Genomic DNA, 57,671 nt, shown 5'->3' on the forward strand with positions numbered 1-57,671 from the left:
CAGAGCCTATACTTAGAGAATGCCCGAAAGTTAGACTAACGGAACAGTAAGCATTCAGCCTAGAGCTATCAGCTATCCGCTGATTGAAGGTTGTCCAAGATAACTCATGTACTCGCTCCTCTCAGGAAAATTTCTAAGTTTTGCTTGATTGAAAAACTGACGGATTTTGTGCTGATAGCTCAATGCTTACAAGTAACAAATCTGGTTGACTGACTTTACTCCTAAAACCCTTGATTTTATGTAGAGAGCAGTTGAGGAGTAGCGAAACCAAAGCAAATTATTGCCAAGGTTGGTTTCACTATGTTAAAATAATCCCTGGCAGAGAAAAAATCACTCAACCAGGTAAAAAATTTACCGAAACAGCAATAAAATTGGCGTTGCTGAATTAAAGAATGAATGCGCGATTATCTGGTTTTATGACAGCCCCCTAAATCCCCCAAGCGAGCAATCCCTCGCTTGGGGGACTTTGAGAGTTTTGTTCCCCCCAAGCGAGCAATCCCTCGCTTGGGGGGCTAGGGTGTGTTTTCAAAGTTTTCCGCAAGATATTAGATCCCCCCCAGCCCCCCTTATTAAGGGGGGAGCCATACTCAAAGTCCCCCTTTTTTAAGGGGGATTTAGGGGGATCTCCGAGGCAAGAAGACACGCCCTAGGCACTACAGGGGTAAGCAATCAGCTGACGACTGATAGCTGATTGCTGATAGCTTACCTACAGGGTTAAAACCCTCTTCCTAAGAGTTAGCTCAATTGGATATACTTGGGCTGTTCAAACATATGAACGGTGTCCACAAACCGAGCGGTCTTGGACTGACTTGAAATAACTAGGCTTTGAGTCCGTGCTCCACCTTGGAAGAACCGAACCCCTTCCATCAGGGTTCCTGGGGTGATACCACAAGCAGCAAACAGTACGGTTTCACCAGAGGCTAGTTCTTCAGCATTGTAAACCTTATCGGGATCGGTAATCTTCATGCTTGCGAGCCGTTCAATGTTGCTTTCTTTGCTTTCCCCAATCAGACCAGTTTTCACGATGGCGGGATCGTAGATCAGCTGACCTTGGAAGTGTCCCCCTAAGGCACGCATTGCTGCTGCTGAGATTACCCCTTCTGGGGCAGCACCGATGCCCATCAAGGCATGGATATTGGTACCAGAAAAGGCACAGGAGATGGCGGCGGAAACATCACCGTCACTAATCAGTCGCACCCGAGCACCAGCTCCCCGGATTTCGTTGATCAAGTCCTTGTGACGGGAACGGTCCATCACAACTACCACCAGTTCATCAATGGAGCGCTCTAGACAATCGGAGAGGATTTGCAGATTTTCCGTTGCGGACTTGTTGATATCTACATGATTCTTGGCTTGGGGTGGTGCTGCCAGCTTCTTCATGTAGAAGTCAGGAGCAGCAAATAGACCACCTTTCTCGGAAATAGCTAGCACTGCCATGGAACCGTTTTGCCCATAGGCCACTAGGTTGGTGCCTTCGCAGGGGTCAACCGCAATATCAATTTCGATCAGTTCATCTGGGTTACAGAAGTTGGCAGCATCCTCTTGGGTGCAAATACCAACTTCTTCACCAATGTAGAGCATGGGAGCATCATCCCGCTCCCCTTCTCCAATTACAATGCGACCCCGCATATAGATCTTGTTCATCCGCTCCCGCATGGCTTCAACAGCCACTTCGTCAGCAGTGTCTTTCTCCCCTTTACCCATCCATTTGGCGGATGCGATCGCAGCTTTTTCTACGACTTCTATAATTTCTAAACCTAGTGTATTTTCCAAAGCGCCCGTTCTCCCAAAAGCTAGATGAGCTTATTTTCTTAATTATTTGTTTACAGTTCTTAAGTCTATCAGAGCGTGGTATCTCGCAGAAGGGAACAGGGAATAGGGAATAGGGCACAGGGACTGAAATGCTTGTTTACTCTAGGGTTTGGGTTTGTGGAAACGGATGCGATCGCATCATCTTAGTTGCGTAGGGTGCGTTAGGGGGGCATCATTTTACCCCTCGTAGCCAGGCTTTGGATAGCCCACCCCGTAACGCACCACTGGGTCAAACAACTTTTAAGAGATGCACCCGGAAGGGGTGTATGGAAACGGTTGCGATCGCATCACCCTAGGGAATCGGGCATCGGGAGTGACTGATGGTGGTGCGTTACGGGACGGGCTCTTTCAAGCAATGTCAAAAAGGGAGAACATCGAGAGCCCGTCCCTAACACACCCTACGCCTTTTCTCCCCTTATTAAGGGGGGTTAGGGGGGATCACCCACGCTGCCTATTCCTTCTTTGCCCCCTAAATCCCCCAATTCTGGGGGACTTTGACATCATTACTACCCAAAATTTTGGGGTTAGGGGGGATCACCCTTATTAAGGGGGGTTAGGGGGGATCACCCATCCTGCCTATTCCTTGTTTGCCCCCTAAATCCCCCAATTATGGGGGACTTTGACATCATTACTACCCAAAATTTTGGGGTTAGGGGGGATCACCCACACGCGCTATTTCTTATTGCTCCAGTAGGGAAGCACCACTTGCAGCAATCTACTCAGGGCTAACAATAACATTGCTGTTGCCACAATGTTATTCGTTAAACTGTCCCCATCTTTGAGCCAGAGAGCAGGATTTTCGATTAGGGGCTGTGGTTGTTCCACTAATGCTATGGTGTCAACTACTTGGTTTTCAAGAATTTGCTGTTTGATGTCAGTCATAGGAATCTTTTCCTTTAGTAACTGAAACCATCCTGACCTGAGGGTAGTGTCCAAAAGCAACAGCTAAGTTTAGGGTACCTACAACCACCGTATATCAAGGCTAGACTAGTTGAGGGTAGCTTCTTCAATTGAGGGTACCCTCAACTTTTTTTTCTTGCCCATCTCTGAATCGCATGCCAAGACGTACTTTAGGTCCTACTGTAAAAAAAAGAGCACTGCGTCTATTTGAAGCATTAGTTTCCTTTGCCCAAGACATCGCTAATCAGGGGAATCGAGATATTAAATTCTCTTGGAAAGGAAAAACCTCAACTCATCCAAAACTAGTAATTGAAACTCAGACCAGATTTCTAATCCAACTCACCAAGAAGGATAACTATCCAGGTAGTCTCAGCAAGGCTCAAGTAGTAGAAGCGTTGCAGCGGATGGAAGACTTCTTAGGAATTTTAGAAGACAACCGTGTCAAGAAGAAGGGAAAGGATGAAAGGCATTTTACCCTAACACTCTACTGCCAAGACCTAGCCACAAACCTAGAAAAATTTAATCAACAGTGGGACAATAAACGTCCAGATAAATCCAAACAGCAAGAACTAGCAACTGCTACTACTCCTGCCAAAACCTGCCAAGCTCTTAGTCCTAAGCCAGGAGTTCCCTTCCAAGCCCCATACCCACCAGCTTACTTTATCCAGCGCCCAGAGGTAAGCCAATCCCTCAAGCAATCCTTACTATCAGAGCAGACAGCCAAGACCGGCACTCTGGTGGTTAGCGCTATTTATGGTTTAGGGGGGATTGGTAAATCTACCTTGGCTCGTGCTATTGCCCATGATCCAGAGGTACAAAGTCATTTTCCCGATGGTATTCTGTGGGCTACCTTGGGTCAGCAGCCAGACTTGCTGTCTTTCCTGAGCAGTTGGATCCAAGCACTGGGCGACCATGACTACAAACCCACTAATACTAATGCTGCTTCTAGACATTTACAAACCTTGCTGTTTGACAAGGCTACGTTGCTAGTAGTAGATGACGCTTGGAACCCAGACCATGTTGAACCGTTTCGGATTGGTGGTGCTAAGTGCCGGGTGTTAGTGACGACTCGTGAAGCTCAAATTGTGGGAGTCACTCGCTATGATTTAGATGTGATGAATCCCTCACAAGCCTTAGGGTTACTGGAAGAGTATGGGGGTTCTAAACTCCAGGGGTCAGACCGTAAACAAGCCCAAGCCCTAGCCACAACAGTGGGCTACTTACCCCTAGCCCTGGAGTTAGCGGCAGCACAAATAGCCGATGGTATTTCCTGGCAGGAGTTACTCACTGACCTGCAAGAAGAAATTGCCCTGTTGGAAACCTTAGATTTACCTGGTGCCGAAGAGATTATTGATGAAAAGCGACGCAAGCACTACAGCCTAGTGGCATCCTTTAATCTCAGTCTACGGCGACTACCACCAGGAAAATTTCAGCAATTTGCCTGGTTTGGTGTCTTGCCAGAAGATGTCTCGATTACTCCGGCTTTAGGCACAACCTTGTGGGATGTTGGTGCTAGGGAGGCCAGAAAGACCTTACAGTATTTTAAATCTAAAGCTCTACTGCTCTCTGGTAAATCCACTAATGATACTCGCACCTATCAGCTCCATGACTTAGTCCATGACATGGCGCGTCGGTTGCTAACTTCTCAAGCAGCTACAGGGGGAGAAGTAAGCTTACCGGGTTTGGGATTAACCTGGCCCCAAGCCCATGGTCAACTCCTAGAGCGCTATCGCCAAAAAACCCAAAACGGGTTATGGCACACCCTACCGGATGATGGCTATAGTCACAGTTATCTGACCTGGCATTTAGAAAAAGCGGGTTGTATAGAGGAAGTACACCAGCTGCTGCAGGAGGAAACAGCAGGGGGGCGTAATGGTTGGTATGAAACTGGTGAACGTTTGGGTCAACTGGGGGGCTTTGTCAAGGATGTGGCCAAGGCTTGGCAGTTAGCAGAAGAGGCTTTTTCCTCTTCACCAACTTGTTCCATTAGTTTGCAGTGCCGTTATGCCTTGATGGTTTCTTCTGTGAGTAGTTTGCTAGGGCATATTCCAGGAGAGTTGATGGCAGCCCTGGTAGAGAAACAGGTGTGGACTCCAGTTCAGGCTTTGGCTTATGTTAAACAAATACAAGATCCTGTTAGTCGAGCTAATGCCCTCAGAGAGCTAGCCCCAAGGTTACCGGAAACATTACTCTCAGAAGCCCTCAAAATCGCACAGGCCATTACCGATGAGTCGAGCCGAGCTAGAGCTCTCAGAGAACTAGTACTATATTTGCCCGAAAGCATACTCCCAGAAGCGCTAGAAGTAACACGAGCAATTACTGATCAGTCCAGCCGAGCCTATGGCCTCAGAAAACTAGCAATACGTTTGCCGGAAATCTTATCAGAAGCCCTAGAAGCCGCACGAGCCCTTACCGATAACATAGATCGAGCCGATGCCCTCACAGGACTAGCACCACAGCTGCCGGAAGTCTTATCAGAAGCCCTAGATGCGGCACGAGCCCTTACCGATAACATAGATCGAGCCGATGCCCTGATTAGGCTAGCACCACAGTTGCCTCAAATCTTACCAGAAGCCCTAGATGCGGCACGAGCCCTTACCGATCACAAAGACCGAGCCTATGCCCTCAGAGCACTAGCACCACAGTTGCCGGAAATTTTACCAGAAGCCCTAGATGCGGCACGAGCCCTTACCGATCACAAAGACCGAGCCCATGCCCTTAGTTACCTAGCGCCACAGTTGTCGGAAAACTTGCTCCCACAAGCCCTAGAAGCAGCACGAGGGATCACCAATGAGTCAAACCGAGCCCATGCCCTGAGCGCACTAGCACCACATTTGCCGAAAATTTTATCAGAAGCCCTAGAAGCCGCACGAGCCATTACCGATCCGTGGAACCGAGCCAATGCCCTATGTCAACTAGCACCATATTTGCCGGAAATTTTACCAGAAGCCCTAGAACTCATAGGGGCAATTAGAAGTAAAATACAACATTGGGATAGTGGAATAACAATACTAAACGAGTCGGGAAAAGCTAGTATCCTAAGAAAACTAGCACCATATTTGTCCAAAAAACTACTATCACAAGCTCTAGAAGTCGCACAGTCAATTGCCGATGACAAAGACCGAGTCTATGCCCTGAGTGAAATAGCACTACATTTACCAGAAATTCTACCAGAAGCTCTAAAAGTAGCACAGTCAATTACCCATAACCAAGACCGAGCCGATGCCCTGATTAAACTAGCACCACAGATGCCAGAAATTCTACCAGAAGCCCTGGAAATGGCACGGGAATTTACCGATCCGTGGAACCGAGCCAATGCCCTGATTGAACTAGCACCATATTTGCCAGAAAGCCTCTTCCCACAAGCCCTAGAAGCCGCAGCAGCCATTACCGATCCGTGGAACCGAGCCAATGCCCTGATTGAACTAGCACCATATTTGCCAGAAAGCCTCTTCCCACAAGCCCTAGAAGCCGCAGCAGCCATTACCGATCCGTGGAACCGAGCCAATGCCCTGAGGGCACTAGCATCACATTTTCCTCAAATCTTACCAGAAGCCCTAGAACCCGCAGCAGCCATTACCGATAAGAGAAAGCGAGCTGAGAGAAAGCGAGCAAGTCCCCAGATAATAATACTACCACAGTTGCCCGTGCTACTACCAAAAGCCCTCGAAGTAGCACGGGCAATTCAGTCTGAGTATCATCGAGCCGATGTTTTCAATGAACTAATCAAAAATCCTGGCTTATCCCTCCAAGATGACGTTTCCCTTTGGCAAGAGTTTCTTCACACCTTTGCTTGTCGCGATCGTGAGGACTTCTTAATATACTTGGTTGATCTCAGTCCAACTATTATCTCTTTGGGAGGCAAGGAAGCTCTGGCTGCAATTGTTGAAGCGATTAAGGATGTAAGTCGGTGGTGGCCCTAGAGTGGAAAGTGTGGGGAGATTTGTATTAAGGGTAATTATCTGGAGATGATATCAAAAAGCTTTAAAAATAGAGGTTTTATAAATTATCGGCTTTGCTGATTATGGGTATGATTTTGCCCCCCTAGCCCCCCAATTTTGGGGGGAACAAAACTCTCTTGCGTCCCCCTGAATTGATACCGTTGGCGAAATTAATATTTGTTTACACAAGGGTAGAAGATGGGTAACTTTAAGTTCATGCTCCCCCAGAATTGGGGGTTGGGGGGCTATAAAGACTGCTGTCTTCAGGCTGATATTTCTAAATGTTAAATTCGCCAACGGTATCAAAGTTTGGGAACCAACGGGGGCTTGATAAAAACCAGACTATCTCAAATTATACCTAAATTAAGGAACGCCTAATTATTTATATATGGTTTTTGTAACCATTATTACAACCATTAATAACTAGTATTTTAAAACAAATAATTAAACCAAATACTGATTTATAATAAAGTAAGCATTCAGCAGTCAGCCGTTGGCCGTAGGCCACGCTACGCGAACAGCAGTCAGCTTAAAATAAACCTATAACGATAAAATTTAATAGTGCGAGATTAATGAGAATTTAAAGTTTGGGTAGTCCATGGATCATGGCACAGGTTTCGAGCCTGATAGCTGATAGCTAATAGCTGTTCGCTGATAGCTGACATATAAACACCAAAACTTATCCTATTTCTTTCCTTTTTCTTAATTTAAACTATCCCCTAACCATGCTATATCCTTAAATAGGATTCAACAACATAGGATTAACCAACAATGCTGGATTTTCTCAATCCCATCCTAGGACGCAACCCAGAACAGATGAAAGCCAATGTAGAAATTTACACCTGGCAAGCCTGCCCCTTCTGTATCCGAGCCAAGCTATTGCTATGGTGGAAAGGAGTTGACTACACCGAGTATAAAATCGATGGGGACGACAATGCCAGAAACCAGATGGCGGAACGAGCCAACGGAGGTCGAACGGTACCCCAAATTTTTATCAATAACCAACACATTGGCGGTTGCGATGAGTTGTATGATTTAGACGGTAAGGGACAATTGGAATCTTTGCTAACTCAGGCAGCGGGCTAATTTTTAGGTTGAAGGTTAGTTGGTTGAAAGTTGAAGGTTGGAGGTTAGTTGGTTGGAGGGTTAAGGTTGAAGGGTTAGTAAGCATTCAGTAGGTTGAAGGTTGAAGGCGTAGGGTGTGTTAGGGGCGGACTTGCCCTTATTTTTCGCCTCGTAGCCAGGGTTGAGATAGTCTGCCCCGTAACGCACCACCAAAAGGCTGGCCCTGATTTTCCACCTCTTTGCCAGTTTTGGGAAAGCCTGTCCGAGGCAGGAAACGGGCAAGATGCCCGTTCCACCCACCGGGTCAAACAGTAACAATCGGATACAGTTGAAAGTTAATTGGTTGAAGGTTAGTTGGTTGCAGGGTTAAGGTTGAGTGGTTAAGCTTTCAGGGTGAATCAAGATAGTGAAACAGGAAAGTAACAAGCGAGAGTTAGCCACCTAATTTATTGGGTGGGCGTGGAGCGTGCCGGGATTTATCCCGGCTATCGTGTTTAAGGTAGTTTTCCATTCCTTCCTAGGTACTCCATGAACTCAGACAAGCTCAAGCCAGAAGACTCTGCCATATTTTTAATATTTCCCCAAGCTATTTTTGTAACCTTAACACTGTAAGTCTTTTTGCTTTCCTCATAGATACTTGGTCTCCCGACTCTTCTCTTTTTTTCTGGCATATGTTTGACCCATTCATTACGGTAGTATATAATTAAATTAGCACAGCAAAAGGTCGATGCAATATGTATGGTTGTCAACAACATTTAATAACTACGACACCTGATAATAGAGCAATTATCGAGTTTATCTGTTCAGAAGCTAACAAGTTAACTAACTGCGGGATTTATTACTGCCGTCAATTGTTGTTCAAAGCTGGAAGGTATCTTACAAATGCCGATCTGGATAAGATAATGAAGACAAATCATCACTTCAAGGCAATGAGGTCAGCTTGTGCTCAGCAGACACTACACGGAGTAATAGAATCCTTTAAGTCTTACAAAGCCTTAAACAAGCTATATAAGAAAGGTCAGCTAGCAAACAAGCCTAGAGTTCCTAATTATAGAAAAAAGGGGGGATTGGCTGTTGTTAGCTATCCGGCTAGATGGGTGAAGCTGATAAAGGGTCAGCTTAAGTTTACTCTAGGAAAACAGATTAAAGCATGGTTTGGGATAGACCATTTCCTTCTACCTATGCCTTCCAATATTGACTACAAAGCGATAAAAGAGTATCGATTTGTACCAAGAAACGGGTGCTTGTATCTAGAGTTCGTCTATGAGAGAACAGCTCCTGAAGCAGTTACTCAAACAGGTGAAGTCTTAGGGATTGATCCTGGTTTAAATAACTGGTTAACCTGCGTGTCTACTACAGGTAAGTCGTTTATATTAGATGGAAGAAAAGTTAAGTCTCAAAACCAGTGGTACAACAAGCGTGTAGGTGCTATCAAAAAGGGTAAAAGTAGAGACTACTGGGACGAACATCTAGCTTTTTTGATTGAAAAGCGAAATCGACAAATGCGAGACAACGTAAATAAAGCCGCTAGATTCATAGTTAACTGGTGCTTAAGGAATAACGTTAGTACAGTCGTATTTGGTTGGAACAAGCGCAACAAAGACAGCATCAATATTGGAAAAAAGAATAATCAGCAGTTTGTTCAGATACCTACTGCTAAATTAAAAAGTCGGATAGAACAGCTATGTATTGAGTACGGTATCAAATTCGTTGAGACTGAAGAAAGTTACACCAGCAAGGCTAGCTTTTTAGACCGTGATTTTTTGCCTACACTTGGTGGAAAACCCGTTCGCGAAGCGTGCCCTTCGGGCTTGGGGTGGAAAGAAAGTGGGAGAAGAGTTAGACGTGGGCTTTACAAGTCTGGAAAGGGCGAATTGATAAATGCTGACTGCAACGGAGCAGCCAACATTCTTCGCAAAGTATCGACACAGCTAGAGTTTTCTCTGGCCGAGGTCGGAAGGGCAGTTTTGAACCTGCCACAACGATACAAGCTGGACTCTCTATCTAGATCGTATCGTGAAGCGTTGCGCAGAGGTGCGACCCATGGCGAATTTAATTCGCCTATGGAAAGCGCACCAAGCGTGGTTTTAACCCGCGAAGCAACATCCGCTTAGAATCCATGTGGTTTCAACCCGTGGAGAGTTCAAGCTGAAGTATTATTCTTTACTGGTGGTAACCAGTGCGACTACGTTGAGAATTTCCAGGGCACAGACCTTCATAATGCGATCGCTTATGTGCTTGATAAAGGTGGCGCTATTGGTGGAACCAGTCTTGATTAATATTATAAAATCTATAACTTAGATTAATTACTATAAACCCCAAAGTTAGGTATTGAAATTAACAATTGAAAATTTAAAATAGCAATTACCAATTAATCCTTATACCCCTATTTCCCCACGCTTCCCTCTCTTCCCTGCTCCCTGCTCCCTACTCCCTGCTCCCTGCTCCCTACTCCCCAGAATGGAAGTACCTAACCCGATTGATAACTCCTATCTCATCCATCGCAAATGGATGACTGTTGCCATAGAAATTGCCCAGAAAGCTGGTGAAGCGGGTGAGGTACCAGTGGGTGCGGTGATTGTAGATAATGAAGGTAAGTTAATTGCTACAGGAGAGAATCGCCGAGAGCGGGACAAAGACCCCACTGCTCATGCGGAAATCCTGGCACTCCGTGCTGCTGGTCAACAGCTGCAAAGTTGGCATCTTAATCACTGCACTCTCTACGTTACTTTGGAACCTTGTCCCATGTGTGCCGGAGCGATTATCCTAGCACGACTCGGTCTTCTGGTTTATGGTGTAGACGATCCTAAAACTGGCAGCATTCGCACCGTTGCTAATCTTCCTGATAGTGCTTGTTCTAATCATCGGTTGCCAGTTTTAGGGGGAATTATGGAATCCGTTTGTCGGGAACAGTTGCAATCTTGGTTTGCCGAGCGACGCAAAAGACCGTAAGCTATCAGCTATCAGCTATCAGCTATCAGCTATCAGCTATCAGTTTATGGGCGCTTGGGCAAGCTACACCCAATAGCTTTTGAATAAGCGATGCAGTTGCTCACGGGGGTTTCCCCCATGAGCAACTGCATCCAGAAAACAGGTAAGCCTTAGTTTAATAATCTGAGTAAAGTCACAGCGTCAAAGTCTATGGCACAAAGCTGTTCGCGCAGCGTGGGCCAAAAGCCCACGGCTGACGGCTGACGGCTGACGGCTGACGGCTGACGGCTGACGGCACCTCAAGCAGCACCTCAAGTAGCGCATATGCTTACCTTCAGCCACGCCATTAATAGCTTCAGTATCCATAGGGAACAGATCAGGGCATGACACCACAAGAAGTGTCCTGTGAGTGTCAGATATTGAGATCGAAACCACATACAGTAGAACTGAAGGTTAAGGATTTAGGACAAACCCTTGATCATTGATAGTTTAGCTCTACTTGCAGTAAGTAGGATTGAGCAATGACAACAACGCTAAAACATACTTCTGATTATGGTAACGATCACGGTAACGCCATCAAAACCATGTCTGTAGATTCTGGTATTTGCCACGGGTTAACTAACATTATCTATCCCTTAGCACGGCGTGTTGTTATTCCGTTTCATTTTGGTCAACTTACCGTAACAGGGCAAGAGAACGTTCCTAAAACAGGTCCTGTTATTTTAGCTCCCACCCATCGCTCTCGTTGGGATGCGTTAATGGTTCCTTACGCCGTTGGCAAACCTGTAACCGGACGTGACTTGCGGTATATGGTCTCAGCCAATGAAATCTATGGCATACAGGGTTGGTTTATCCGTCGTCTAGGAGGGTTCCCCGTAGATACTGGACGTGGAGGAATTAGCAGTATCCGTCACACTGTCGAACTCCTGAGCAATGGCGAAGTACTGGTAATGTTTCCTGAAGGCAATATTTTCCGTAATGGTGAAGTAAACCCCTTAAAACCTGGTATGGCTCGTATTGCCTTGCAGGTAGAATCATCTCACCCTGGTATTGGTCTCAATATTGTACCGATTGCTCTTAATTATAGCCAGCCTATTCCTAAATGGGGTTGTGACGTCAAAGTGACTGTTGGATCTGCGATTAGTGTAGGAGATTATTCTACCAAGTCAGTTAAAAAAGGAGCTGCACAGCTTACCCATGACCTATATACAGCCATGACTAACTTAGACAGGAGTTATAGCGCTACGCGCAAGTCAGAAGTCAGAAGTCAGAAGTCAGAAGTCAGCTTAGACTAAGTTTCGGAGTTTAGCAATGTCAAACATCTCAATGCGTAGTGCTATATGGAGAAAACTGTTCCAAAGAAAAGCTCCTGTAAAGTACAGGAGCCTTAAAAATCACTTAGCTTTTAGTTAGCCATTAATTAGCCATTAATTAGACTTTACTTAGTGTGATTTACCATTGAGTTATTAACTCAATCCCATCACCTAGTCAAGGTCAGGCATTTCAAGTACTGCCTCAGTGTCACGGTCAATACCTTTCTCGAATCCAGCCGCAGCAGCCCGTGCGCGACCAGCGTGCCAGAGGTGACCAACTAGGAAGAAGAAGGCCATTACAAAGTGGAAACTAGCCAACCAAGCACGAGGGTTGACATAGTTGAAGGAATTTGCCTCAGTAATAATGCCACCTACAGAGTTGATGGAACCGTTAGGAGCATGGGTCATGTACTCAGCAGCACGACGTAGCTGCCAAGGCTGAATGTCATTTCTGAGCTTGTTAACATCCAGACCATTGGGACCCCGTAGAGGCTCCAACCACGGACCTTGGAAGTCCCAGAAGCGCATGGTTTCACCACCGAAGATGATTTCACCAGTAGGAGAGCGCATCAGGTATTTACCCAGACCAGTAGGCCCTTGGGAAGACGCAATGTTAGCACCTAGGCGTTGGTCACGGGCTAAAAACACGAAAGACTGAGCTTGAGACGCTTCAGCATTAGTAGGGCCATAGAACTCGCTAGGATAAGCGGTGTTGTTGAACCACACGTAGCAAGAGCAAATGAAGCCCATCATGGACAAGGCACCTAAGCTGTAGGAGAGGTAAGCTTCTCCAGACCAGACAAAGGCACGACGAGCCCAGCCGAAGGGTTTAGTCAGAATGTGGAATACACCACCAAAGATGCAGATCAGACCAATCCAGATATGACCGCCAATGATGTCTTCCATGTTGGCGACACCAATAATCCAACCTTCTCCACCGAAGGGAGCATCGACTAAGTAGCCGAAGATCACACCGGGGTTCAGGGTTGGGTTGGTGATCAAACGAACCGCACCACCACCGGGTGCCCAAGAGTCATAAACACCGCCGACGAACATGGCCTTGATCACCAGCAAGAAGGCACCCAATCCTAAAATGATCAGGTGGAACCCGATGATACTAGTCATCTTGTTCTTGTCCTTCCAGTCGTAACCAAAGAAGTTAGAATAATTTTCTAAGGCTTCAGGACCACGAACGGCGTGATAAATACCGCCGAAGCCCAATACGGCAGAAGAAATCAGGTGTAGGACACCAATAACAAAGTAGGGGAAAGTGTCAACAATTTCGCCACCAGGACCAACACCCCAACCCAAAGTAGCCATGTGAGGGATTAGAATTAATCCTTGCTCGAACACAGGCTTTTCGGGAATGTAGTGAGCAACCTCAAATAGGGTCATTGCGCCAGCCCAGAAAACGATCAGGCCAGCATGGGAAACATGAGCTCCCAGCAACTTACCAGAGAGGTTGATCAGACGGGCATTACCAGACCACCAGGCGAAACCGGAAGATTCTTGGTCACGATTGCCCGCAACCATACCAACATTATTAGAGAGCGTTACCACGCGGTAGTACCTCCTCAGGGAACTCAAAGTTTTGGTGAGGTTGGTCTGCCGGAGCCATCCAAGCCCGGAGACCCTCATTTAGCAAAATGTTCTTAGTATAGAACGTCTCAAATTCTGGATCTTCTGCTGCCCGGATTTCCTGGGACACGAAGTCATAGGCTCGCAGGTTCAATGCTAAACCTACAATTCCTACTGCACTCATCCACAAGCCAGTTACTGGCACAAACAGCATAAAGAAATGCAGCCAGCGCTTGTTGGAGAAGGCAATGCCGAAGATTTGAGACCAGAACCGGTTAGCGGTGACCATTGAGTAGGTCTCTTCCGCTTGGGTCGGGTTGAACGCCCGGAAGGTATTGGCTTTGTCACCATCCTGGAACAGGGTATTTTCCACCGTTGCCCCATGAATGGCACACAGCAGAGCACCACCGAGTACCCCAGCTACGCCCATCATGTGGAAGGGATTCAGTGTCCAGTTGTGGAAGCCTTGCAGGAACAGGATGAAACGGAAGATACCCGCTACTCCGAAGCTAGGAGCAAAGAACCAGCTGGACTGTCCCAACGGGTACATCAGGAACACGCTGACAAATACTGCAATCGGCGCACTGAATGCGATCGCGTTGTAGGGTCTAATGCCTACTAGACGAGCAATTTCAAATTGCCGCAGCATGAACCCAATCAGACCAAATGCTCCGTGGAATGCTACGAAGCTCCACAACCCTCCTAGTTGGAACCAGCGAGTCAAGTCTCCTTGGGCTTCTGGTCCCCACAACAGCAGTAGGGAATGTCCCAGACTGTTGGGAGGAGAGGACACTGCTACGGTCAGGAAGTTACAACCTTCTAGGTAAGAAGATGCTAAGCCGTGGGTGTACCAAGAGGTTACAAAGGTGGTACCAGTTAGCCAGCCCCCTAACGCCATGTAGGCACAGGGGAACAACAGAATGCCGGACCAGCCGACGAATACAAAGCGATCGCGCTTGAGCCAGTCATCGAGGATGTCAAACCATCCTCTGGTGCTGGGGGCGCGTCCTACTGCTACTGTCATAGATTCAAATCCTCATACATATAACGATTTGCAAGGATTCAAAATTGGGACGCTTTTACGTCTTTTTAGCGACACTTCCACCCTTTTAGAGGTGGATTTCCCTTAGATTTCAGTGAGGCAAGAGTCACTTTCCTCTTACAGGATGGTCTTTTAACGGGATCCCACAGGCTATCAGGTTAGGCTGTGGTCACTTAATGTTTCTTAAACTATCACGCAGTTAAACCCTTGACTTGATTCTCCCATAAGGAGAGTTGGGTTACAAACGTTACATACAATAATAATAAATACCAAAAATTTTACAAAATTACACATACTCCTCAGATTTTTTTGAGATTTGGTGTCAAAAGTTACATAATTTCCCTGTCTTGGTCAAAAATGTGATACAAGTTCTAGATGAGCTCGCTGGAGTATCCATAACTTACTGATTTACTCTCGGTCCTCAGCACTATTGTCAAGTCAGATTTCATAGAGGCAACCACATCTTCTCATGGCAGCATCCACCAACCAACTGGAAAACCTGGTACTTCGACAATCGGTTCTTGGCTCTCGCCGTTTGAGCAACTATTTAGTGGCAGGAGCTGTATCTATAGGAGGTATAGGCTTTTTCCTGGCAGGGCTTTCGAGTTATCTCAACATGGATCTACTCCCGATTGGAGATGCAACCAACCTAATTTTTATCCCTCAGGGAGTAGCAATGGGTTTCTATGGCGTTGCTGCGCTGTTGCTATCTCTCTACCTATGGCTAACCATTTATTGGGATATCGGCGGAGGCTACAATGAATTTAACCAAGAAACAGGTATGGTCAGAGTAGTGCGGTCTGGCTTTCCCGGTAAAAACCGTGAAGTCGAATTCAGTTGCCGTACAGAAGATGTCCAGTCGATTCGAGTAGACATCAAAGAGGGTCTAAATCCACGCCGAGTCCTCTACGTGCGCACTAAGGATCGTCGGGAAGTTCCTCTGACTCGTGTCGGTCAACCCATCTCCCTTTCGGAATTAGAAAATCAGGGAGCAGAGCTGGCTCGTTTCTTAGGAGTTCCCTTGGAAGGGTTGTAAATTCCTAGGTGGCACACTCCCCCATCAAGTTGCTTCCTGCTTAAATAAAGCTTCTTAAATAATTCAGTAGTATAGGCTACAGAAACCTAGAAAGTTAACAAGATAATGAGAATAAATATCCGGCGCTGGCTATCGGTGATTTTAGTAGTGTTAGGTCTGGTAATAGCAGGATGCAGCAACCCAATGGCAAACTCAACGGAATCATCAACTCCCCAAAACAACCCTACTCCTGCTGAAACCACCAGCAATCCCCAATTCAGCAATTTACCCCGACTAGACAACAAAGCTACTGTTGAGCTGAGGGTAAAAGGCTCACCGATTACTATTGAAGTGGATGGAACCAATGCCCCGATTACAGCTGGCAACTTTGTGGATCTGGTTCAAAAGGGTGTTTATGACGGACTAGTGTTTCACCGAGTGGTAAGGGAACCTCAACCATTTGTTGTCCAAGGTGGTGATCCCCAAGGAAAAAATCCAAAATTCCCAGTAGAGCTTCTGGGCACAGGGGGGTTCATAGATCCACAAACGAAGGAAACTCGCTACATCCCACTAGAAATTAAGCCGAAGGGGGCAGAGGAACCGATATACAGAAAAACCTTTAAGGTAGCCGGAATTAATAGTGATCCTCAGTTGACTCATACTCGTGGTGCTGTTGCCATGGCTCGTTCCCAAATGCCAGACTCAGCCTCTTCACAGTTTTACTTTGCCCTAGCAGAACTGCCTTTCTTGGATGGGGACTATGCTGTATTTGGCTATGTCACTAAAGGTATGGATGTGGTAAACAAAATTCAGCAAGGCGATCGCATTGAATCAGTCAAGGTCATTCAAGGCATCGAAAACCTGAAGAAAGCTGAAGATAAAGAATAACGATCTTTCAACGAATCCGTGCAGGTATGCGTTACTGGGATTGGATTAGTATCTGCTTTAGGCAACCTCAAACCCAGTTGGCAGCATTTGCTAAACGGTGAGTCAGCTATTAGCTGGTATCAACCCTTCGCCAATTTATCACCTCTACCGTTGGCTATGATTGGTAAGACACCAGCTTCTATTGAACAGCTGACCTACCAGGTTGTAGCAGATGCTCTTGAAGATGCTAAATTAACCATCCCTCTCAAGGATTGTGGTGTGGTGATTGGTTCCAGTCGTAGCTGTCAGGCGGCTTGGGAGCAACTAGCCCAGGAACAGATGACTAGTCAGAGCAAACTCGACACCGAACCAGAGTATAAGCGATTCGATATCTTAAATGAGACCTTAACTCTAGAGCATTGGTTAGATACTCTACCCCATCAACCAGCTATTGCTGCTGCCCATTACATCGGTTCCTTTGGGCCAGTCCTAGCACCAATGGCAGCTTGTGCAACAGGAATTTGGGCGATCGCTCAAGGATTTGAATTGATTCAAACTGGTCAATGCCAACGAGTCATTGCTGGTGCTGTAGAAGCACCAATTACTCCTCTAACCCTAGCCGGATTTACTAAAATGGGGGCTCTAGCAAAAACTGGTGCTTACCCCTTTGACAAGCAACGTCAAGGCTTGGTGTTGGCAGAGGGAGGTTCTGTCTTGGTATTGGAGTCAGAGGATTTGGCTCGTCGTCGAGCCGCCCCTATCTATGGAAAATTACTGGGGTTTGGCTTAACCTCGGACGCTTATCATGTCAGTAAACCTAACCCAAATCGACAGAGTGCGATCGCAGCTATCAAACAATGTCTAGACCGCAGCCACCTATTTCCTAAAAATATTGATTATATCCATACCCACGGTACCGGAACCAAACTTAATGACCAGAATGAAGCGGAGCTGATTCAGCAGCTATTTCCCCAAGGGGTGGCAATCAGTTCTACCAAAGGAGCCACCGGTCACACTCTTGGTGCTTCTGGAGCCATTGGTACTGCTTTGTGTCTAATCGCTTTAAAACACCAAACCTTACCCCCTTGTATTGGGTTGAGGGAACCGGAATGGGATTTGGATTTCGTAACTATAGCGCGTCAGTGCCAAGTCAGGCAGGCACTATGTTTTAGCTTTGGTTTCGGGGGGCAAAATGCAGTAACCGCTTTAGGAATACCCAGGAATTGCCGACATTAACCCACAATAATATCGTATAGGTGATATCGTTAAGGAAACATTAAGTTTAATTAAATATACAAAACCAATCCCCTTGGGATTTAGGTTAAATCGACTTCATGCCGCAATTAGGAGCAACCCATAATAGTTATGATGTCCAACCAATCCCTTTCCTCTGACCAATATTGTGATCAGTCCAAGGATGACTATCCCCAGCACTTGGACAAGCCAGAGGAAGCTTGCGGAGTCTTTGGTATCTATGCACCAGAGCAAGATGTCGCTAAGCTGACTTACTTTGGTCTATTTGCCCTACAGCACCGAGGTCAGGAATCATCAGGGATTGCTACCTTTGATGACAAGCAGCTCCATGTCTACAAAGATATGGGGCTAGTCTCCCAGGTCTTTAATGAAGAAATTTTGGATCAGCTACCTGGTCAGATTGCCGTTGGTCATAACCGCTATTCTACCACTGGTTCTAGCCATATCGCCAATGCTCAACCAGCCGTGGTGGAAACTCCCTTAGGACCGTTGGCTTTGGCTCATAACGGTAACTTGGTCAACACTATCCAATTACGTGATGATTTACTCAAGCATAACTCTAACTTGATGACCACTACCGATTCAGAACTAATCGCCCTAGGGATCGCTGCAGAGGTTAACCATGGCAAAGGGTGGTTGGAGGCAGCAATGAGTGCCTTTCAATCTTGCCAAGGAGCGTTTAGTTTAGTGATTGGCACACCGGATGGATTAATGGGTGTTCGTGACCCCAATGGCATTCGCCCTCTAGTGATTGGCACCTTAGGTGGCAATTCTGGGGGCTACGTCCTGGCATCAGAAACCTGTGGTTTAGATATTATCGGTGCTGACTATCTGCGGGATGTGGAACCGGGAGAATTAGTCTGGATTAATGACGAAGGCATTGCTTCCTTCGACTGGAGTCAAAAGCCAGAGCGCAAAGTTTGTATCTTTGAGATGATTTACTTTGCTCGCCCTGATAGCATCATGGATGATCAAACTGTGTTTAGCTATCGGTTACGCCTAGGGCGTCAGCTGGCAAAAGAGTCAACACCAGATGCGGACATGGTGATTGCTGTACCCGATTCCGGTGTCCCGGCAGCTATCGGCTTTTCCCGAGAGTCCGGTATTCCTTACGGAGAGGGACTGATTAAAAATCGCTATGTAGGTCGCACCTTTATCCAACCCACTCAGAGTATGCGAGAAACTGGCATCCGAATGAAACTTAATCCCCTCAAAGATGTCTTAGTTGGTAAACGAGTGGTACTAGTAGATGACTCCATTGTTCGAGGAAACACCAGCAGCAAACTTATCAAAGCTTTGCGTGATGCAGGTGTAGCTGAAGTACATATGCGAGTCTCCTCGCCCCCAGTCACTCATCCTTGCTTCTTTGGAATAGACACCGATAACCAAGAGCAACTGATTGCCGCCACCAAGTCAGTAGCAGAAATAGCCAATTATATTGGTGTGGATTCCCTCGCTTATCTGAGTTGGGAGGGAATGATGCTAGCCACAAGGAAAGACTCCAAGAGTTTCTGCTCTGCTTGTTTCACAGGTCATTACCCTGTTCCCCTTTCAGAAGAACTCAAGCGTTCTAAATTGATGCTGGAAGAGGTACAGGTTTGAAGGTAAAAGAAAAAAGGTAAAAGGTGGCACCACACCCATAACAGGGTGAATAAATTCTCCCGATCCCTTTGCCTTTTTCCTGCCCCCCGATCTTTGGGGGGATAAGGGCAGCCTTGATGATACTGTTGGCGGCTTAGTAAATTTATTGAGGTTGCCAAGGCTGATCATCCCCTAAAGTTAAGAAATTCTACACGAGCTCTGCTAATGCCCACCATTGTTCAATACATAGGTTATTATTATCACTGAGTGGTTATTATTATCACTGAGTGATTAAAAACGATTATGGGTGAAGCAAAACGCCGGAAAGCAGCACTGGGAGAAGACTACGGGAAAGAAGCCAACATATTTCCATGGCTCCCGATAACTAAAAGTCAGGGTGAGCAGTTTGTTAAATGGACGACTAGGGGAGCTTGGGCTGGTATTGTCTTTATGATTGTATTCTGGCTAACGGTGAGATTTATAGGACCGGCATTTGGTTGGTGGCAAGTAAATTAACATCTAAGGCTCGCTAATAACACGGAACTATCGGTTGTGCTTGAACCGGTAGTTAGGTTAGTTAAAGAATTTCCATAAACATATAGAAACTACTAATGTATATCCCTTGACTCATGAAAATTATGACAAGGGAGCCAATTTGCCTTGACCGACAGGTTAATTTTGGGATAGAACAAGGCAAGAGATTAAGGAAAAGATTGACAAGAGTCTATTTCTTAGAAAAATCCCCCAATTTTATCCTGATTTATCTTGAAACATGAAGATTAAATTTTTAAGAAAGAATAGAAGCTCTAAAATCTAGGAGTGGTGTTTGGAGAACAGAAGTGTTTATACGACTTGCAGAGGAGCACCGTCAATTTGTCCGAGATTTAGTAATGAATCTACAGGCGTTGGCAATTGTACTAGAAAACCAAGGCTATTTAGCCTCCTGCTACACCTGTGGTGGGCAGATGAATAGCGCATCGTTTATGGTTAGCTTGGGGGACAATCACCTGATTCGATTTTTGGTTTCAGATTACGGGATCACTTGGACTGAAATGCGCGATGACCGAGAGCTGATGAAGTTGGAAGGTGCTGAAGCAATTGGTCAACTACAAGATCTCGCCAATCTGGTTAAATACCGAATTCGTCCTTCAGAATCTCACCCTGCCCTTAAGTTACCAGTGCCGTGACCTTAGAACTGAGTAAGGCAAAACAGGAATCCAACCAGGATTGGTAAACACAGATTCCTAAATACAGATAGATAGCACAGTTTTATCCATATAATCCTGTCCATCTGTGTTTTGATCAACATCAACAGCGAAAGGGAAAAATTGATGGCTGGCTAATTGGTGGCTGGCTAATTGAGTGTTGAAGGTTAACTGTTAACTCTCAACACTCAACTTGAAATACTTCATCCAAAGCAAAAGCCCATAGAGTGCTTTACCAAAGGTTAAGACCGACGGCTAAGAGGTAGTACCAAATTGTCTGTCATCAAAGCAGTACAGGGGGATAATTTGAGCTTTTTCCTGGACAGCTTGATAGAGTGGTTCATGGTCATGGATCCGTAAATCGTTGCGATACCAGATCAGGATAAGTTTTTGATTCACAGTGGCTGAGGTCGGTTCTGTTTGATTTTGCCAAGATCCACGAAAGCACGAAAATGCCATTAGGCCGTAGTCCTTATGTCATCTGATGGTTAGGGGTGCTTTTTGAAGTTGCAGATTTTTGTAGTCCGATTGGATGGCATGCTGCAACTGCTGTAGCTGTGCGCTAGTAGTGCATTTTTCCACTTTACCAGCGTCACCCTTACGGATCAATTGCTCTACTGTGTCTCGGCGTTCGCGTAGCGTGGCCTAAAGGCCATCGACAAACAGAACATCAGACCAGAGCTAGATTTTGAGAATCCATGATTCAGGAATGTCGGTAAGTATGGCAATTTGGCGCTTAGTAATGGGAAACTTCTTAGGCGCTTTGATGCGGCGAAATAAAACAGTGATTAGAGCCAAGAATTTGGTTTTATTGATGATTTGGTTGAGATAGGTGCTTTGTCATAGCGATCGCTGGCACAATGTCATCTACTGTGATGTCGAACATGAGGGTGAATCGAGCATCAGGTATTAAGCAGCGCAGTGCTTGTAGATGGGCTTCTGCTTGATTTCGGCGGCGAAAGCGAGGGACAACGATTCCCTGGCATTTAGGCAGATGGCGGATGATGCGCCAAGGAAATAGTTCATCTTTATAGCTCATTGATGCACTCCTAATTAATTGCTTGTTGTATTCTAAGAAAAGAAAGTTTTGTAGTCCCATCTTGATCCAACACAGTGATGGGCGATTTACAGACTTAATTCCACAGACTTAATTCCAATACATGTGTGTAATTATGTTCATTAAGTTATCAAGTGTCTATGCTTAAAATAAGCTTCTGATCTAACTTTGGTGTGTAGGCGATGAGCCCAAGCAATGAGAAGCACACAGACAAAACAAGGAGAATATAAAATCCGAGTTAACAAACATGCTAACGCCAAGCAGCATTAAGAAACTAGACAAATTGGCCAAGAGGTTGAAGAGCAGTCGCAGCGAGTTGGTAGAGCAGTTTGCTAGAAGTCAAGACAATCCTAGTCTGGTTGCCAGACACAAATGCTGGAGGCGCACACCTATAGGGAATTTAATTCTTAATGGTAAGAGCGCACCTAGGGTATTTTTGACTCAGAGATCCAATCAGGTTGGAATCCCACGGCAGAAGCGGAAGTAGATATTAAGGAGCTCGAACGGCTATTAGAGGAGTTGCACAAACGACTTAATGCTAATTTTGCCAACAATCCGGAAGTCTGCGGTGACCTTAGAAGATCATTAGTGAGATGCATCTAACGCGATCGCATATCCTTTCCATCATAGATCGTCCCAGGTCGGCAAAAGATTCCTTAGGTAATCCTGTAGGCATGAACGCTCAACTGGAAAGTGCTAGCGTACAGCATCTTTCAAGTCATTTCATGATACAGTTTTCCATGAATAAACTCTTCCGATGTCTTGGTGCGCGTTCCCATGGCGAGGGAACCTCGCCGGGGTCGCACCGCTATCTAGGAATTCTTGTCACTCTTATCTTGAATAGTATCGGGCTACACTCCTGTACCCCTCAAATTAGTCCCTGTCACATTCAAACTCAAGAAGCTCGAAGTATAAGTGTGCAGTCTAATGAGCCTATCTATAACGAGATTTTTGGCAATCAAGAATGCTCACCTCAAAAGCTTGTCTTAAGAATTCCTGTAAACTCAATACAAGAAATTCCAGATACCAATAGTTTACTGAATCATAGATATACTCCCAATATTGTAACCTTATTAACATTTTCTCATCAACCTAAAAGTTTTTATATCAGACGTATTGATAACCATAAGGACGGATGGGTTTATAAAAAAGCTAGTTGCTTAGCTTGGAAATGGTCTAGGGAAGATGAGCAACAAGTTTTAAATTTAAGTCTGGAGAGAAATCTCCAAATTCGTGACCCTAAAATTAAAAGTGTTATTTTCATAGTTTCTTTGCCCTTTGAAATCAAAGATGCTCAAACCAATGTTAACCTTCAAGTTTACACCTGGGACTTATTTGAAGGAATTTATTATTTAAAACTCAAAAATTATCCCAATTTAAAAGAAATATTAAGACAAAAGGAGAGGAGAAGCAGTCAAGCCAGTAATGCATTTCGTGATGGGAAAACTGTTAAACATGAAATTCAAAAAGAATTAAACCAGATAGATGATATTGGAGGAATACATCTTAATAATTATTTTGAGTCAATACTGGATGGAGAATACCTCAAAAAATATACTCCTAGTTCAGAGTATAACTATTGCGAAATACCGGAGGATTTAAAAAAATTATAACGTTTAGTACTAGTATGAGTTTGGGGATTTGGACGACAAATTATAGGTAAAACCAAAGGTATAGGCTCCAAATGCTTCACCGGAAAAGAGTAAACTAACCAGACCCTAGTAGACACTACTCTACTTAATCAACTGATGTGATGAGATATGACTGAATTTGAACCAGCAACTACCAAGTCTGAAAACTATATTGAAAAGCCGGAAGATCGTGAAAAGCTTGAAGATTGGTATCGCAGAGAAAAAAGACTTCAAGTCTTAATAATTTTGATATTGTTAGCACTTTTAATAATTTCTAGTTTTGGACAGTTGGCTCTATTAGATTACTCGTTTGGGGAAAGACTTGCTCTGTCAAAGGGTGATAAAATATTTGGAATTGAGACTAAGAATTTACTCAGTTTATTGGTAACAGGTGCTTTACCCATAACCTCCATAGTAGATGGGTCTGGAATTATTAGCAAAAAAATTAAGATACCTTTACCATTAACTAATGGATTATCTATAATTTGGCTGGTGCTCTTAGGAGATATATTTTTGAATTTCCAAGCCGTATTAGTCAGCAACGAATCCGGAGCAGTAGATCAGTTAATACCGGTTATTGCTTTTGTTGTAGCCATAATTTTTTCCACAGCTTCCCTTTGTCTAAGTAGAGGCATAGTAGCCGCTAGCAAAAAATTCATGGCCGCCAGAAAAAATCTTCAAATCCTAATGGTATATGGGATTAACCCTACCCCCTTGTATAAGGATAATGAACAACTTAAGTTAAGAGAAGAGAATCAAGCAGCAACAACAAAGGCTGAACAGGAACGAAAAATAGTTGTAGAAGAAATTAATCAACACCAAGAAGCTTTAGAATTGGTAATCAAACTCGACAAAAATAAACTTAAATATCCCAAAATAGAAGCAAATAAAACCACAAAAAGTATCCAGGCAATTAACCAATTATTGAAAACCAAATTAGAGCGGTTATTTTCCCCTAACCCTAAATGTATTCAAAACAAAAAAAGTATTAATTACGGGGATAAAACTGCCAAATAAAACTATAATAAAAACCGAGTTATTGACGAAAATAAAGTCTTTAAAATAAGCATTAATCTATCAGCATTAAGCGTGGATATGAATCCTAGTATGGTAAGCTGTTAGGCATTTTTAATGCCTAACAGTTTAGCCATTTTTTGATAAACCGCTTGCGACCCATAGACGCGAAGCGCGGCTCCGGTGTGCAGTAGGACGCGAAACCGAAGAGGGTTATATGCTCTGAGGGAACAGGCAAGGGGCAGCCAGAGGTTGGGCAGGTTCTGATATAGCACTACCCATTAAGATGTTTGACATTCCATAACTCCGAAACGTAAGTAATCGCTTACTTTTAGGTGCGACCCGTGGCGAATTTAATTCGCCGAACGCGCCCCGCGTCTCCTACGGAGAACGGAAAGCGCACCTTTGACTTCTGACCCAAGAACCTTGCTGACTTGCGCGTAGCGCTATACCCTTTCTTGAAAAGGGATGCCACATCAGATTGTCCGATGATTGGCTCGGGGTAATCGGTAATCCTACGACCATTACTCATTACCCATTACCAAAAGGGAGGAAAAAAAAGTCTATACTCTGGGATTTGAGCAACCAGACATTCTATATTTAGGGAAATTTGGCGAGAAGCTGCCAGAGGAAGTGAAACAAAAGGCGATGGAGACGAAACAGGCAATTGTTGATCACACAATTCAATTAACACGCGGGAGAATGGCACACGGCTTAAGGTCAAACCTAGATTAGATATGGAATAGTCAAAAACTAGACACCGATGAGCATTTAGCTTATCGACCATGACCTTCTACTTAGGGGAAATGACTTGGTATGGACAGATGTGAGTAGCCCCGATGGAGTGTTGTGAGCGGAGTGTTGTGAGCATTGGGTTACAGAGGCAATCAGAATCGATGCCATCAGCTGCCGTTTTTCCAGAGGAATCTGGCGGGAGTTCCCTATTTTACAGCTTGCAGTTATTGTGTGAGGATGTTAGATCAAATTGGAGTCAAAGGTACTACTCCTACTCCCGTTGCTATGGGAGTTATGTGAAGTACCGACAACTAAATCGAAGATTATGGTTGAGGCTTCTAGTTTCATCCGCTATCCCCTTCTGCGTAGAATCCCCCGTCCTTGACACCAGGGAGAGTTCAAAAAAGAACACACAAGCAGTGTTAATTCGCTTCCTTTCACTTATCAGGAACCCATTGTTAATGTTTAAGGAGTAAAGTATATAAACAATTATGCCCAGTAAACAAGTTTTTGTTCGAGAATACAAAGTAAGAGCCCACAGGCGTACTATCCATACACGGGTTTACAAGTTCATTTGCCACTACTGCAATACCCCTGCAGAGAGGGAGACTTATGCTACCTGTTGTCCCAAGTATGGAAATCGCTGCAAAGGAGTAGCCAGAAAGTGTCTTCGCTATCAACACGCTAACGAATCTGGGGGAAAAAAGTAGATGTCTTATGTTCCATCACAGCCATCGCTACCATCGCAAAGTCAAAACATGTTAGCAGATTTGGTTGATTACTACCGACAAATGGTGGAGTATCATGAACAAGCTGCCACAGTTGCAAGAGAACAGCTTAACCATGCTAAAGCTTTGCTAAATACAAATGCATTAGCTCTACCAGAAAACAACTCCAACAAGTTCCTGCCTCCTGGAAATAGCAACCACAACCAGCAGGAAAAATACTACCTCACCACGCCAGTAGCTGAATTGCCCGCAGACTTCTCCACTGAAACTGAATTAGAGGAGTCAGCATTAGCACTCAAACAACAACTCGATTACCAGGAGCAGAGGATTACAGAAGCCATTGACCGACTCCTGGAAACCCACAGGGGTACGATCTTCCGAGTTGATTACCTGATCAGGGAGCTGTTTGGAGAGTTGGATAAAGACGATATTGCCTCGAAAACTTCTCTGGTCAAATCCATTTTGTTGAAAGGAGAGAGCCAGGGGTTATGGGACTCTATCCCTGACTCTCCAGGTTGCTACACCTTTTCTCTTGAAGATTTTCCCGATTTAGTTGCTACCAATAAACCTCAGAGAAAGCCTGCCAAGAGCAAAGTTCGTCGGCCTTCTCCGCTACCTAAGTTAGAGCAATTAAAGTATATGACCTTATATGAGCTCGTGGCTTCTGTGTTAAGAGAACACTATCCACAGATCATGAGTGCCGCAGATGTTTTGGACGTGCTTTATCCTAATGGTTTGGATCCTAAGAAGAAAAATGTAGCCCGTAAATCCATTAGTAACACCTTAACTAAAGGATGTGAATCTAAAGGCTGGAAACGAGTCCAGCCGGGGCGATATATCTGGGCTGGCGGTTTCACCTAAAGCTGAGTTCCGACACAAACGTTGTTGGTTATTGACAAACTATAACAGGACTTAGGCAGTGACTTTATCTGTAGGGTGCGTTAATAAAGCACCCTACTACATAAGCGCATTTAATGCCCAGTTTTGCGTAAGTCCTGCTCTTGCTAAAGTGATGTCTGATTCTGATATGTATAGCAGAAGTCATTTGTCAGAAGTCATTTGTCAGAAGTCAAACTCTTGCGCTTCTTGATGCAGTCGCTCATGGGGGAAACCCCCAAGACCGCGCTGCATCGCTTACAAAGGGTGTGAGACTTTTGTCATGTCCTAACTGCCCTGGCGACTGCTATATTTATAGTTCTATTCCCTTGTCCGAAGTTCCCTATTGCTCACCACTGCGGCGAAGTCTAATTAAATAGATACAGACTTTCAAGCACCGTAACTCTGCCATGCCTGCCAAAAAATATAAATTGATAGGGAAAACAACAGCGTGCGAAATCCATTGCTCACCACTTGGTCTGGTAACTTTGGCAAAAAGCGAGTACTAATTTGCGCTCCCAAAAAGCCTCCTATGCCCAGCAGCAGTCCCTCAATCCATAAGACATTTCCCTGTAAGGCATGTCCTACAGAGGCTGAAACTGCTGTAATCACGATTACCCCTAGACTTGTCTGAATCGCAGTTTTAATCGGTTCTCCTAGGAGCAACATTTGGAGTGGAACCATAATTGTTCCCCCACCAATACCAAATAGACCAGCTAATAAGCCAGCCAAAGCACCTGTCGCTATCCTTGCTACAGTAGCTTTGGTGGAAGAGTTTGAAGAAGGTGTGTTGTTTGGTGCTCTTTGAGATTCCTGTTGCGCTCTAGACTTAAGCTGTTTGCGTAGTTGGATCAAATATATCGTAACCAATAGCAGTATCCCAAAGGCTACCAGTAACAAGTAAGGAGGGAACAGGTCCGCTAGATAGGCACCAATTTGTGCTGTGATTAGAGCCGGAAATCCGATGCCAATTACACTTTTTAGATCAAAGTAGCCCATCCGCCAGTTTTGCACTGTACCAGAGCTAGCCGTAATCACAATCGACAGACTACTGGTAGCCGCCGCTTGAACTGGTTGATATCCTAATGCCACTAACAAGGGGACGAGCACTACACCGCCGCCAATGCCGAGAAATCCGGCAAGAATACCTGCTAATAAACCGGAACCAGCAAAAATCAATAAATGGGTAGGAGTCAAGCCCTTCGCTCCAATTCAAAATTATCAATTCAAAATTAAAAAATACCCCACGAATTAATTCGGGGGCTTGAAACATCGCTATCGGCTTTCGCCGACGCTGCGCGAACGCGACCATTCAAAATTAAAAAATACCATATAAATGAATTCAGGCGCTTGTATCCTTAGGTGCGCTTGACCTTGGCGAATTTAATTCGCCAAGGTCAAGCGCACCTGTGGAAACAATTCCAAATTAGAAGGCTATTCATTTTGAATTCAAAAATGGTCATCCCTTTAGATCGCCTTTGGCTCAATCCACTTTTTTGCTAGCATAGCCGCTCTTGAGTCGTTGTTTAATTAGCGAACGCGCCCCGCGTGACCATTCGCGTAGCGTGGCCTAAAGGCCAAGGTCAATCGCATTTTGCTGGCAATTTAGTTCTGGATTAGTTCATTGGGTATCGCCACTTTGATCACAACGGTTTCACCTTCGGCTTCCCAATGAGCGCTCGCCTCCACCTGGGAGTTTAGTTCTGGATTCATTGGTATTGCCACCTTGATCGCCACTTCTTCACCGACTTTTTGAGGAACACTAGGAGGTTTTACCCTAGGCTGAGCTACTAGTGAAATAGGTTTGAGCAGGGGTTGGAAGCTATTGTCCTCTTGGAAATCAGCAACAGTTTCCATCGCCTTTGGCGCTGGTGCTACCACAGCAATTCCACCATTGAGTTTGGTAAGGGTAGAGCTTGGTACCTCAGCGGAGCTAATGGTGCTGAGGTTTGGATTACGGTTAAACACAAATCTGGGCTGGAGCAAACTTTTTAATAAAAGCCACAGCAAGCTCAATTCTCCAGGGGTATCACAAGGTTTCCACTGACCCACACCACAAAACAGCATTTCAATTAAACACCTTGTCTGGGGTAAACTCATCTGCTGATTAAATCCTATTTGGAGAGTGGGAGTTTCACTCGTGAGGTCTGTGTGAGTAATCTTTCCTTGTAGTCGCAAGTTCTCCCCCATTATTTTCAGACTTACTTTGATATTATCTTTAAGGGAGATAGATAGCTTCTCGGTCAGCTTGATTTGAGCACCTACTTGGGAAATCAACTTAGTCATGCCCCAATAGGTTTGACCTCCTATATTTATTCGCACCACTTTACGTAAGTCAAACCATTCGTTAGTATCCGGATTAGGAGAATCCAAAAGGATTAGTAAGGCGATACTCAGCACCAGGAGATTGTAGCCACTCCAAATCCAAGCTAAGCTGATGCCTTGGGTAAGTTGGGCTGTTTCTAGGGATGGCAAACTGCTGACTGGTATCAATAATTCGCTCAGATTAAACCCAAAGCTAATTGCTGTAGCAACGAATACAATAATCAGCGGCGATGCTAACTGCCAGTTGTAATTAAAACTCTCCCTAGATATTCCTTTCGGGGTTACTTTAAATCCTCTCGAAAAAGGATTCAGCATTGTCTGCAACACCGTTAATCCAATCGGGAAACATGACACTACTGAATAAATATCTGACATGAAAGCGGAGCGAGAGCCGCAGTTTACCCAGGAGAATACAGAAAACTGTAGCAAATAGAAAGGAACTAAAAAACACAATACTTCCGTAGCTGTTGCTTTAAAGCAAATAATCCCGAAAAATGTATACGCTATGGGAACAATGAGAAAATAAATTCGTGACCAGCTAGTAAACCAATAAAGCAACCCATCTAAATGAACCAGTCTTTGCAGATGAGTAAGTCCAGGAATTCTTAATGGATTTGCGTCTAGAAAAAGTCCCTGTAAGGTACCTTGTGCCCATCTTAGCCGCTGAGATACATGACTTGCGATATTCTCTGCTGCCAAGCCAGCACTTAATTTTTCATCAAGGTAAATTAACTTATAGCCAAGAGCCGATAAACAAACCCCAGTATAGTAATCTTCAGCGATGGAATCGGTAAAAAAGCCACCAATACTTAAGAGTGCGCTGCGCCTGACCACAAAAGACGTGCCACAACACACAATACTATTTGTGCTATCCCGAATTGGTTGAATGTGTCGATAAAATAATTCTTCTTCTGCCGTCAGAATGTTTTCTAAACCTAAATTATAGGCAACCGGATCGGGATTATAGTAGCTTTGGGGAGTCTGAACTAGAGCGACTTCCTTATCCTTAAAGAAACCCACAGTCCGCTTGAGGAAGTTCCTAGTAGGAATAAAATCAGCATCAAATACAGCAATTAAATCCCCAGAGGTTTGAGGAAAGGCATTGTTTAAATTACCTGCTTTGGCATTAAGATTATTTGGTCGCGTAATATACTCGCAGCCTAGCTCAGCTGCAAGTCTTTTGATCTCAGGACGTCTAGTATCATCCAGAAGATAGATCGTTTTTATTGTATACTCTAAAGCTTGACAACCAATAATTGTTCGTCGTAGGATAGAGGGATGTTCATTATACGTAGGAATAAGTATGTCAACAGACGGGGTAAAACGACCACTAATAACCGATAATTCACCCCAATCAGCTTCCCGACTTCTATCTTTTATCTGGGACAAGAAAAACAGCTGAATGGTGCTACCAGCTAGCCTCAGTATTTCCGCTAGTAATAACCCCAAGCTAAAGACTCCATTGACCAGGGTATCCAGATTGAGGGTAAACAGCGATCGCCACAGCACATACTGAAGAGTCAGCAGTAGCAAAATCCCTACCACCACAAGCTGCCACTTAGAGCGAGTTTTTGTCATAATCCCTTAACTGTAATTCCAGTATTGTCATTAGTTCTTGGATCATTAGTTCTTGGCAGAAGACCCCTATTACAGCCGATTGGGTTGAGGGGAGGGGATTGCCATCACCTGTAGGTTCATAACTAGTTTAGGCTCATAACTCGCTTGTTAGCACGAGCTAATTCCTTAGCTTCCCTCACAAGCTAAGGGGTAGACCGTCGCTTCCACCGTTCTTTATCTTAATTAACATTTAACTTGCTGATTGTTCACTGTTGACCGTTAACCCTTGACAGTGAAGATTACTCTGGTGTCAACACAAAATCCGTTGCTTAAATTATTCTGCAGGTTAAAGGTGTATCTGCCTGTGACCATTAACCCAACTTAGTACAGTCTAATCCGACCTTGGACCCTACCTATGTTCCATAACTTTGACAGAGTCGCCCCTACCAAAGGGCTTTAAGGATGATGGAGCCACTGTATTGGCACTTTGACTGAGACTATGGGTCGATCACCAACAGACTCTTAACAAGCTTTAACCTAGCTTAATTTAACATAATACTTTGTTAACTGGCAGGGGACATCTCGGCTATTATTTCATCCTCTTGTCCAACCACCCAGTTAGCAAAGCGCTTGGCTAGGGGTGGCACAAATACCAGGGGGTTAGTAAAACTAGAAAATATATAAACTCCTTCCACACCACCGAAGGAACCAACCACTGGTAAACTAGTGTTGCTGAATGCTACTAAACAATGATGCCAGGTTCCTGGTAATTTCTCAAGAGCTGGTAGAATTTTACCCACTTGAGTACGAATTTCCGCTTCCCCTTTCTCTGGCGCTATAGTGGCGTAGGGGTCTGTCAGTACACGGCTGAGCTGACCCATCCGTAAACTGCCATCTAAAAACTGCACTGCACCTGCATCAAGAATCGGTGGTACTACCTCATGAGCAGGCTCATCCCACAAGTGTTGAACTGACTTAGTACTGGCTTGCTTTTCGAGTTGAAACCGTTTCGTATTTGCTGGAATAACCATGGTCTGCAGCTGGATGTCAACTCTGGGAGTTTCAATCATCTCCTCATGAGTGAAATACAAGTAGACAGGAATTCCGGAAGCTTTCAGTAAGGTGCGACTGAGTCCACCAGCACAGACAACCGTGTTAGCGGTGTGGTAGGTGGCTGCTACTGTTTTGACTGCCTTGATAGCATCTGAACTCCTTACCAGTTCCACCACACGACCAATTTGGATTTCCCCCCCACAACGGCGGAAAGCTTTCAGGTAACCTTGGGTAGTCTTTCCTGGATGGATATGCCCGTGACGGACAGTAAAAGCTCCTGCGATCGCATTTCGATTGAGTAATGGTTCAAGGGCACAAGCGTCAGCCACACTCACCCAAGTTGGGGGAGTAGCACAACGGGCATAATCGGCTGCCAATTCTTCAAAGTCATCCTTGAGGTCAATGGTCAGCAATAAGTCTAATTCCCGGAACTGGGTATCTGTTGCTAATTCCTCAGATAAAGTTTGATAAATTTCTCTAGCTTCCTGACATAGCACTCGAGTTAACCTTGATGTTCCTGACCAATAGGCAAGACCACCATAGCTATAGCGAGTTGCTCCCTCTAGGGTAGGATGTTGCTCCAAAATCAGAACAGTCAAACCTTGGCGACACAATTCGTACCCGAGTGCTGCTCCAGTAATGCCACCACCAACGACAATCCAGTCATATACTTTCATCGTATAGTCGCATATCGTATAGTCTAATTGGGTATTTAGCCCAAAACTGACTCAATTCTACTGATTAGGGGTGGCAGTAGCAGGGAACCGGCTACAAAAATAGCAGTTATCGCTGAGATCAGCACTGCACCAGCGGCACAATCTTTAGCAATTTTAGCCAGTTCATGGTATGTCTGTTTAACAGTTAGATCTACGACCGATTCAATAGCTGTATTTAACATCTCCATGGCCATGACTAGCCCAGTGGTTAGTCCAATCACAGCCAGTTCTACCAGGGGTATTTTTAAAAAAATGCCCAAGGTAATCGCTAGAATTCCAATGGCTGTATGGATGCGGAAGTTACGTTGGGTGAGAAAGGCATAGCGAACCCCAGCCCAAGCATATTTGAAGCTAATCATTAATGTCGGAGCAATTCGCCAAGCCAAATCTCGGTTAGGTTTGACTTTGGAGTCAGAGTATTGGGGTACTGGTATAGATAGTTCTTGAGTCATCGGCAAGGTATTAGACACGAAAAACTGAGTTTGATAAGATTCCGCCTTTGGTAACACCATTTCTTGGTTCAGGGATAAGTCTTGGGTATACCTTGATCTTTCCCATATGGGGTAGGAGGATTAACCTTTAGGGATATACTGGAAAGCACAGCAGACTTCTAGGAATCATTAGAAAGACCTACGCTCTGAAGTAGAGTCTCCTGTTGATCCAGCATTCTCAGTAGACTTTCTTCATCCGGATGATCCCATCCTAGAAGGTGAAGTAAACCATGGGTTGCCAGCCAGGCTAGTTCCGTAGATACAGAATGCCCGTGCTGTTTAGCCTGTTGAACAGCAGTATCTACCGAAATCACGATATCACCCAAGTATAGAGGCACTGATAATTGCTTTTGGGGTGATAACTTAGGAGAGTTTACCTCTAAAGCTGCAAAAGCAAGTACATCTGTAGGCTGATTTTTTTTTCGGTACTGGGAATTAAGTGCCTGAATTTCACTATTGTCAGTAAGGCGAAGACTCAATTCGTAGCTGTTCGCCTCCGGTAAATCCGGTTCGAGGGCAACTAGCCATTGGTCAAACCAGCTTTCCCAAGTGTGGAGGGAAATTGGGCTGCTGGATTGGTTAGTAATGGTTTCAGCGGAATGGGAGCGATTAAAGAAACAATCCTGTACACTCAATTCAAACTTCACACTCAGCGTCTCCAAAAGGCTTGGCTACCAGTAGGGTAACCTACTCCGATGACCTAGCCGATTGGCTAGGTCATCGGCTTCGTTAATCCTGGGTCTAGGACTATGCTTACTGTTCCCTTGATTTTGCTCTCTCGAAGCATAGAGCCATCAACAAGAGTAAGTTTAAATCACTTAACAAACTCTTTAGTTAACGGGTTAGGTAGGCAAGACCCACCAGTAAGGCCAATAAACCAGAAACGGTGAGGAAAAAGTGTCTCAGAGATTTACCTCCCTTACGCACCATATTGCGCATGGCTAACTTGGTGTAACTAGGCTTAGGTTCACTTGAACCGCTATCGGCTGGGGCTGTAGTTGTATCCAGACCTTGTTCTGGCTGTTGGGTTTGTGAAGGTGGGTTGCTCATCGAACACAAGTACTCTACGTCAGAATTTCTTTGCTGATTTTAATCTAACAGCATACTTAACAATTTTTACCACGAATTACCCAGAAACTCTAGCTGTAGCCTGCTTTATCAATGCACCCTAAACCTAAGGCGAGTTTGTTGCCAAATTTTGCCTAATTCCTGCTTACTTGAAACTTGACCACTGACTATTTATCAGTAATAATCAACCAACTTTGACAATCACTAATAACCAATCATTAGTGATTAGTTAGTGTAAGCATTCAGCAGTCAGCTATCAGCTAATGCGCTACAGATGGTGCTACTTGAGGTGCTAGCAGGCGTTTTAACTGAACGGGGTCGGATGAGTAAAACGAGCAGGGATTTTCAAGCAGCCGTAGCAGCACCCCCCAGCTTGTTTATTACCGACCGTTGATTAGCTGACGGCTGACGGCTGATAGCTGACTGCTTACTAGTTAGTTAACTGATTTTCTTGACGCAGATACGCTTCAATGAATAAGTCAAGATTACCATCAAGGACATCATTAACTGCTGTGGTTTCCACACTAGTGCGCAGGTCTTTCACCATCTGGTAAGGATGAAACACATAATTTCGAATTTGGTTTCCCCAAGCCGCTTCCACCATGTCCCCCCGAATTTCGGCAATTTCTTGAGCTCGTTGCTCCTCAGCAATCACGAGCAACTTAGCTTTCAGCAGTACTAAGGCTTTTTCTTTGTTTTGCAATTGAGAACGCTCCTGAGTACAGCGCACAGCCAGGCCGGTAGGAATATGGACAATCCGCACTGCAGTTTCTACCTTATTGACGTTTTGCCCTCCCTTACCACCTGCACGGGAGGTGGTAATTTCTAAATCCTTCTCGGGGATTTCCAGCTCAACGGTATTATCCACCGCAGGCATCACTTCTACTCCAGCAAAACTAGTCTGTCGCTTACCGTTAGCATTAAACGGGGAAATCCTCACCAGTCGATGAGTACCTTTCTCGGCTTTCAGGTAACCATAGGCGCGGAGTCCGTCAATTTCCAGAGTGGCAGACTTAATCCCAGCTTCATCTCCTGGGGAAAGTTCGGCTAGGTGGACTTTATAACCATGGTTCTCTGCCCAACGGGTGTACATCCGCAGTAATAGGTCAGCCCAATCTTGGGCATCAGTTCCACCAGCCCCCGCATTGATGGTGAGGACAGCACCTTTAGCGTCGTAGGTACCAGATAACAGCTGTTCCAACTCCCAGCGATCCAGTTCTTTATTCAGCTGAGTCAAGTTGGTTTGAGCTTCTGCAAGCAGTGCGTCATCGGTTTCTAGTTCTAGCAACTCCAAGATCGCTTTAGTGTCTTCCAAACTGGATTGCCACTGTTTATAGCGTTGGAGGTTAGATTTTAGGTCGTTGAGATGTTGAAGGGTTTGCTGAGCCGAGTTTTGGTCATCCCAAAAATCTGGTTGAGCTGCCAGCTGCTCTAAATCTTGAATTTTGGCCTTCAGAGCAGCAATGTCAAAGATAGTCCTGGGTTTTACCCAGGCGCTCCGACAAGATTTCGACTGCCCGTTTCTGCTCTACGGTTTCCATAATGCTTCCATCCTTTACAACACCATTATAACTACACCATGTAAATACACCAGGTAATCTTCTTGATTTTAACTATACATTTCAACTATAGTATACTAGTATACCGAGAATTTTTATGATGCGATCGCCATCTCAAATACCCTGGTCAAATTCCAATTTGAAAACGTAATTGTAAATATTATACCGATATTTTAATCGATGTAATATCCATTTTTAATCACAAGTTTAAAACGTAATTATATAATGTATAATTACGTTTTAAACCTTTTTAAGGGCTATAATATAACGTTTTTTATAAGAGGATATCTGAAAAGTTGTTTGATACTGAATTTTGCCCCCCTAGCCCCCCTAGCGAGCAATCCCTCGCTTGGGGGGAACAAGAATCCATTTGCTGGTAAAAGTCCCCCAAGCGAGCAATCCCTCGCTTGGGGGACCAACGGGGGCTTTGATGTAGCAAATGATACTTCTCAGACAACCTCTAATTTTATTGAAATCGTTTATGAACAATTACAATATTATTTTATAGGGAACTCGATTTGATTTACTCCACTAATCACGCTTCATAATACACAACAACTTGCTTCTTTCCTAGAACAGATAGATTATCAATATTTACCATAAACTTTACCATAAATAGCCCTCACTTTGGGTATTGGGATTTCCTTAGGGATTCAGAGTTCAGCAACATTTAGGTATAGCAGAAGTCAGAAGTCAGAAGTCAGAAGTCAGAAGTCAAACTCTTGCGCTTCTTGATGCAATAGCGAGTGGGGGAAACCCCCAAGACCGCGCTGCATCGCTTACAAAGGGTGTGAGACTTTTGTCATGTCCTAACTGCCCTGGCGACTGCTATACTATCACAAAACCGCTTCAGAACAGGACTTGTCCCTATAGCTAGCTATAGGGGCACAAATCAAAGTACTGCCCATGATGCTGTATTTGAGGCTCTGTTGGGGTTTATGGCTCCTATATGACGTCTAGCACCACAGCTTGGAACTAGAAAAATCGGGGTACAGCATTGCCGTCCCCGATTGGGTTCTATCGTATTGCACTGTCTTAGTCGCGACCATTAAGGGCAATCAGCAGCCGCAAAATGAACACGAACAAGTTAATATAGGTCAAGTACATTGACAGGGCAGCAGGTAGATACTGGTCATCACGATAGGCGCGAGGCAGCACGAAGAAATCCACTACAGCCGCACCCGCAAAAATAACCACACCGATGCCAGAGATAGCAATTTCTAGAAAGCTGGGTGTGTATACACCAAAGAAGGATAAAACTAGCTGAGCCACCAAGACCACCAGCAAGGCAATCATACCCATCTGGACGGTTTTGGCTAAAGCAAAGCCATCTTCGTCTGAGAGATTAGAACCAATTTGACGGCCAGCCATAAAGGCTACACCACAGCCAAAGGCAGCAATGGCAATGCCTTGCATGCCCACACCCCCTGTTCCGAGGGCAACGAATATTAAGCCACTGAGGGTGTAGCCGGACAAGAGACTGTAACTAGCTAGAAGAGGCAAAGCTACACTGTTGTTTCCGTTCTCAGCCACACCACGGGCAACGAAGAAAAGAATAAATTCGGCAATTAAGGCAGGCAAGAAGGTGGTCATAAATAGCCCTGGGTTGCTTGAAATCACCCCCAGACCACCATAGACACCTAGGGCAGTTAAGACTAATCCACCACCCAGGAAGGGCAGAGCATTAGCAATAACATTCGGACCAACTAGGGCTCGACCTTGAGATTCACGAATTGCTTGACGAAAGTTACTAGTGCTACTCATGAGATTTTAGTCAAGAATTTTCCTGATCAAGTATCAGCATTGATTTATAACTACTTCTATTTTGAACCATATCCGCAATCTTGTGGCAGGAGGGAAAACCGACTGCTAGTACTCCGTCCAAATTGACTTGAGGGGTAAACTCTACTTTTTCGGAATACCTAATACTTAACACCTAATACCTAACACCTAATACCAAAACTAAATTGACAGAATACTAGTTATCCTCTTTGCTAGTTGCCACTTCCGGCTAATTAGGTTAGATATTATACCACATTTAAGACGGTATAGCGATTTCTCACTATCTTCGGGTTCCAATCTGCGTGATTGTACAGAGAAAACAAAAACGGTAATTTGTTTTTTCCGTGAAAGGACGATGGTTCTAAAGGGGAATCTCTAATGACAATGAGTTGAAGATTAATTGCTTAGGCTAAGCCTCGTGTCGTAAATAGGTTTCCACTTCTGGGATATTTTGAGAATGGCTATTGGGTCTGTTGGTTTTCAAGGAATGGAACTTCTGATTGCGTACTACCGAAATCCATCAATTCAACTTCGCAATCAGATAGTAAGATTAAATGCTGGGTTAGTGAGGAAGATTGCTCATATAGTCAGCCAGAAGTGTGCTGAACCTTATGAAGACCTCGAGCAAATGGGTTACATCGGCTTGATTCGTGCTATTGAGCGGTTCGACCCCCATCAAGGTTGTGCATTCAGTTCCTTGGCAGTACCTTACATTCGCGGTGAGATGCTACACTTCTTGCGCGATAGGGGTTCTCTGGTCAAGATTCCTCGCCGATGGCAGGAACTCCAGCAGGCAGGGAAAAGAGTCAGCAAAAAGTTAGCAACTAACTTGGGACGCTTCCCCAGAGATGAAGAAATTGCTAAGGCTTTGGATGTATCACTGCAAGAGTGGCAGGAAAGTAAATTGGCAGTTCAAAATCGTTTGCCTTTAAGTTTGGATGCCACGGTTTCTCAGAAGGTCGATCAACCCATGACTTTAGGAGAGACTCTACCGGATTACTATGAAGAGAATTTACACTATTGGGAAGAAGACCGACAACAGCTCCAGGGTGCCTTGAGTCAGCTAGAAGATAAAACTCAGGCAGCTATAGAGTTTGTTTTCTTACGAGAACTCCCCCGCAAAGAGGCAGCCAAACGAATTGGAGTCAGTCCGATGACAGTGACGCGACATGTCAAAAGAGGAATCCAAGAGTTGGTTACCCTGATGAAATCTCAAGCATCGGAGCGTCTGGCAAGTTAGGAAGAATGAAGAATGAAGAATGAAGAATGAAGAATGAAGAATGAAGAATGAAGAATGAAGAATGAAGAATGAAGAATTAGGAATGAAGAATGAGGAATTAAGAAGGAATAATTAAGAATGAGTAATTAAGAAGGAATAATTAAGAATGAAGAAATTCTAAATTCTAAATTCTTAATTCTTAATTCTTAATTATAATTGCCTTTTTTTGCAAGAAGTGTGTTTACAACCTAGATACAAACCCTATACTTAATTGCTGTCCGTATTGATATCGCAAAAGAGAGTTTGCCAGTCTCGCAAACCATCACTTGCCTCTTTGACTTCAAAGGTGACATTACAAGCCTTGGGTTGCTCTAGTACCTGAATACAAAGTTCAGCAATATCTTCCCGACTTACTTTACCTCGGATATTGTCTCCTTGAGCAAACACTAAGGCTTGACCTCCCGGTTCTTCTGTCAAAGCACAAGGTCTGATGATGGTATAGGAAACGCCACTGTCGCGAACTGCGTCTTCTCCCCGGAGTTTCCAGGTTAGAATTCCCCCCAGTTGATCATTCATTCGTACCGCTGGTGGTTCTTCCTCTAGGTTAATTCCTGGACGACCTGGACGAGTCACCCCGGCTGAGCTAATCATAATGAATTGGGGCTTGGTGATCCCCCCATAGGCTTTAATAGTTTCGAGCTGTAGGACAAAGGAACCTGGAGCAAAGTTTGGGTTCAGTGCGCCATCATATTCAAATTTACTCAGCATTAGCTGTATGGCAAAGATGCGACTGGGGTTGAAGGGAGCAGCATCTTTCAAGGTTTTGGCTCGAAATACCGGAATCAAATCAGCAAAGGGAATAGAAACGTTTATCCACTGATCTTTCTGGGTGTCAAAGGAATAGCAGTAGGCAATGCCATCCCATTTCGATTCATTACGCAATATAAATTTATAGCGTTGACCATCCCCTTTAACTCGCAGTTCTAGTCCTTGGTACTCAGCTAAGTTGAGGGGAGTTGGGAGATTGCGGGTGCGTACTGACACAAAGCCGCCAGAATTTGCTGTTGAGACATTGCCGGTAAACAGGGCAGCCTTGTCGATCAGGCGGATTGAACTCTCGCTGACACCACCCATGACTACATCATCCACAGCACCCCAGGTTTCTTGTAAGTCATCGGAAGGGTTTTGGAAGTCAAATAGGAGTTGTTTCCCTGGTTCGAGATACTCTGCTGCGGCTTGTACTAAGTTCTTGATACCCTGATACTCCAATAGTTCCGGGCTATCGACCACTTCTGGCCTATAGAACTTGATGCCCTGATCGTATTTTTCCCGGTTCGGGGTGTCTCCTTCTACCGGTTGCATCCGCGCTCCTGTACAACACACTATAGCAGTAATGTTCTTGTACAGTGCTGGGGTCAAGGTGTCTGGAATAGTGATATCTGCCTCGAATAGTTCCAGGTTATTGCCAAGGATTTCCCTAGCTTTCTGGGCATTTCTAACTAGGGCACGTACGGGATAATTACGCTCAACCAGACAGCGCACCACTCGCTTGCCTACACCGCCAGTTGCCCCAGCTACCAGTATTACTCCCATATCTTTTCCTCTACCCTGGCTCGATTGTTGATTATTGGCACGACCTGTGAATAATCGCTGTAGGCAGCTCAGGAAAGGAATAACCTCAAAGTAGCTTAGGGTTTTTATGAATCTGCCAGCATCCCATGGGGAGCGATTGTTTTGGGTCATAATCGCCTCAAGTGCATTTTTTCTTCAGTTTATCGAAACCTGAGTTACCCTGAAGGTTACCTTTATAGCAGAAGTCAGAAGTCAGAAGTCAGAAGTCAGAAGTCAAACTCTTGCGCTTCTTGATGCAATAGCGAGTGGGGGAAACCCCCAAGACCGCTTAGGTGCGCTTTCCGTTGGCGAATTAAATTCGCCACGGGTCGCACCTCTGCATCGCTTACAAAGGGTGTGAGACTTTTGTCATGTCCTAACTGCCCTGGCGACTGCTATAGGATAGTAATGGATCCTTTCAGTTGATTTTTTCGAGTTGGTAATTATATCATATAAATTTTCATTTATAGGCTTATTAACGAAAGAGATGGCTTTTCGTTAATATAGAGCTGGAAAATATTCAGTATTAACGACAGCGATAATAATGGTTAGTGCTACTAGAGCAGGTCAGTATGTGGATCAGCTTAGTGGATATAAAGCTTTCATACCGAATCCGTTGCCGCCTGTGCCTGACATCATTATCGATGACGAGATGTGGCAGCTTCTATCTCAGGCGGATCGTGCACTCGGTAGGCTAGATGGATCAACAGATGCTCTGCCTAACCCTGACCTATTTGTGTTTATGTATGTTCGCAAAGAAGCGGTTTTGTCGAGTCAGATTGAAGGAACGCAGGCATCTTTGATAGATGTTCTGGAATTTGAATCCCAAACACTCGAACCAGATAATCCTCAAGAAGTGGCTGAGGTGGTTAACTATATCGCTGCTATTAACCACGGTCTTGAGCGCTTGAAGGATTTACCTGTGTGTTTGCGCCTGATTCGGGAAATACACCAGAAGTTAATGCAAGGAGTGCGAGGTTCTGAGCGAGATCCAGGTGAGTTTCGTAGTAGCCAGAATTGGATTGGTCCGGAAGGATGTTCCCTCAAAGACGCTACTTACGTTCCACCTCCACCCCATGAAATGAAACAAGCTCTAGATAATCTAGAAAAGTTTTTGCATGATTCAAAACCAATTCCCGCTTTGCTAAAAATTGGATTGGCTCATGCTCAGTTCGAGACAGTTCACCCTTTTCTTGACGGCAATGGCAGAACAGGGCGTCTACTAATTACATTTCTTCTATGTGAGCAGAATATACTGAAGCGCCCGCTTTTATATATTTCTTACTATTTCAAGAAATATCGCTCTGAATACTATGACCGACTTCAAGCTGTCAGAGATAGTGGCAATTGGGAAGGTTGGCTAAAGTTCTTTCTGCGTGGTGTTTACGAAGTCGCTCAGGAAGCGTCCGCTACTGCCCGCAACATAGTAACCATGAAGGAAGAACATCATCAACTACTGGTCAATAAGATGGGGAAGCGAACCGGAAACGCTATAATCGTGCTGGATAACCTTTATTTTAGGCCAATTATCACTGTTGAACAGGTTCAAAAAATTATTCAACTCAAATACCCTAATGCCAACAAATTAGTTAATGATCTGTGTGATGTTGGTATTTTACAAGAAATTACTGGGCAAAAACGTAATCGCGTTTTTGCCTACGCTCCATACTTGGAATTGCTGAATCAAGGAACTAATATGAGTGGGGTGGACATCCTGAGCGCCCGAAAATGATCTCAAATCTGCAATTGGATAAATTGGTAAATTATTCCCCTTTAAATTAATCACTAGTTGAAATTAGTTTGTAAAATCGGGAATAGGAAACTACCTATTCCCATATCATCGATATGTTAACTAGTTAACCGGATAATTTAGAATTTATTCATTCTGCATTCTGCATTCTGCATTCTTCATTCTTCATTCTTCATTCTTCATTCTAAATTCTTCATTCTTCAATTCCCCTTTCTTAGTAAGCGCTGGAAAATTTGCAAGTTCTGATCGAGCCAATCCAGCCATTTCAGACTACTCGATAAAGATTTCGGTGGATCGGAAATCAAGGTATCTAGAGCAATCAGGCGTTGGAAATTGATCTTGACTGGATCATGACGCTCTGTGCGACCGTCTTTGCCATAAAACTTGACACCAGCTTGTTGCTGCATAAGAGTGATCAATTCTTGAGCAACGATACCGTAGCCAATGGTAGTGGGATGAATGCCATCTAGGGTGAAGAAACCACCGCTGGTGCGACCGGTGGCATCGGATCTAAAAAAGCGAGTATCTGGTACTGGTGAAAGAGCTTCGAGTTCCGGTGCCAGCTGATAGGGAGTCCACCAATCTGGTCTGCAGTCGGAGTCTTCAATATAACGTCGATAAGCTAAGCCATCCAGTAATCCTCCTAATTCAAATAAATACCAATCTCGACCTTCTTTTCGAGCTTGACGTACAGCATCAGCAATATAGTCGTTGTACTGGTCAATGACGCTATCAATGGCTCGGGCTTGTTGTGCGGTAATGTGCGGGTCACGGTTAGGATCGAAATCTTCGTCACTAATCCAAGGACGGGTGTAGTAGGGGAAGTAGCGCGAGCCAGTAGCGATCTTATCTCCTACTCCACGACCAATGGGGGCAATGGTGACATGGGGAACTGTAGCCCAAATCACATGGCGAGCTTGGATTTGCTTGACTTGGTCAACTACTTGATCCAATTCAGCTTTGAAATCTTCCGGACACCAGACCGTAGGTCGCTGATTGGGCTGTGGTGAATTTGAATCGCGATCGCAACTCCATCTGACCTGCAGTTGACCAACGGTGCCCATGGCATTATTCGCCCCAATCATGATCATCAGGGTTTCAATACCATCTCCCTGACCGTTTTCTAGACTTCCTTCTTGCCCTAGTGCCACGGCAGCTTGCACTGGGGTAAGTGCTTTACCTTGTGAATCCCGTGCGGAGTCCAAAACCCTCAATGCCGCATGTTCGTTAGCATTCTCAACGATTTGCCGCAATAGATCATCCGTTGGTGCCTCGATTGCCTTTCTGAGAGTATCTGCGTCGTGAGAGATAATGTCTTTAAGATTCCACCCATAAATAGCGAGATTGTGGTTAATCCCTTTGTGCATAGCAACAGTAGAGCCAACGCCCCCTTGCCAACCAGGACCCCGTTCCCAATAATCTTCTATGTCGTCCATAAATTCGCGGATTGAAAACAGAGCCGGTCCTAATTCCCACCACTGTATCTGGTCACCAAACTGTCGCTCTAAGTGCCGAACTAAATACTCCAGATTCAGGGGCAATCCACCGAATTTGCCATATTGGGTTGGACGACGCAGGTGTTCTTCCCAACCCATTTCTTGAGCAATCATTATGGGATAGGAGCGCTCAGTGTTAAAAATTGCTCCATTCTGGAAGCCATGGCTTAGGGAATCACCAATGGTGACCAGTCGATGTCGGGGAGTGCCTGGCTTTTGGTTGACTTCAATACTTAATTCCGGACGGATACCCAGAGTAGGGTCTGTTTCCGGTGGACGCCCTTGAGGTTGGATAACATCCTTGACTTGATCTGGAGCGTCAAAATCGAGCATGTCTTTGGTAAGCAAACGTTTGACCATAGTTGCCTGTTTATGAAAAAGAGTGATGATTAGTTATTAGATAATTCACTGATGCTGAGGTTAATTCCAGAAAAGTAAGCATTCAGCTTAAGCGCTATAGCAATCCTAAATCATTTGTAACATCACTGCACTTCTGAAAAACTAGCTCCAACTCCGGTATCATCTGCCTTCTGCCATTCCCCTCCTGAGAGGGGTTAGGGGTGGGTGCCTTCTGCCTTAAAGCAGTCCATTTCTTTCACGAATCAGATAGGATTGCTATATGGCGATGCTATGCTTGCCAGCTAATGGGCTGGGAGCCTGGTAAGCAAAGAAAGTAGAGAGGTTAGATCCCATTAATCAAGATTTGGTAGTTTCCGACAAGATCAGGTTAAAACGGTAAAGAAGTGATTAATTCCCTGGATAATTCCAATATATCCCCTACAAACTATGAACGCCAAACCTAGCATTAAACTCCCATGGATATTTATTCGTAGTTTAAATAAGACTGTCTGGGTGATTTCTAGTCTTGTCCTACTGACAGTAGCTGCGGAATCCTCTTTAGGAGAACCCTCACCCTCTACCCCTACAAAAGTAACCCTAGAATCCCCTGCTCCTGAACTCCCAGTTACCCCTTCAGCCACCTCTTTATCTGGTCATTTGAACAAAATTGGTGCTAAAATGTATGGGGCTTACTGGTGTCCCTATTGTACAAAGCAGAAGCAAATGTTTGGTGAGGCATTTAAGCAGATCAATTATATTGAATGTGACCCAAGGGCTGAAACCTCCCAAACTGACTTATGCATTGAAGCGAAGATCAAAGGCTTTCCAACCTGGGAAATTAATGGTCGGTTTTATCCTGGTATGCTGTCGTTAGAGCAATTGGCTAAATTTTCAGGCTACTCAGCAGAAGATGCTACAGAATCAATGCCAGTGGTGGAGGAAGAACAAAAAGAAAAATAAATAATAGCAATAGTGCAACGTTTAACCTTTAAAAACCTAAGGTAAGCAGTCAGCAGTCAGTAGTCAGCAGTCAGCTTATTTTATTCACAAGCTGTTCGGATCTCAAGTAGCCGCCCCATTGGCACCTCAAGTAGCGTGGCCAAAGGCCAATAGCCACTCAAGTAGCCGCCCCATTAGCTGATAGCTGATAGCTGATAGCTTAGATTTAGGGATTATTTGGTAATAGAAAATGTTATCGATTTCCTGGCAACAACAAAAAACGTTGTAATATCTATCCAAATGCCTTGTGCTGTGGCTAATTGCTCAACGGCTGCAAAGAATTCAGTTTTCAATTGCGCTAATTTCTCTGGAGAAAGCTGGAAAACTTCCGCACCAAAGGCACTCTTTGAGTTTCCCCGCCAAGAGTTTGCTGCTACTATTTGAGTATCACTGCTGTAGTAACCCAATTGGTCGGTTTTGACGTTGATGTCTTGAAAACCTGCTTCGGTGAGTAGCTGGTGACATTTCTCGGGACTACCAAGGGGTCCATTGGGATTAGGAATTACAATGCCATAGTCTGCTGCTTTTTCTCGAAACAGACCCCCTGTAGGAAAGGCGTTTGCTGCAAAACAGGAAAATCCGACTAATCCTCCTGGTTTTACGAAGCGATACCACTGCCGTAACGCAGCAGGGATATCTGTTAAGTATACAATGGCTGAAGAACATAGAATCCTATCGAAACTATTATCTGGGAAGTTGATAGTTTCTGCATCTGCTTCTATAAATTTGATGTTGTTGAGACCTTCGGCTTTAACTTTTTGTTGGGCTAAATTGAGCATGCCTGAGGAAATATCTACACCGACAACAGCTCCAGAAGCACCGACAACTTTGGCAGCTAGAATTGCTACTAAACCTGTGCCGGTAGCGATATCTAGAATTCGTTGTCCAGTTTGCAGGTGGGATAGTTCTACTAGACCCTTGGCTAGCCGAGGGTGAAAGCTTCCTTGATCATAGTTTGGTCTGGTGTTAAAGTCAGCTTTGACGTTTTTCTTGAACTCATTTATATTTATCTGGTGTTTCATGGTTGGTGGAGATGGAAAATCTGATCACTAGAAAATATGATAACTAGCTTGACTAGGATGAAGGAGGCTTAATTACTTCAAAGTCTGACTCATCTAGAGATAATATAAATGCTTGATCATTCTGCTCAAAGGGATTTTCCTCTAATCTGACTATCCAACGACCGGATTCTTCCTGTGCTTCAATACGACCCGAAAGACCTGCAACATAATCAGGATAAATCACTCGAACTAAGGTTCCTACTTTGAGCATCTGAATTACTATCTATACTCCCAATGTCCACCTGATTTTACCTTTAATTAACCAAATCTTAAATTCATATTGTTACAATACCGATTTAGGTTATTCAAAATTAGCTCACTATTTTCCCCCAAGCCAGTCAGGAGGCTTGATCCTCACCGGGGAAGAGTGTGGATAGTGTGGATGGTATGGATGGTGTGGGAGGTGTGGTGGTAGAGGAAACAAAGCCGATTAAGCGATCGCTTGAAAAACCTGATCACCATTTAACCTTAATTCTGGAAAGGTTGGCGATAGGATACGGTTCGCTCCTCGGAACTGATTAACGTGATATTCGCCATCTATCAATTGGTAGACCGATAAAGTAGGTTGTTTAGGATTACCGATAAATCGCCTACCGCCTAAACAGAGAAACATCGAGCGAGAGTTAGCCACTTAATTTATTGAGTGGCCTGCGTTCGCGTAGCGTGGCTATAGGCCAGCGCGCCGGGATAAATCCCGGCTATCGCGTTATGGAAGCTGTTTTGTTCTCCCTAAGGTTTCTAGAAATTCAGAAAGGCTTAAACCAGAATCTTTAGCCATCTCCTTTAATCCATTCCAGGCCGTTTCTGTAGTCATGACACTATAGGATTTCTTTCGTACACCATGCAAACTCGGTCTTCCAACTTTTTTCTTAGTTTCTTCTGGCATTTGCTTGACACCTTAATTATCAGGGTATATAATTATATTAACACAGCAAAAGGTCGATGCAATATGTACGGTTGTCAACAACATTTAATAAGCACGACATCTGAAAACCAAGCGGTTATAGAATTTATCTGCTCAGAGGCTAACAAATTAACAAATTGCGGAATATATTATTGCCGTCAAATGTTGTTCAAGGCTGGCAAATATCTCAATAACGCAGAATTGGACAAAATCATGAAAAGTAATGTCCACTTCAAAGCGATGAGATCAGCCTGTGCTCAACAGACATTGCATGGAGTTATTGAGTCTTTCAAGTCTTACAAAGCCCTCAAGAAGTTGTATAACAAAGGGCAGTTGGCAGATCAACCTAGAGTCCCAAAGTACCGCAAAAAGGGAGGTCTGGCAGTAGTAAGTTATCCCGCTCGGTGGGTAAAGCTAGTAAAAGGCCAGCTTAAGTTTACTTTAGGTAAGCAGATTAAGGTCTGGTTTGGTATTGATCACTTCTTACTACCAATGCCATCTAATATAGATCATAAGTCAATTAAAGAATATCGTTTTGTCCCTAGGAATGGCTGTTTTTATTTAGAGTTTGTATATGAAAGGCCAAATCCTGAACCAGTGACGCCAACAAATAAGGTCTTAGGTATCGATCCAGGTCTCAACAACTGGTTAACCTGTGTCTCTAATGTGGGGAATTCTTTTATTATAGATGGCAAAAAAGTCAAATCTCAGAATCAGTGGTACAACAAGCGTGTAGCTAGGATCAAAAAAGGAAAGTCTCAAGATTATTGGGATAATCAATTAGCCTCTTTGACCGAAAAGCGCAACCGACAAATGCGCGACAACGTGAACAAGGTCGCTAGATTTATTATTAATTGGTGTCAAAGAAACCAAGTCACCACAGTGGTGTTTGGTTGGAACAAGAGAAATAAAGACAGCATAAATATTGGCAAAAAGAGCAATCAGCAGTTCGTACAGATACCTGCCGCTAAATTAAAAAATCGAATTGAGCAATTGTGCATCGAATATGGCATTAAGTTTGTTGAAACCGAAGAAAGTTACACCAGTAAAGCTAGCTTTTTAGATCGTGATTTCCTACCTGTGCTCGGCGCGAAACCTGAGGGGTGGGCAGCAAGCGGAAAGAGAGTAAAGCGTGGACAATACCTGTCTGCAAAAGGTGAATTAATTAACGCAGATTGCAACGGAGCTTGCAATATTTTAAGAAAAGTAGCGACACAGCTAGGGATCTCCCTAGCCGAGGTCGGTAGAGCAGACTTGAACCTGCCACAACGATATAGATTAGACTCACTATCTAGATCCTATCGTGAAGCTTCACGGAGCGTGGTTTCAACCCGCAAAGTGACATCTGCTTAGAATCTACGTTTTTCAAAGCGTAGAGAGTTCAACTAAATAATCAACAATCCAATATTCAGCAATTCCGAAAGATTCGTATTCTTCCAGTTTCAAAGCGTAATCGTCGCTCCAGTTTGTTGAAACCACTTCTACAACTAAACGAACAGAAGACCCCCGTGTGATAATGGATTCTTTTTCCCACCGTGGTTCGTTATCAGTAACCCTTTGCTTGTCTAAAACGATGACATCTGGTTCATACCCAGACTCTGTTTGTGGTTTGATCACGCATTCTTTAGGAATAAAGTAAGGCAATTGACAGCGCCGAATTTCTAAAAATAGTTCACCTCCTATAAATCCGGCTACCTTTGAATGCATTCCCATTGCTTTAAGCCTCTCGACCATGCTTAACTAATCGCTATTCCCTATCCCAGGGCATAGCGCTATCACTAATAGTTTAGACCTGGCTCAGCTAACCTTAAAATCAGAAATAGTCTCAATCCATACCCGTGCTCCACAATTTAGGGGATCATCTGGGCGATACATCACCCGACAAGGGCCATTCACTTCGACCGTATGACCATAAATATTTTTAGCGCCGCGTTTTACGGTAATCACGGGATTGCGATCGCCACTGTTGTGATTTTGGCGAATCACTTTCTGATTAACGTGGATCACAGCTTTAGTGTACTGTGTAAGCTTTGACCAATTCCGCTTCGGTCCACGAGTACCAGGGGTGACCACTGGCATACCGTCAAATAAGGGAATCACCCAAGTTCTACCCACTTTATAAGCTCCTTTGACTCTGCCCTTGCTCAACAGGAAACGGACGCGAGTGGCAGAGACACCTAGTAATTTAGCAGCTTGTGCGGTAGAAATCATCATGGCCGAAAAACCATTGCTTTAACGATATTGTTATTTTAACAGGATTTTTGAAAAGATGCAAAGGGTTATGGGGGTTTAACACGTTGTAAGGGTGGAAGTTTAGAAAAACTATTGCATTACTGCTAGGGGTGATGTGGGTGATGTGGATGGTTTTAAAAAACTATTGCACTGTCGCAATTAAGTTTTAAGTCTTGATTAGTGCTGTTGAGTTTTTTAGTAAGTTTGAAGTACATCTAAATATTCTTCCCTGTTCTCTGTTCCCTGTTCCCTGTTCCCTGTTCCCTGCTAACTGATAGCTGATAGCTGACAGCTGACAGCTGACAGCTGATAGCTAAATACTTAAAAAAAATTCGGTCAAGTCCTGGTTAATTCCAATGCTTGACCGAATGATTTTTTGTAATAGTCAAGAGCCCTATGATCCTTGACTATATGTTCACCAAATCAACAACATACCAACTTAGGTTTAATACTTTAGACTTCGTACTTTCTCCTGAGTTTTGACCTGTCGCCAGCGATGCAGAGGTGCGACCCGTGGCGAATTTAATTCGCCAACGGAAAGCGCACCTAAGCGGTCTTGGGGGTTTCCCCCATGAGCGACTGCATCAAGAGAGGGATTGGCATCCCTGGCAATTTGCTATCTTAATCTACCAACAGATATCGAATCAATATACTGATCACCTCACCAGGATTTCCGGTAGGTTGAGGAGTGCTCCACTCATGAACTTGTGCGTAGCCACGGCTATAAAGATTATAGATTGTGACCCGCACGGTTTTGGGAGAACCGATCAATATATGTTTGATTTGCTCCCGTCCTGGCTGCCCTTGGCCAGATAATTCCGGGAAACTAGGATTGTTGGGATTATACTCAAAATTTGGGAGAAAGTTTTCGATGTCCATAATTAAAGTTGTTGTTGTATTGTTTAACAACTTTATCTTATAAACTATTATTGGCATTGTCAAGTAATTAAAAAATTTTTTTTTGAACTTTTTTTTGACGGGAGGGGGTATAACGGTAATTTTTTTGATGATTTTTTTGTTAATTGAAAAAAAGCGATCGCGTAGCGTGACCTTCGCTCAATCTCTTAGATTCAAAAGTATATTGGAGCTGCTATGCCATCACTTATCGGTTAGTTTAGAGCATCAATTTTATAAAATTAATACTGTAATACTGGGATAGCATTTAAGTTTAGAGTTTAATTCTGGGATAGCATTTAATTTGATAGAATAATTATGTGTTCGCGTAGCTTATCTTTCAGAGCATCGAACTTTCTATCGCATTTACTAGCTCGATCCCCCCCAGCCCCCCTTAGCTAAGGGGGGAGCCCGGAAATCGATCTGGAAAGTCCCCCTTATTAAGGGGGGAGCCCGAAAATCGATCTGGAAAGTCCCCCTTATTAAGGGAAACGGGGGATCCAAACCCACACAAAAAAACCGACTCCCTACTCCCTACTCCCTACTCCCTACTCACTGCTCCCTAAGAGGAGCCCGGAAATCGATCTGGAAAGTCCCCCTTATTAAGGGGGATTTAGGGGGATCCAAACCCACACAAAAAAACCGACTCCCTACTCCCTACTCCCTACTCACTGCTCCCTAAGAGGAGCCCGGAAATCGCTCTGGAAAGTCCCCCTTATTAAGGGAAACGGGGGATCCAAACCCACACAAAAAAACCGACTCCCTACTCCCTACTCCCTACTCACTGCTCCCTAAGAGGAGCCCGGAAATCGCTCTGGAAAGTCCCCCTTATTAAGGGAAACGGGGGATCCAAACCCACACAAAAAAACCGACTCCCTACTCCCTACTCCCTACTCACTGCTCCCTAAGAGGAGCCCGGAAATCGCTCTGGAAAGTCCCCCTTATTAAGGGAAACGGGGGATCCAAACCCACACAAAAAAACCGACTCCCTACTCCCTACTCCCTACTCACTGCTCCCTAAGAGCAGCCCGGAAATCGCTCTGGAAAGTCCCCCTTATTAAGGGAAACGGGGGATCCAAACCCACACAAAAAAACCGACTCCCTACTCCCTACTCCCTACTCACTGCTCCCTAAGAGCAGCCCGGAAATCGCTCTGGAAAGTCCCCCTTATTAAGGGGGATTTAGGGGGATCCAAACCCACGCAAAAAACCAGGCTTTCTAAATTGCTATAATTAAACTAATTAACCATAATTAGACATAAATGATAGAACCCTTGTCAGTATTAGCCGGTTGGGCAATCCCGAAAATAGGGGAATCGTTGTTAGAGATTGTTTCGGGACAAGGATGGGATAGCTTAAGTCAAGCTCTGACTAAAAGCGATGTAGAGAAGGCAATCAAAGCGGGCGAAGCGGCAGTTAAAGAATGGGAAAAACAACGGGATCCGAGCCAGCGCTTATTTTTTCACGCTAGACCGGATGGCTGGAATGGAGTTAATAATTTTTTGCGCGACTATTTTACTAATTCTGCTGTTTTGGCGGAATTACAGAAACCGCTACTTAATCACGGTAAGCCTGATCGAGAGATTTTAAGCACGGTATTTCAACAGCAAGGTGAAGCCAATGACATTAAACTGAATCAAGATAGTATTAAGCCTTGGATAGAGAAATTTATTAATGCTTATTTTCAGCAGACCGATACTTATCTAAAATTTCAGGTAGCTAAACAGGATTATTGTGAGCAGTTAGCTAACTGGTTTGATGATGTTAAATTTGCTGGCATTGCTGTGCCTGGGCAAGAAGTAGAAAAATCGGAGAAGTTAGCCCAAATCTTTGTAATGCCAGATGTGGTGGAAGACGTATCAACTGTTGGCGCTTGGGAACGGGATTTGTTAGCAGCTGGTAGTGGGGAAAAGTCAGAAATAGCACTATTAGCAAAGACGACTGGCCGCAAATTATTGGCGGAGCAGTTATTGAGCCAAAGTCAATCAAGACGAGTAGTGATATTGGGTGCGCCAGGCTCCGGAAAAACCACCTTGATGAGTTATTTTGCAGTAATGTTGGCTCAGCAAAATCCTGAGATTTTAGGATTAGATGCTGATACGGACTGGCTACCGATTTTAATTAGGATGCGAGATTTTGCGATAAATCTCGATAAAAGCCTGATCGACTATGCTCGGGTATTTGCTGAAAACACGATGTCAGTGAAACCGTTACCAGTAGGATTTTTTGAGCATTGGTTATCTGATGGGAGGGCGTTGATATTGCTAGATGGTTTGGATGAAGTGCCAGAAGAGGCTAAACGGAATGATGTAGTCAGGCGGATTGAGAATTTTTTGGGACAGTTTGACAGAAATCGCGCTATTATTACATCTAGACCGGCTGGTTATCGACGCGACTTTTTCCACACTGAGGAATTTCCCCACTATCAAATTGAACCCTTTGATGACCAGAAGATTTCGGCATTTATTGATAACTGGTATAACAGCAGGTTTCAAGATCAAGCCGAAGCTGAAAGGCGCAAGCATAGTTTACGAAAGGCGCTGGATGATAATGACAGGATTAAGCTATTGGCACGGAATCCGTTATTGTTGACAATTATTGCATTGATTCATCGGTATCAAGCTATATTACCTAAGGAACGGTTTGAGCTTTATAATTGTGCTGTCAAGACGTTGTTAACCTCTTGGGATGCTAACAAAGAAATCAGCAGTCATGGAATATTTAAGTATCTAGATTTATATGATTTACGCCGATTGATGGAATTGTTGGCTTATTGGATTCATACTCAGGGAAATGTTGGCAATAATGAAGGTGGCACCTTGATTAACCAAGATGAGTTGATTGATCAGTTGAGTCAGCAGATTAAAACCTTGAAGCAGGTGCAGTTATACCAAGCTGAAGAAGAAGCCGAAGCATTTGTAACCTTGATTCGCGATCGCACTGGTTTGTTGAATGAGCAAGGGCAAAATTGTTACGCTTTTGTCCATAAGACCTTTCAGGAATATTTGTGTGCTGAAGAGATTGACTATCAGGCGGATAATGAGGGAGATTTTGAGATTGTTTTGAGTCAGATTCGGGAGCATTTGCATGACTCCCACTGGCGCGAAGTGTTATTATTGCTGATAGCACAGCAAAAACCGAAAAAGGCAGCGAGGGCGATTCGGGCAGTTTTGAATAATACTAGTAACTATGAGCAGTGGTTGCATCGTGATTTGTTGTTTGCTGGTAGTTGTTTGGCAGAAGACCCGAAAAATTTGCGTGGTGCTGATCGTGGGTTGGTGCAAGAGATTTTGGAGCGGTTGGTTGAGTTGGAGGTGACTAGTAAAAATCGGGTTGCCAAGAAGATTCGCGAGGAGGTTTTTCAGGTAATTTGTAGTTTATATGAAACGGATTTTCAAGCACAGGTATTGGCATTGTTGAAAGAGCAATCCGATCGAATTAATGAGTGCCGATTGCTCCACTATCGAGCCGAGTTAGGGGAAAAGGATCAGGTAATTACAATATTGCTAGCACAGCTAAAGGATCAGAATTCTGATGTGCGTGTGAGTGCAGCCGATGCCTTGGATAAATTGGGCAATAGCTCAGAAACTGTAATAAACGCCCTCCTAGCAAAGCTTCAGGATGAGAATTCTGATGTGCGTTGGAGGGCAGCCAGAGCCTTGGGTAAATTGGGCAACAGCTCAGAAACTGTAGTCATCACCCTCCTAGCAAAGCTTCAGGATGAGAATTCTAATGTGCGTGGGTGGGCAGCCGATGCCTTGAGCAGATTGGGCAACAGCTCAGAAACTGTAGTCAGCACCCTCCTAGCACGGCTTCAGGATCCCGATCCTGATGTACGTGTGAGTGCAGCCGATGCCTTGGGCAACTTGGGCAACAGCTCAGAAATCTTAGTCAGCACCCTTATAGAACGGCTTCAGGATGATGATTATTTTGTGCGTTGGAGGGCAGCTTATGGCTTGGGCAACTTGGGCAACAGCTCAGAAACCGTAGTCAGCGCCCTAATACCAAGGCTTCAAGATGATAATTATTTTGTGCGCGGTCAAGCAGCCAGAGGGTTGGGTAAATTGGGTAACAGCTCAGAAACCTTAGTCAGCGCCCTTCTAGCACGGCTTCAGGATGATCAGTCTAATGTGCGTGGGCAGGTAGCCAGAGCCTTGGGGAAATTGGGCAACAGCTCAGAAACCGTAGTCAATGCCCTTCTAGCAAGGCTTCAGGATGATCACTCTTATGTTCGTGGGAAGACAGCCATAGGCTTGGGCAACTTGGGCAACAACTCAGAAACCGTAGTCAACGCCCTACTAGCTCTGCTTCAGGATGATCGCTCTTATGTGCGTCAAGGGGCAGCCATAGGCTTGGGCAAATTGGGAAACAGCTCAGAAGCTGTAGTCAACGCCCTACTAGCTCTGCTTCAGGATAATGATTCTTTTGTGCGTAGCAGCGCAGCCCAAGCCTTGGGCAATTTGGGCAAAACATCCAATCATATTCTCCCTGCTGTGATTGAATGGATTGAACAACACCAAGATTCCGACTATGTGGGCAGTGGTATTGATGTGCTGTGGGATTTGGTTGTAGGTACGGAATAGGGAGTAGCGCTCTATGTTATAGTTTTTAGGCATAATAATCTTATCCCAACAATCAACTGATCGCAATCCCCTCACGACCATGGAACAGTCGCCATCCCTGGAGCATGCCCTTAAACATTTTTTTGGTCACGACTGTTTTCGGCCAGGACAGCAACAGATTATTGAAGAGGCGCTGCAAAATCAGGATTTACTGATTATCATGCCCACTGGCGGTGGTAAATCCTTGTGCTACCAACTGCCAGCTCTACTGAAACCGGGATTAACCGTTGTGGTATCTCCTCTGATTTCCTTGATGCAAGACCAAGTGACGTCTTTGGAAGATAATGGGATTGGGGCTACGTTTATCAATAGTACCTTGAGCTTCCAACAAATGCGATCGCGGGAAGCTGCTATCCTTGAGGGTAAGATAAAATTACTCTACGTATCACCAGAACGGTTACTGGCAGAACAGTTTATCCCATTTTTGGATAGAGTGCGATCGCAAATCGGTATTCCCACCTTTGCCATTGATGAAGCTCACTGCGTCTCACAATGGGGGCATGATTTCCGCCCAGACTATCGGCAACTAAAACTATTACGTAACCGCTATCCTAATAGCTCAGTGCTGGCGCTGACCGCTACTGCCACTAATCGAGTCCAACAGGACATTATCCAACAACTGGAATTGCGACAGCCCAAGGTTCACATCGCCAGTTTCAACCGTCCTAACCTTTACTACGACGTTCAACCAAAACAACGGCAAAGCTATCAACAGTTATTAAAACAGATCCGTTCTCACCAAGGTTCTGGTATTGTCTACTGTACGAGCCGCCGTTCCGTAGAAGAAGTCGCTTTCCGGTTACAGAATGATGGTATTTCTGCCCTACCTTACCATGGTGGAATGACGGATAAGGCTAGGGCAACCAATCAAAATCGGTTTATCCGGGATGATGTGCGGGTAATCGTAGCTACGGTAGCCTTTGGCATGGGAATTAATAAGCCAGATGTACGGTTTGTGATTCACTACGATTTACCTCGTAACATCGAAAGTTATTACCAGGAATCGGGACGAGCAGGACGGGATGGGGAACCAGCCACATGTACGGTTTTATATAGCGCTAGTGATATCTCAAAACTTCATTATCTGATTGATCAAAAGCCCGATCCCAAGGAACAACGGATTGCCTATCAACAGTTAAATCAGATTGTTGACTACGCAGAAGGCACAGATTGTCGCCGCCGGATTTTGCTGGGCTACTTTGGTGAGCGGTTTCCAGGGAATTGTGAGAAATGTGATAACTGTTGCTATCCTAAGCCACTAGAAGATTGGACCATTGAAGCTCAAAAATTCCTCTCTTGTGTAGCCCGGTGTCGGGAACGGTTTGGCATGAACCACATTATTCAAGTGTTGCGGGGCTCAAAAAGTAAGAAAATTGAGCAGTATGGCCATCACTTACTCTCTACTTATGGTATTGGTAAAGATCAAACTGCAGAGGCTTGGAAAATTCTAGTGCGATCGCTTTTGCACCAAGGATTAGTAGACCAAACCACCGATGGCTACTCTGTGCTGAAGCTCAATAAACTAAGTTGGGAAATCCTGCGCAAGCAACGTTCTGTTTACGTTCCTATTCCCCAGTCATCTGTAGAAAAAGCCTTAGGGGAAATTAACCCCAGAGTAGCTGAAGCCGAGATTCTGCTAGAGAAACTGCGGAAATTAAGGAAACAGCTCGCTGATCGCCAATCGATTCCGCCCTATGTGGTCTTTGCTGATTCCACACTGAAACTGATGGCACAGCTGAAACCCAAAACCTTAGAGCACTTTGCCAAACTTTCCGGTGTCACTCAGTATAAAGTTACCCAGTATGGCGAGCAATTTATTTCAGAAATTCGGGCATTTTGTCAAGAGCAAAAACTACCAGAACCCCTCCCCTCCAGTACCTATATGAAAACCCTGCAATTCTATCAACAAGGGTTAAGTGTAGAGGAAATTGCTCAACAACGAGGGTATACTACCAGAACTATTATAGATCATTTGAGCCAATTAATTGAAATGAATCAGCCAGTGGATTTAAAACGACTGGTACCATTGGAACGCCATGAGCCAATTATCAAAGCAATTGAAAAAGTGGGTGATCAGTATCTGAAAAAATTACGGGAGTACTTAGGAGAAAGTTACTCCTATGACGACATTAAACTAGTCCGTGCTTGGTGGCGACGGGAACAAGAGTAATCGATATAGTTATTGCTATCCGCAGCACTATAGATGATTATGAAATGATCGCACAAAGCCATCCTGTGCTTTGGCTATACCCTTACATGTTACTGGATCAGATCCTCAACTTTGAGATCTAAAATATCACACAAGGCTTTAGTCTGTTCTGGATAAAGCTTAGGCTTGTGCCGATCAGCCTCCCAGTTAATCACTGTAGACTCTACGACATCACAGGCTCTGGCAACTTGTATGCGGGTTAAACCTAGACTTTCACGGCGTTCTCGTAGTTTTTTTCCTAGGGACATTACCTTCTCCGGTGGTCTTGTAGCAGTAGTTTACCTAAATTTATTTGACTATTTATAGTTTATATTCTACAATCGGGTTTTGTGCAACAGGGCAGGTAAATTAATATCAATGATTTGAATTAAGACCATAGATGTAGGTGGGGAGGGTGGGAAGTGAGGCGTAGGGTGCGTTAGGGAAGGGCTCGCCCTCATTTTCCACCTCGTAGCCAGGGTTGAGATAGCCCGCCCCGTAACGCACCACTAAAGGTATTGAGCTAAAGGCTGACCACTGACCACTGACAGCTGACAGCTGAATTCTTAGCATGAAATTATTGTGTAGCGGCTTAAGAATTGGGATCGCCAAACAAATCAAAATCCCCGTCTAGGTAAGAGCGGGGAGTCTCCAAATGCTAGCATCAATTAATTGGGGAAATGAGCGATGACAACAACCCACAACCTTTATCAGCAAGACTTTTACTTATGGACCGAGGCAACTGCGCAACAGTTACGGGAGGGTGAGTTTACCCAAGTTGATGTAGCGAATCTGATTGAAGAAGTCGAAAGCATGGGTAAACGGGAAAAGCGCGAGTTAAAAAGTCGCTTGATTGTGTTGCTGATGCATTTACTGAAGTGGATGTATCAACCAGGGAAAAGGAGCGATAGTTGGATCAATACTATCACTGAACAGCGTATCGCTTTGGAAGAATTGCTGGAGGATAGTCCTAGTTTAAAACGGTGCGACCCAAGGGCGATTTACTCGCCCTAGGAGGCGCGCACCGTAGCGTTTTTGCCAGAGGTCTTTGAGCAAAGTTATCAAAAAGCTCGGATTAAGGCAGCCCAGGAAACTGGGATTAAGTTGAGCACTTTTCCTTGTGAGTGTTCTTTTGCTCAGGAGCAGGTTTTGGAAGCTGGCTTTTTCCCAGAAGTGTTGAACAGGGGATAGAGAATAGGGAGCAGCGATGTAGTCGCTACTCCCTATTCTCTAAAACCCAGGAAAAAAGTACTTTAAGGAA

General features: G+C 44.5%; 46 protein-coding genes and 4 pseudogenes. 23 read left to right on the top strand and 27 right to left on the bottom strand.

What is annotated here, in order from left to right:
• Positions 1-735 precede the first annotated feature (735 nt).
• Together glpX and LYNGBM3L_RS12460 are read right to left on the bottom strand one after the other, a co-directional pair.
• The gene (glpX, locus tag LYNGBM3L_RS12455; protein WP_008183285.1) at positions 736-1,773 is read right to left on the bottom strand and encodes a class II fructose-bisphosphatase; all 1,038 of its coding nucleotides are present in this window, start codon (positions 1,771-1,773) and stop codon (positions 736-738) included.
• 711 nt (positions 1,774-2,484) lie between these two features.
• On the bottom strand, positions 2,485-2,694 hold the full coding sequence (locus tag LYNGBM3L_RS12460) for a hypothetical protein (RefSeq protein ID WP_008183287.1): 210 nt from the start codon (positions 2,692-2,694) through the stop codon (positions 2,485-2,487).
• Between the two features lie 173 nt (positions 2,695-2,867).
• On the opposite strand from LYNGBM3L_RS12460, the gene LYNGBM3L_RS12465 reads away from it, so the two are divergent.
• On the top strand, positions 2,868-6,635 hold the full coding sequence (locus tag LYNGBM3L_RS12465) for an NB-ARC domain-containing protein (RefSeq protein WP_008183290.1): 3,768 nt from the start codon (positions 2,868-2,870) through the stop codon (positions 6,633-6,635).
• A 789-nt stretch (positions 6,636-7,424) separates the two neighbouring features.
• Positions 7,425-7,739: a glutaredoxin 3 gene (gene grxC, locus LYNGBM3L_RS12470; RefSeq protein WP_008183292.1), complete on the top strand. Its 315-nt coding sequence runs from the start codon at positions 7,425-7,427 to the stop codon at positions 7,737-7,739.
• A gap of 60 nt (positions 7,740-7,799) precedes the next feature.
• Here grxC and LYNGBM3L_RS40500 read toward each other — a convergent pair whose 3' ends face one another.
• Entirely contained in the window at positions 7,800-8,018 is a 219-nt protein-coding gene (locus LYNGBM3L_RS40500; protein WP_143764205.1) for a hypothetical protein, read from the bottom strand.
• Between the two features lie 194 nt (positions 8,019-8,212).
• Positions 8,213-8,389, bottom strand: a complete 177-nt coding sequence (locus LYNGBM3L_RS45670) for a hypothetical protein (protein ID WP_008183297.1) — start codon at positions 8,387-8,389, stop codon at positions 8,213-8,215.
• 63 nt (positions 8,390-8,452) lie between these two features.
• On the opposite strand from LYNGBM3L_RS45670, the gene LYNGBM3L_RS12475 reads away from it, so the two are divergent.
• A complete protein-coding gene (locus tag LYNGBM3L_RS12475; RefSeq protein WP_008183299.1) occupies positions 8,453-9,832 on the top strand; it encodes an RNA-guided endonuclease InsQ/TnpB family protein in 1,380 nt (459 codons plus the stop codon).
• Positions 9,833-10,178: 346 nt separating this feature from the next.
• Positions 10,179-10,670, top strand: coding sequence for a tRNA adenosine(34) deaminase TadA (gene tadA, locus LYNGBM3L_RS12480; protein WP_008183302.1), 492 nt, complete (start codon positions 10,179-10,181; stop codon positions 10,668-10,670).
• Between the two features lie 180 nt (positions 10,671-10,850).
• Here the strand turns inward: tadA and LYNGBM3L_RS40505 are convergent, their stop codons facing one another.
• The gene (locus tag LYNGBM3L_RS40505) at positions 10,851-11,042 is read right to left on the bottom strand and encodes a hypothetical protein (protein WP_131826913.1); all 192 of its coding nucleotides are present in this window, start codon (positions 11,040-11,042) and stop codon (positions 10,851-10,853) included.
• 191 nt (positions 11,043-11,233) lie between these two features.
• On the opposite strand from LYNGBM3L_RS40505, the gene LYNGBM3L_RS12485 reads away from it, so the two are divergent.
• Positions 11,234-11,944 (top strand): lysophospholipid acyltransferase family protein, encoded by a 711-nt coding sequence (locus LYNGBM3L_RS12485; RefSeq protein WP_008183304.1) that lies wholly within the window; start codon positions 11,234-11,236, stop codon positions 11,942-11,944.
• 189 nt (positions 11,945-12,133) lie between these two features.
• Here the strand turns inward: LYNGBM3L_RS12485 and psbC are convergent, their stop codons facing one another.
• A complete protein-coding gene (gene psbC / locus LYNGBM3L_RS12490) occupies positions 12,134-13,522 on the bottom strand; it encodes a photosystem II reaction center protein CP43 (protein WP_044492884.1) in 1,389 nt (462 codons plus the stop codon).
• Positions 13,506-14,564 (bottom strand): photosystem II D2 protein (photosystem q(a) protein), encoded by a 1,059-nt coding sequence (gene psbD, locus LYNGBM3L_RS12495; RefSeq protein ID WP_008183309.1) that lies wholly within the window; start codon positions 14,562-14,564, stop codon positions 13,506-13,508. Before psbD ends, psbC begins: the two co-directional genes overlap by 17 nt.
• Before the next feature lie 487 nt (positions 14,565-15,051).
• Between psbD and LYNGBM3L_RS12500 the strand changes: the two genes are divergently transcribed.
• The 6 genes from LYNGBM3L_RS12500 (at position 15,052) to LYNGBM3L_RS12525 (ending at position 20,486) form a co-directional block, all read left to right on the top strand.
• Positions 15,052-15,618: a photosystem I assembly protein Ycf4 gene (locus LYNGBM3L_RS12500; RefSeq protein ID WP_008183311.1), complete on the top strand. Its 567-nt coding sequence runs from the start codon at positions 15,052-15,054 to the stop codon at positions 15,616-15,618.
• Between the two features lie 105 nt (positions 15,619-15,723).
• Positions 15,724-16,485 (top strand): peptidylprolyl isomerase, encoded by a 762-nt coding sequence (locus LYNGBM3L_RS12505; RefSeq protein WP_008183313.1) that lies wholly within the window; start codon positions 15,724-15,726, stop codon positions 16,483-16,485.
• Positions 16,486-16,503: 18 nt separating this feature from the next.
• Entirely contained in the window at positions 16,504-17,700 is a 1,197-nt protein-coding gene (locus tag LYNGBM3L_RS12510) for a beta-ketoacyl-ACP synthase (RefSeq protein ID WP_008183315.1), read from the top strand.
• Positions 17,701-17,832: 132 nt separating this feature from the next.
• Positions 17,833-19,320, top strand: coding sequence for an amidophosphoribosyltransferase (gene purF, locus LYNGBM3L_RS12515; protein ID WP_008183318.1), 1,488 nt, complete (start codon positions 17,833-17,835; stop codon positions 19,318-19,320).
• A 282-nt stretch (positions 19,321-19,602) separates the two neighbouring features.
• Positions 19,603-19,815 carry a DUF2839 domain-containing protein gene (locus tag LYNGBM3L_RS12520; protein WP_008183321.1) on the top strand — a complete coding sequence of 71 codons (213 nt, stop codon included), beginning with the start codon at positions 19,603-19,605 and terminating at the stop codon, positions 19,813-19,815.
• Positions 19,816-20,138: 323 nt separating this feature from the next.
• Positions 20,139-20,486 (top strand): DUF1815 family protein, encoded by a 348-nt coding sequence (locus tag LYNGBM3L_RS12525; RefSeq protein WP_044492888.1) that lies wholly within the window; start codon positions 20,139-20,141, stop codon positions 20,484-20,486.
• Positions 20,487-20,762: 276 nt separating this feature from the next.
• On the opposite strand, the pseudogene LYNGBM3L_RS12530 reads toward LYNGBM3L_RS12525, so the two are convergent.
• A pseudogene (locus LYNGBM3L_RS12530) lies at positions 20,763-20,963 on the bottom strand (deoxyribodipyrimidine photo-lyase); the annotation flags it as partial.
• Positions 20,964-21,312: 349 nt separating this feature from the next.
• A complete protein-coding gene (locus LYNGBM3L_RS12535) occupies positions 21,313-21,543 on the bottom strand; it encodes a hypothetical protein (protein ID WP_044492889.1) in 231 nt (76 codons plus the stop codon).
• A 265-nt stretch (positions 21,544-21,808) separates the two neighbouring features.
• Here LYNGBM3L_RS12535 and LYNGBM3L_RS49780 point away from each other — a divergent pair, with 265 nt between their 5' ends.
• The 3 genes from LYNGBM3L_RS49780 to LYNGBM3L_RS12550 all read left to right on the top strand — a co-directional run bounded on the left by LYNGBM3L_RS49780 (position 21,809) and on the right by LYNGBM3L_RS12550 (position 24,209).
• Positions 21,809-22,048, top strand: coding sequence for a ribbon-helix-helix protein, CopG family (locus LYNGBM3L_RS49780; RefSeq protein ID WP_008183332.1), 240 nt, complete (start codon positions 21,809-21,811; stop codon positions 22,046-22,048).
• A 430-nt stretch (positions 22,049-22,478) separates the two neighbouring features.
• Positions 22,479-23,174, top strand: a complete 696-nt coding sequence (locus tag LYNGBM3L_RS12545; protein ID WP_131826914.1) for a hypothetical protein — start codon at positions 22,479-22,481, stop codon at positions 23,172-23,174.
• Positions 23,175-23,321: 147 nt separating this feature from the next.
• Positions 23,322-24,209, top strand: coding sequence for a hypothetical protein (locus LYNGBM3L_RS12550; RefSeq protein WP_008183335.1), 888 nt, complete (start codon positions 23,322-23,324; stop codon positions 24,207-24,209).
• Between the two features lie 328 nt (positions 24,210-24,537).
• Here LYNGBM3L_RS12550 and LYNGBM3L_RS40510 read toward each other — a convergent pair whose 3' ends face one another.
• A complete protein-coding gene (locus tag LYNGBM3L_RS40510; protein WP_131826915.1) occupies positions 24,538-24,738 on the bottom strand; it encodes a hypothetical protein in 201 nt (66 codons plus the stop codon).
• A gap of 913 nt (positions 24,739-25,651) precedes the next feature.
• Here LYNGBM3L_RS40510 and LYNGBM3L_RS12555 point away from each other — a divergent pair.
• Positions 25,652-26,530, top strand: coding sequence for a hypothetical protein (locus LYNGBM3L_RS12555; protein ID WP_075873597.1), 879 nt, complete (start codon positions 25,652-25,654; stop codon positions 26,528-26,530).
• Positions 26,531-26,935: 405 nt separating this feature from the next.
• Here the strand turns inward: LYNGBM3L_RS12555 and LYNGBM3L_RS12560 are convergent, their stop codons facing one another.
• The 8 genes from LYNGBM3L_RS12560 to LYNGBM3L_RS12600 all read right to left on the bottom strand — a co-directional run bounded on the left by LYNGBM3L_RS12560 (position 26,936) and on the right by LYNGBM3L_RS12600 (position 37,078).
• Positions 26,936-27,742: a sulfite exporter TauE/SafE family protein gene (locus LYNGBM3L_RS12560; RefSeq protein ID WP_008183340.1), complete on the bottom strand. Its 807-nt coding sequence runs from the start codon at positions 27,740-27,742 to the stop codon at positions 26,936-26,938.
• A 408-nt stretch (positions 27,743-28,150) separates the two neighbouring features.
• Positions 28,151-30,448, bottom strand: a complete 2,298-nt coding sequence (locus LYNGBM3L_RS12565; RefSeq protein WP_008183342.1) for a glycosyltransferase — start codon at positions 30,446-30,448, stop codon at positions 28,151-28,153.
• Positions 30,449-30,990: 542 nt separating this feature from the next.
• Entirely contained in the window at positions 30,991-32,157 is a 1,167-nt protein-coding gene (locus tag LYNGBM3L_RS12570) for an NAD(P)/FAD-dependent oxidoreductase (protein ID WP_008183344.1), read from the bottom strand.
• Positions 32,158-32,192: 35 nt separating this feature from the next.
• The gene (locus LYNGBM3L_RS12575) at positions 32,193-32,708 is read right to left on the bottom strand and encodes a diacylglycerol kinase (protein ID WP_008183348.1); all 516 of its coding nucleotides are present in this window, start codon (positions 32,706-32,708) and stop codon (positions 32,193-32,195) included.
• Positions 32,709-32,806: 98 nt separating this feature from the next.
• Positions 32,807-33,334 (bottom strand): rRNA maturation RNase YbeY, encoded by a 528-nt coding sequence (gene ybeY, locus LYNGBM3L_RS12580; RefSeq protein ID WP_008183350.1) that lies wholly within the window; start codon positions 33,332-33,334, stop codon positions 32,807-32,809.
• A 187-nt stretch (positions 33,335-33,521) separates the two neighbouring features.
• On the bottom strand, positions 33,522-33,737 hold the full coding sequence (locus LYNGBM3L_RS12585) for a DUF3285 domain-containing protein (protein WP_008183353.1): 216 nt from the start codon (positions 33,735-33,737) through the stop codon (positions 33,522-33,524).
• Positions 33,738-34,185: 448 nt separating this feature from the next.
• Positions 34,186-35,296 (bottom strand): peptide chain release factor 2 gene (prfB, locus tag LYNGBM3L_RS12590; protein ID WP_131826916.1). Its coding sequence is split into 2 segments (ribosomal slippage): positions 34,186-35,223 and positions 35,225-35,296, totalling 1,110 coding nucleotides; the frame shifts between segments, so codons are not numbered across the junction.
• Between the two features lie 1,053 nt (positions 35,297-36,349).
• Positions 36,350-37,078, bottom strand: a complete 729-nt coding sequence (locus LYNGBM3L_RS12600; RefSeq protein WP_008183362.1) for a Bax inhibitor-1/YccA family protein — start codon at positions 37,076-37,078, stop codon at positions 36,350-36,352.
• Positions 37,079-37,553: 475 nt separating this feature from the next.
• On the opposite strand from LYNGBM3L_RS12600, the gene LYNGBM3L_RS12605 reads away from it, so the two are divergent.
• Entirely contained in the window at positions 37,554-38,336 is a 783-nt protein-coding gene (locus LYNGBM3L_RS12605; protein WP_008183364.1) for an RNA polymerase sigma factor SigF, read from the top strand.
• 246 nt (positions 38,337-38,582) lie between these two features.
• Here LYNGBM3L_RS12605 and LYNGBM3L_RS12610 read toward each other — a convergent pair whose 3' ends face one another.
• A complete protein-coding gene (locus tag LYNGBM3L_RS12610) occupies positions 38,583-40,058 on the bottom strand; it encodes a CIA30 family protein (protein ID WP_008183365.1) in 1,476 nt (491 codons plus the stop codon).
• 412 nt (positions 40,059-40,470) lie between these two features.
• Between LYNGBM3L_RS12610 and LYNGBM3L_RS12615 the strand changes: the two genes are divergently transcribed.
• Positions 40,471-41,658 (top strand): Fic family protein, encoded by a 1,188-nt coding sequence (locus LYNGBM3L_RS12615; protein ID WP_008183368.1) that lies wholly within the window; start codon positions 40,471-40,473, stop codon positions 41,656-41,658.
• Positions 41,659-41,876: 218 nt separating this feature from the next.
• Here LYNGBM3L_RS12615 and LYNGBM3L_RS12620 read toward each other — a convergent pair whose 3' ends face one another.
• A complete protein-coding gene (locus tag LYNGBM3L_RS12620; protein ID WP_008183371.1) occupies positions 41,877-43,532 on the bottom strand; it encodes a hypothetical protein in 1,656 nt (551 codons plus the stop codon).
• Positions 43,533-43,958: 426 nt separating this feature from the next.
• Here LYNGBM3L_RS12620 and LYNGBM3L_RS12625 point away from each other — a divergent pair, with 426 nt between their 5' ends.
• Positions 43,959-44,471: a glutaredoxin family protein gene (locus tag LYNGBM3L_RS12625; RefSeq protein ID WP_008183374.1), complete on the top strand. Its 513-nt coding sequence runs from the start codon at positions 43,959-43,961 to the stop codon at positions 44,469-44,471.
• Positions 44,472-44,683: 212 nt separating this feature from the next.
• Here LYNGBM3L_RS12625 and LYNGBM3L_RS12630 read toward each other — a convergent pair whose 3' ends face one another.
• The 4 genes and pseudogenes from LYNGBM3L_RS12630 to LYNGBM3L_RS12640 all read right to left on the bottom strand — a co-directional run bounded on the left by LYNGBM3L_RS12630 (position 44,684) and on the right by LYNGBM3L_RS12640 (position 46,457).
• Positions 44,684-45,532 (bottom strand): class I SAM-dependent methyltransferase, encoded by an 849-nt coding sequence (locus LYNGBM3L_RS12630; protein WP_008183377.1) that lies wholly within the window; start codon positions 45,530-45,532, stop codon positions 44,684-44,686.
• A gap of 52 nt (positions 45,533-45,584) precedes the next feature.
• A complete protein-coding gene (locus LYNGBM3L_RS12635; RefSeq protein WP_008183380.1) occupies positions 45,585-45,782 on the bottom strand; it encodes a hypothetical protein in 198 nt (65 codons plus the stop codon).
• Between the two features lie 219 nt (positions 45,783-46,001).
• Positions 46,002-46,181, bottom strand: a pseudogene (locus tag LYNGBM3L_RS36365) (Uma2 family endonuclease); the annotation flags it as partial.
• Positions 46,182-46,277: 96 nt separating this feature from the next.
• On the bottom strand, positions 46,278-46,457 hold the full coding sequence (locus LYNGBM3L_RS12640) for a hypothetical protein (RefSeq protein WP_008183384.1): 180 nt from the start codon (positions 46,455-46,457) through the stop codon (positions 46,278-46,280).
• A gap of 63 nt (positions 46,458-46,520) precedes the next feature.
• On the opposite strand from LYNGBM3L_RS12640, the gene LYNGBM3L_RS12645 reads away from it, so the two are divergent.
• Positions 46,521-47,828, top strand: coding sequence for an RNA-guided endonuclease InsQ/TnpB family protein (locus LYNGBM3L_RS12645; protein WP_071986867.1), 1,308 nt, complete (start codon positions 46,521-46,523; stop codon positions 47,826-47,828).
• Positions 47,829-47,861: 33 nt separating this feature from the next.
• Here LYNGBM3L_RS12645 and LYNGBM3L_RS12650 read toward each other — a convergent pair.
• Both LYNGBM3L_RS12650 and LYNGBM3L_RS12655 read right to left on the bottom strand, forming a co-directional pair.
• Positions 47,862-48,209, bottom strand: a pseudogene (locus LYNGBM3L_RS12650) (Uma2 family endonuclease); the annotation flags it as partial.
• A 63-nt stretch (positions 48,210-48,272) separates the two neighbouring features.
• Positions 48,273-48,689, bottom strand: coding sequence for a helix-turn-helix domain-containing protein (locus LYNGBM3L_RS12655; RefSeq protein ID WP_008183392.1), 417 nt, complete (start codon positions 48,687-48,689; stop codon positions 48,273-48,275).
• A 531-nt stretch (positions 48,690-49,220) separates the two neighbouring features.
• Between LYNGBM3L_RS12655 and LYNGBM3L_RS43385 the strand changes: the two genes are divergently transcribed.
• The 3 genes from LYNGBM3L_RS43385 to recQ all read left to right on the top strand — a co-directional run bounded on the left by LYNGBM3L_RS43385 (position 49,221) and on the right by recQ (position 56,392).
• A complete protein-coding gene (locus LYNGBM3L_RS43385; protein ID WP_154659767.1) occupies positions 49,221-49,523 on the top strand; it encodes a hypothetical protein in 303 nt (100 codons plus the stop codon).
• A 1,339-nt stretch (positions 49,524-50,862) separates the two neighbouring features.
• A complete protein-coding gene (locus tag LYNGBM3L_RS12665) occupies positions 50,863-54,183 on the top strand; it encodes a HEAT repeat domain-containing protein (protein WP_008183397.1) in 3,321 nt (1,106 codons plus the stop codon).
• 79 nt (positions 54,184-54,262) lie between these two features.
• A complete protein-coding gene (recQ, locus tag LYNGBM3L_RS12670; RefSeq protein WP_008183399.1) occupies positions 54,263-56,392 on the top strand; it encodes a DNA helicase RecQ in 2,130 nt (709 codons plus the stop codon).
• An 89-nt stretch (positions 56,393-56,481) separates the two neighbouring features.
• Here the strand turns inward: recQ and LYNGBM3L_RS12675 are convergent, their stop codons facing one another.
• On the bottom strand, positions 56,482-56,679 hold the full coding sequence (locus tag LYNGBM3L_RS12675; RefSeq protein ID WP_008183401.1) for a helix-turn-helix transcriptional regulator: 198 nt from the start codon (positions 56,677-56,679) through the stop codon (positions 56,482-56,484).
• A gap of 418 nt (positions 56,680-57,097) precedes the next feature.
• Between LYNGBM3L_RS12675 and LYNGBM3L_RS12680 the strand changes: the two are divergent.
• Positions 57,098-57,601: pseudogene (locus LYNGBM3L_RS12680) on the top strand (DUF29 domain-containing protein).
• The last annotated feature ends 70 nt before the right edge of the window (positions 57,602-57,671 follow it).

It is taken from the genome of Moorena producens 3L, assembly GCF_000211815.1.
Classification (GTDB): domain Bacteria; phylum Cyanobacteriota; class Cyanobacteriia; order Cyanobacteriales; family Coleofasciculaceae; genus Moorena; species Moorena producens.

Coding starts and splice junctions, on each gene's coding strand:
- LYNGBM3L_RS12460 (WP_008183287.1), bottom strand. CDS start 2,694: ATGACTGACATCAAACAGCAAATTCTTGAAAACCAAGTAGTTGACACC.
- LYNGBM3L_RS12465 (WP_008183290.1), top strand. CDS start 2,868: ATGCCAAGACGTACTTTAGGTCCTACTGTAAAAAAAAGAGCACTGCGT.
- grxC (WP_008183292.1), top strand. CDS start 7,425: ATGCTGGATTTTCTCAATCCCATCCTAGGACGCAACCCAGAACAGATG.
- LYNGBM3L_RS45670 (WP_008183297.1), bottom strand. CDS start 8,389: ATGCCAGAAAAAAAGAGAAGAGTCGGGAGACCAAGTATCTATGAGGAA.
- LYNGBM3L_RS12475 (WP_008183299.1), top strand. CDS start 8,453: ATGTATGGTTGTCAACAACATTTAATAACTACGACACCTGATAATAGA.
- tadA (WP_008183302.1), top strand. CDS start 10,179: ATGGAAGTACCTAACCCGATTGATAACTCCTATCTCATCCATCGCAAA.
- LYNGBM3L_RS12485 (WP_008183304.1), top strand. CDS start 11,234: ATGTCTGTAGATTCTGGTATTTGCCACGGGTTAACTAACATTATCTAT.
- psbD (WP_008183309.1), bottom strand. CDS start 14,564: ATGACAGTAGCAGTAGGACGCGCCCCCAGCACCAGAGGATGGTTTGAC.
- LYNGBM3L_RS12500 (WP_008183311.1), top strand. CDS start 15,052: ATGGCAGCATCCACCAACCAACTGGAAAACCTGGTACTTCGACAATCG.
- LYNGBM3L_RS12505 (WP_008183313.1), top strand. CDS start 15,724: ATGAGAATAAATATCCGGCGCTGGCTATCGGTGATTTTAGTAGTGTTA.
- purF (WP_008183318.1), top strand. CDS start 17,833: ATGTCCAACCAATCCCTTTCCTCTGACCAATATTGTGATCAGTCCAAG.
- LYNGBM3L_RS12520 (WP_008183321.1), top strand. CDS start 19,603: ATGGGTGAAGCAAAACGCCGGAAAGCAGCACTGGGAGAAGACTACGGG.
- LYNGBM3L_RS12535 (WP_044492889.1), bottom strand. CDS start 21,543: ATGAGCTATAAAGATGAACTATTTCCTTGGCGCATCATCCGCCATCTG.
- LYNGBM3L_RS49780 (WP_008183332.1), top strand. CDS start 21,809: ATGCTAACGCCAAGCAGCATTAAGAAACTAGACAAATTGGCCAAGAGG.
- LYNGBM3L_RS12550 (WP_008183335.1), top strand. CDS start 23,322: ATGACTGAATTTGAACCAGCAACTACCAAGTCTGAAAACTATATTGAA.
- LYNGBM3L_RS40510 (WP_131826915.1), bottom strand. CDS start 24,738: ATGAGTAATGGTCGTAGGATTACCGATTACCCCGAGCCAATCATCGGA.
- LYNGBM3L_RS12555 (WP_075873597.1), top strand. CDS start 25,652: ATGTCTTATGTTCCATCACAGCCATCGCTACCATCGCAAAGTCAAAAC.
- LYNGBM3L_RS12565 (WP_008183342.1), bottom strand. CDS start 30,448: ATGACAAAAACTCGCTCTAAGTGGCAGCTTGTGGTGGTAGGGATTTTG.
- LYNGBM3L_RS12570 (WP_008183344.1), bottom strand. CDS start 32,157: ATGAAAGTATATGACTGGATTGTCGTTGGTGGTGGCATTACTGGAGCA.
- LYNGBM3L_RS12575 (WP_008183348.1), bottom strand. CDS start 32,708: ATGGTGTTACCAAAGGCGGAATCTTATCAAACTCAGTTTTTCGTGTCT.
- LYNGBM3L_RS12585 (WP_008183353.1), bottom strand. CDS start 33,737: ATGAGCAACCCACCTTCACAAACCCAACAGCCAGAACAAGGTCTGGAT.
- LYNGBM3L_RS12600 (WP_008183362.1), bottom strand. CDS start 37,078: ATGAGTAGCACTAGTAACTTTCGTCAAGCAATTCGTGAATCTCAAGGT.
- LYNGBM3L_RS12605 (WP_008183364.1), top strand. CDS start 37,554: ATGGCTATTGGGTCTGTTGGTTTTCAAGGAATGGAACTTCTGATTGCG.
- LYNGBM3L_RS12610 (WP_008183365.1), bottom strand. CDS start 40,058: ATGACCCAAAACAATCGCTCCCCATGGGATGCTGGCAGATTCATAAAA.
- LYNGBM3L_RS12615 (WP_008183368.1), top strand. CDS start 40,471: ATGGTTAGTGCTACTAGAGCAGGTCAGTATGTGGATCAGCTTAGTGGA.
- LYNGBM3L_RS12620 (WP_008183371.1), bottom strand. CDS start 43,532: ATGGTCAAACGTTTGCTTACCAAAGACATGCTCGATTTTGACGCTCCA.
- LYNGBM3L_RS12625 (WP_008183374.1), top strand. CDS start 43,959: ATGAACGCCAAACCTAGCATTAAACTCCCATGGATATTTATTCGTAGT.
- LYNGBM3L_RS12630 (WP_008183377.1), bottom strand. CDS start 45,532: ATGAAACACCAGATAAATATAAATGAGTTCAAGAAAAACGTCAAAGCT.
- LYNGBM3L_RS12635 (WP_008183380.1), bottom strand. CDS start 45,782: ATGCTCAAAGTAGGAACCTTAGTTCGAGTGATTTATCCTGATTATGTT.
- LYNGBM3L_RS12640 (WP_008183384.1), bottom strand. CDS start 46,457: ATGCCAGAAGAAACTAAGAAAAAAGTTGGAAGACCGAGTTTGCATGGT.
- LYNGBM3L_RS12645 (WP_071986867.1), top strand. CDS start 46,521: ATGTACGGTTGTCAACAACATTTAATAAGCACGACATCTGAAAACCAA.
- LYNGBM3L_RS12655 (WP_008183392.1), bottom strand. CDS start 48,689: ATGATGATTTCTACCGCACAAGCTGCTAAATTACTAGGTGTCTCTGCC.
- LYNGBM3L_RS12665 (WP_008183397.1), top strand. CDS start 50,863: ATGATAGAACCCTTGTCAGTATTAGCCGGTTGGGCAATCCCGAAAATA.
- recQ (WP_008183399.1), top strand. CDS start 54,263: ATGGAACAGTCGCCATCCCTGGAGCATGCCCTTAAACATTTTTTTGGT.
- LYNGBM3L_RS12675 (WP_008183401.1), bottom strand. CDS start 56,679: ATGTCCCTAGGAAAAAAACTACGAGAACGCCGTGAAAGTCTAGGTTTA.